The organism is Nostoc sp. 106C (genome assembly GCF_002154725.1).
GTDB lineage: Bacteria > Cyanobacteriota > Cyanobacteriia > Cyanobacteriales > Nostocaceae > Aulosira.
In genome coordinates, this window is record NZ_MTAW01000039.1 from 1 (window position 1) to 49,385 (window position 49,385).

At 42.4% G+C, this 49,385-nt stretch carries 28 protein-coding genes; 23 read left to right on the forward strand and 5 right to left on the reverse strand.

Annotation, left to right across the window (positions count from 1 at the left end):
- Positions 1–65: 65 nt before the first annotated feature.
- Positions 66–1,898 carry a sensor histidine kinase gene (locus BV375_RS37980; protein ID WP_243713824.1) on the reverse strand — a complete coding sequence of 611 codons (1,833 nt, stop codon included), beginning with the start codon at positions 1,896–1,898 and terminating at the stop codon, positions 66–68.
- An 844-nt stretch (positions 1,899–2,742) separates the two neighbouring features.
- Positions 2,743–3,258 carry a hypothetical protein gene (locus BV375_RS02475; protein ID WP_086756899.1) on the reverse strand — a complete coding sequence of 172 codons (516 nt, stop codon included), beginning with the start codon at positions 3,256–3,258 and terminating at the stop codon, positions 2,743–2,745.
- 481 nt (positions 3,259–3,739) lie between these two features.
- Between BV375_RS02475 and BV375_RS02480 the strand changes: the two genes are divergently transcribed.
- The 21 genes from BV375_RS02480 (at position 3,740) to BV375_RS02575 (ending at position 45,374) form a co-directional block, all read left to right on the forward strand.
- Positions 3,740–5,083, forward strand: coding sequence for an ATP-binding protein (locus BV375_RS02480; RefSeq protein WP_243713825.1), 1,344 nt, complete (start codon positions 3,740–3,742; stop codon positions 5,081–5,083).
- A gap of 577 nt (positions 5,084–5,660) precedes the next feature.
- Positions 5,661–6,224: a DUF4255 domain-containing protein gene (locus BV375_RS02485; protein WP_243713826.1), complete on the forward strand. Its 564-nt coding sequence runs from the start codon at positions 5,661–5,663 to the stop codon at positions 6,222–6,224.
- A 13-nt stretch (positions 6,225–6,237) separates the two neighbouring features.
- Complete coding sequence (locus tag BV375_RS02490; protein WP_086756903.1) at positions 6,238–7,434, forward strand: hypothetical protein; 1,197 nt, start codon at positions 6,238–6,240, stop codon at positions 7,432–7,434.
- Between the two features lie 26 nt (positions 7,435–7,460).
- A complete protein-coding gene (locus BV375_RS02495; RefSeq protein ID WP_086756906.1) occupies positions 7,461–9,209 on the forward strand; it encodes a phage tail sheath C-terminal domain-containing protein in 1,749 nt (582 codons plus the stop codon).
- Between the two features lie 62 nt (positions 9,210–9,271).
- Entirely contained in the window at positions 9,272–9,703 is a 432-nt protein-coding gene (locus BV375_RS02500) for a phage tail protein (protein ID WP_086682976.1), read from the forward strand.
- A gap of 184 nt (positions 9,704–9,887) precedes the next feature.
- Positions 9,888–10,379, forward strand: a complete 492-nt coding sequence (locus BV375_RS02505) for a phage tail protein (protein ID WP_086756908.1) — start codon at positions 9,888–9,890, stop codon at positions 10,377–10,379.
- 51 nt (positions 10,380–10,430) lie between these two features.
- Complete coding sequence (locus BV375_RS36475) at positions 10,431–10,595, forward strand: DUF5908 family protein (protein WP_166507352.1); 165 nt, start codon at positions 10,431–10,433, stop codon at positions 10,593–10,595.
- 3 nt (positions 10,596–10,598) lie between these two features.
- Positions 10,599–11,306, forward strand: coding sequence for a LysM peptidoglycan-binding domain-containing protein (locus tag BV375_RS02510; protein ID WP_086756910.1), 708 nt, complete (start codon positions 10,599–10,601; stop codon positions 11,304–11,306).
- Entirely contained in the window at positions 11,303–13,075 is a 1,773-nt protein-coding gene (gene vgrG / locus BV375_RS02515; RefSeq protein ID WP_086756912.1) for a type VI secretion system tip protein VgrG, read from the forward strand. Before BV375_RS02510 ends, vgrG begins: the two co-directional genes overlap by 4 nt.
- 77 nt (positions 13,076–13,152) lie before the next feature.
- Positions 13,153–13,449 carry a PAAR domain-containing protein gene (locus tag BV375_RS02520; protein WP_086756914.1) on the forward strand — a complete coding sequence of 99 codons (297 nt, stop codon included), beginning with the start codon at positions 13,153–13,155 and terminating at the stop codon, positions 13,447–13,449.
- A gap of 1 nt (position 13,450) precedes the next feature.
- Positions 13,451–13,966, forward strand: a complete 516-nt coding sequence (locus tag BV375_RS02525) for a GPW/gp25 family protein (protein ID WP_086756916.1) — start codon at positions 13,451–13,453, stop codon at positions 13,964–13,966.
- Positions 13,967–14,162: 196 nt separating this feature from the next.
- Entirely contained in the window at positions 14,163–17,768 is a 3,606-nt protein-coding gene (locus BV375_RS02530) for a baseplate J/gp47 family protein (protein WP_086756918.1), read from the forward strand.
- 356 nt (positions 17,769–18,124) lie between these two features.
- Positions 18,125–18,589, forward strand: coding sequence for a carbohydrate-binding protein (locus tag BV375_RS02535; RefSeq protein WP_086756959.1), 465 nt, complete (start codon positions 18,125–18,127; stop codon positions 18,587–18,589).
- 72 nt (positions 18,590–18,661) lie between these two features.
- Complete coding sequence (locus BV375_RS02540; protein ID WP_086756921.1) at positions 18,662–22,348, forward strand: hypothetical protein; 3,687 nt, start codon at positions 18,662–18,664, stop codon at positions 22,346–22,348.
- On the forward strand, positions 22,341–27,797 hold the full coding sequence (locus BV375_RS02545; protein ID WP_086756923.1) for a hypothetical protein: 5,457 nt from the start codon (positions 22,341–22,343) through the stop codon (positions 27,795–27,797). The genes BV375_RS02540 and BV375_RS02545 overlap by 8 nt, the downstream gene beginning before the upstream one ends.
- Before the next feature lie 153 nt (positions 27,798–27,950).
- Positions 27,951–30,854: a contractile injection system tape measure protein gene (locus BV375_RS02550; RefSeq protein ID WP_086756925.1), complete on the forward strand. Its 2,904-nt coding sequence runs from the start codon at positions 27,951–27,953 to the stop codon at positions 30,852–30,854.
- 47 nt (positions 30,855–30,901) lie between these two features.
- On the forward strand, positions 30,902–35,266 hold the full coding sequence (locus tag BV375_RS02555) for a DUF4157 domain-containing protein (RefSeq protein ID WP_166507353.1): 4,365 nt from the start codon (positions 30,902–30,904) through the stop codon (positions 35,264–35,266).
- Between the two features lie 806 nt (positions 35,267–36,072).
- Positions 36,073–42,078, forward strand: a complete 6,006-nt coding sequence (locus tag BV375_RS02560) for a hybrid sensor histidine kinase/response regulator (protein ID WP_086756928.1) — start codon at positions 36,073–36,075, stop codon at positions 42,076–42,078.
- A gap of 115 nt (positions 42,079–42,193) precedes the next feature.
- On the forward strand, positions 42,194–42,976 hold the full coding sequence (locus tag BV375_RS02565; protein WP_086756930.1) for a nucleoside phosphorylase: 783 nt from the start codon (positions 42,194–42,196) through the stop codon (positions 42,974–42,976).
- A 317-nt stretch (positions 42,977–43,293) separates the two neighbouring features.
- Positions 43,294–44,643 (forward strand): hemolysin family protein, encoded by a 1,350-nt coding sequence (locus BV375_RS02570; RefSeq protein WP_086756933.1) that lies wholly within the window; start codon positions 43,294–43,296, stop codon positions 44,641–44,643.
- Positions 44,644–44,930: 287 nt separating this feature from the next.
- A complete protein-coding gene (locus tag BV375_RS02575; protein WP_243713827.1) occupies positions 44,931–45,374 on the forward strand; it encodes a hypothetical protein in 444 nt (147 codons plus the stop codon).
- 30 nt (positions 45,375–45,404) lie between these two features.
- On the opposite strand, the gene BV375_RS02580 is transcribed toward BV375_RS02575, so the two are convergent.
- Positions 45,405–45,599 carry a hypothetical protein gene (locus tag BV375_RS02580; protein WP_086756938.1) on the reverse strand — a complete coding sequence of 65 codons (195 nt, stop codon included), beginning with the start codon at positions 45,597–45,599 and terminating at the stop codon, positions 45,405–45,407.
- Between the two features lie 139 nt (positions 45,600–45,738).
- Positions 45,739–46,182, reverse strand: coding sequence for a CAAD domain-containing protein (locus tag BV375_RS02585; RefSeq protein WP_086756943.1), 444 nt, complete (start codon positions 46,180–46,182; stop codon positions 45,739–45,741).
- Between the two features lie 304 nt (positions 46,183–46,486).
- Between BV375_RS02585 and BV375_RS02590 the strand changes: the two genes are divergently transcribed.
- Entirely contained in the window at positions 46,487–46,930 is a 444-nt protein-coding gene (locus BV375_RS02590; RefSeq protein WP_086756945.1) for a pyridoxamine 5'-phosphate oxidase family protein, read from the forward strand.
- Positions 46,931–47,162: 232 nt separating this feature from the next.
- On the forward strand, positions 47,163–47,366 hold the full coding sequence (locus BV375_RS02595) for a ChaB family protein (protein WP_086756947.1): 204 nt from the start codon (positions 47,163–47,165) through the stop codon (positions 47,364–47,366).
- 751 nt (positions 47,367–48,117) lie between these two features.
- On the opposite strand, the gene BV375_RS02600 is transcribed toward BV375_RS02595, so the two are convergent.
- A complete protein-coding gene (locus BV375_RS02600; protein ID WP_086756950.1) occupies positions 48,118–49,128 on the reverse strand; it encodes a YihY/virulence factor BrkB family protein in 1,011 nt (336 codons plus the stop codon).
- Between the last annotated feature and the right edge of the window lie 257 nt (positions 49,129–49,385).

Sequence of the window (49,385 nt, forward strand, 5' to 3'; positions counted from 1 at the left end):
AAATTACTTTAATCTCGCTTCAGTATTTTCTCACAAATGATTCCGGATTGCTATAAATTTGGGATTTAGGAATGTAGGCGCTGCTGAAATTGAGCAGCTTTGCCAGAATCGGGAATTTCTGCTGCCAATATTTTTATCAGTTCTTTGCGGGAAATATTTAAGGAAGATTTGACAGCTTTTTGCACAAGGAAAACAGCCATCGGTCCGATGAATTCAGCTAATTCTCGCTCGCATTGATGTAAAAAGCTTTCAGTGATTGCTAAAACATCTGTACCCAATAAATTGATAGGTAAATCCTCTGGCTTTGACTTTACTTCTGGTTGACTCAAAGATGCGCTTACTACAGAACTTGATTGCTGCTTAAACACAATTTGTTTATCAGAAACAAGATGCACGGATAATTTATCTATGACTTCTTGGTAGTTGAAAGCTTGTGCTACTTTTTTTGGGTCGGAAATTTCTAATGCTACTGTTTTGATCAGTTCTACATGAGAAATGTTGGGAGAGGATTGCCGTACTTTTTGCACTAAGTAATGAGCTATTGGGCCAATTAACTCAGCCAACTTTTGCTCACATTGACTGATTAAGCAATCATCGCTAGCTAAATTATCTGAATTTTTCTCTGTTTCGGGGTTTGATTCCCTAAACAACATTCTTGTGTTTTCCAACTCAAGGTGTTGCTGCTCGGCCAAGTTTAACTTCAAATTATCAACCAAATCTTTGCTGTTAGAAACTTGATCCGCAACTTGTTTTAAGAATGTAGGAGCTATCGTCTCAGCAAATTCCATGAGAGTATTATCCAGATGGTTATACTCTTCTGGAGAAAGAACTAACTGTGGCTGAAAATCAGATGAAGTCAATTCATCATAAATCTCTTCTAGCTGAGTTGTATCAGCTATTTTTAAACTAAAATCTATTGCTAAAGTCTCTTCAACTGGCGTTTTCTCAAGAATTTTTAAACTAAAGTCCTTTGTGGAAGTCTCTTCAACAGGAGTTTTATCAAGAATTTCTAAACTAAAATCTGTTGTGGAAGTTTTTTCAAGTGGAGTTTTATTAATAATTTCTAAACTAGAATCTGTCGCGGAAATTTCTGCAACTGGAGTTTTATTAATAATTTCTAAACTAGAATCTGTTGTGGAAGTTTCTTCAACTGGAATTTTATCAACAATTTTTAAATTAAAATCTTCTTCTGATATTGATTGTTCCCAAACTGTCTGCTGCTCTAAAGGCAGATTAACAGTAATCCGACAGCCATATCCTGGCTCTGTGTCAATATTACAATTACCTTTTAAAGCTAACACTCGTTCTTGCATCCCTTGAAGACCAAATCCAGTTTTGTTTTGCAACAGGCTGAATCCTTTGCCATTGTCTTGGATGCTAAGGCACAAATTGCTGGAAGTGTAACTGAGATTAATATCTACTTTTGTTGCACCAGCATATTTACAGATATTTGTCAATCCTTCTTGGATGATTCTGTAAAGAGTTTTGACTACCTCAGTAGATAAAGAAACAGGTAAGTTGATGTTGGTAGAAGGTAAGATACCTGTAACTTGATAAAAATTTTGTACTAAAGAATCGATCAGATCTGTTAAAGTCTGCTCTAGGGGCGCAATCTCCCGCATACTGCTGACAGATTGGCGAACTTCTTGAATAGCGATCGCTCCTAGACGTTGAGCTTCTGCTAAAAACTTTTCAGCTAGGGTGGGGTCAAGATTCCAAAGTTTGTGCGCTGTTTGCAGCTGAATATTGAGAGTTGTCAGAGCGTTTCCCAAAGAATCATGGATGTCGCGAGCAATACGTTTGCGTTCTTGCAGGGCTGCCAAGTCTTCAATTTGAAGGATATGTTGCAGCATCTGCTCGCGGGCTATTGATAGATCTATATGATGCTCAGCTACCACGGTGTTCACCCACTGCAATATTAAATGGTGACAAGCTACATAATTGCATCACTTGCAACAGACGATTTTCCTGATTTTACGACTATTATTTATTTGCTGCTGCTAAATGCAAGATAAATAGCTAACTACTATTATTGAACAATACTTTAAGTAAGACAGTGTAAATATTTGTTGCTGAAGTCTGGCAGAGAGCAGACATTGGTATCCAATTTAGCGCAGTCGTCATGGACATCTGGTTGAAGCATTAAACCTGACTAGAATTAGATACAGATGCGGACTCTCAAAATAAAGAATTGGAAAGTTATTTTTGCAGTTTGAACAATTTAATTTTGTAGTGCGGGCCAGAAAGCCCGCGCGAGCTTTTCGGCTCGCACTACTTATTTTTACTTGATGGCTTAAACAGTTAAATAGTCCTAATCCTAGGTTGCTTTAGCTGCATGTAAACTTTGTCCAAGTTGAGAATTGGAGTTTTGCCAAAGGACACACAGAAGAGTATAAGATTTGCTAGTAAAACCCGATTAAGAAAAAACTCTCGGTAAACTTTGTGGAGGATATCTTTGACCAAGAAAATCCTTCTATAGCAGCGATAACCGTTCAGTTGTGGAAATTAAACAATTAAGCGCAGACGAACAGACGTTTTTTGAAGCGAGTCAGGCTTTGATAGAGTTGCGCGATCGCAGGTTGTATTGAGAGAGTTTGGCATGGAGAGTACACCATGAGAGCACAGCTTCTGAAATATTAGGACTAGCTTCTTAATGGCAGCAGATGCAGTCCTCAGCGATCGCCTTGAGTGAATATATTCCAATTCACTGGAGGAGACAGTCAAAATTTAGCTGCGTTTGCTCTAAGTGATAGATGAAGTCTCTGATAGTACTGCACCAGAAGCAGTTGTCTTTTCTGGCTGAGTAGAAGGTGATTTCGCGGGTATGGAATTAAATTTGATTTCCCACCCCAAATATTTTTTAATGAACGAACTCGACCATTCGTATACGCGCTCAAAAGGCCACAGGAGGAATTTCAGCAAAGCAGATATAGTTTGTTCGAGAGTAGGTTGCTCCACTTCCAGCCACGCCCGAAAATAAGAACCACTTTGAAAAGCGATGCCCCAAACCCAGATAATCAAAGCAATTAGTAAGAAAAACGAAAAGGATATTAGAGCGATCGCTTGCTTGAACAGATCCCAAGTTTTTCCAGCAGCTTGTTGGTAAACAACTACAGTATCCTTTTGGGAAAGAGTTTCCCATAGTTGTATAGCCTGTTGAATGGGATTGTACTGTATCGGTTGGGAATCCTCACTTTTGTAGAGAACTGGAAGGCTATTAACTGATTCTTGACTTTGTTTAACCACAGTTTCTTGCATAAATTTAGTCAATCTCTTGGTTTGATACCACTACTCTAAATTCGCACTTATCGATTAATGACATTTGATACTAGCTGCCCGAAGACTAGGAAGAACAATAATGTCTAGTCTTGTAAACGCTAAAAATAGAGCCTTCCTACATGAAATCAGCTTCTTTACTGGCTCTTGCGGCTCAACTATGCTCGTTATTGCACAACAAATTTAATCTATTATGAGATGACATTCTCAAAAATAGATATTGATACATTAATTAAAAATTACATATCTTGGCAAGCATTTCTTTTAAGATTTTTTACTTCGAGCATTGCAAGAATACGCACAAGTATGATTATTATTTCTATTCTGTAAACCTATAGCAGATTTGCGTATGCTCTATCTATAGAGAAGCAAGCGATCGTCTTCACAAATCTAAAAAAGTCAATAAAAACCATTGAGATTACCACCAAGTACAAAGAGTCAAATCCCCTAAACGGCACAAAGCATGATGCATTTGCCTGATATTCAAACCCTACACACAGCACTCAACTACCTAGCTCAGGTAATCCAGTGGCGTATGGGCTGTTACTTCAGCGATCGCAACCAAGATAGGGAACCAATGCCCAATCCACCAGATGAATGGATGACCGCAGATACTCCCCTACTCGGATTTATTCGCAAGCACCAATTGGATATTGCTGCGCAACTCACCCTACTTATGGCGCTGGCTCCTTATCTGCAACCCGATTTTTTTGATCGGTTGATTGCGGCCCAGTTACCCCAAGCTGGTGATTATCCCGAAATCGGTGGATGGAGGGGCAAAACCCATCGTGGCTTTCTACCAACAGGTGAAACGGTGCTGTTTATCTTGGGTGGTAATCAATTTGGCGATCGCCTGCGTCTACAGCAACTTTTCAGCGTGGAACACCCCTTTTCCCGCGAGGGCGTAATCTACCTCGATCCGCCAGCCGAGGGTGAACCCCTGATGAGTGGCAAACTCGTCATGACTCAGGACTACATCGACCTCTTTATTCAGGGACACTTTTCTCGTCCTCATTTTAGTACGCGTTTTCCCGCCCAGCGCATCACTACTGAAATGGAGTGGGAGGATTTGGTTCTCAATGCCCAAACCTTACAACAAATTCGCGATCTAGAAGCCTGGATCACCTATGGACCAACCATTCTCTATGAATGGGGCATGAAAAAGAAGCTCAAACTGGGCTATCGGGCCCTATTTTATGGACCACCTGGTACAGGCAAGACTCTCACAGCCAGCCTCTTGGGCAAATATACTGGCAAAGATGTTTACAAGGTAGACATCTCGATGATGGTGTCAAAATTTATTGGTGAGACGGAAAAGAACCTAGCTAACCTCTTCGCCAGAGCCGAAAATAAGGATTGGATTCTCTTCTTCGATGAAGCTGATGCTCTTTTTGGCAAGCGCACCAATGTGCGTGATGCTCATGATAAATATGCTAATCAAGAAGTAAGCTACCTGCTACAACGGGTAGAAAATTATGACGGGCTGGTGATCTTATCTTCTAACTTCAAAAGCAATATTGACGAGGCCTTCATCCGCAGATTTCAATCAATTATTCAATTCCCTATGCCTAACGCCAAAGAACGGTTGCAACTGTGGCAAATGGCGTTTCCATCCCAGGTTAGGTTGGCTGATGTCGTAGACTTACCTCAAATTTCAGCTACTTATGAACTGACTGGATCAGACATCATGAATGTGGTGCAGTACTCCTGTCTGCAAGCATTACAGCAAGGTGATACAGTCATTCATCATGAGGATCTGCTTTACGCTATCAAGCGGGAATTTAGCAAAGCTGGAAAGATGATGTAAAAAGTAAAAAGCGAGCGCAAACTCCAAAGCCTCTTGAGGAAGGGCAAGGGGGCAGGGGAAGAAAGAAATAACTATGTGGCTATTGACCATTGACTCTTGACCAAGGACAAATGATTATCGATTTAACTTGACCCAAAAATATAATTTTGGTATTGTCTTAGGTTTTAGTAACAAAAGCTAGCGGGTGAAAATACATAGAATACAAATAATTATTACATTCAGCGAAATAAAACTCAGAGAAAAGATATTGTCTTTATTGGGTAATAATACGGTTGTAGATAAAATGGTGGGCTAGATATTTCCATTTTTAACTAGTAAAGTCTCAAAATTAGGCTAAAGCCCTATAAAGTTCAAATAAGCTTGCAGACTAGGGAGAACCAATTCAAAAAATATCCAAGTAACTAAATCATCTCGGAGGTTTGCAGCAAAAAATTAATGTTGCAACAATTACCTTGATACGGGCATTTTTTTAGACAAATGCTCTCAGTTTTTTATGTCTTTACTACTTCTGGATATAAATGAAAAAATCTAAGTTTTTGGCTGATTCCTTCACCGACTTTTTATGATATTTGATGCAATGAGGCTGATACAGGTTGGTTTGCAGCGCTACATCTTAGAAATGGAGCCAGAACTTGGTCCAGGACAGGTTGTGCTGATAGATAACATTGGCATGGCTGAAGAACTCGGTGGAGCAAACAATCAGCTCAATGGGCATGTGGTGATGAGCTTAGTAAACCTCCAAGAAGAGGCTACGCTCAAAAATGCTAGTCACTATCGCTTGATTAATGGACGTACTATTTATCAAAATCCTCCCGTAAACCTCAACCTATTTATTCTTTTTTCCTCACTACACAATCAGTACGAAACAGCCCTCAGACTACTTTCGCGAGTATTAGAGTTTTTTCAGTCGCAACAGGAAATTTCGTTTACCTCTACGCCCGGAAATGGCGGTATCTCGCGCAATGTGCGGGTCATACCAGACCTCTATTCCCTGAGCTTCGAGCAACTTAACCAACTATGGGGATCTCTGGGTGGTAAACAAGTGCCCTTCGTGATGTATCGTGCCCGTCTTGTAACCATAGAAGCACAAAAACGGCAGGCTGAAAGCGAAGTCATCTCTGGAGTCTCTGTTAATGAGTGAGAGGTAACCAGTTATGAAGGTTCTATATAAAAAAATCCTCGATCTAGAAATTTGGCACGACTATTATTTAGGCCAGCCCAATGCGCTTAAACCACCAACTGGTTATGATATCTCCGATATGTTGGCTTTGGTGCCTACCCCAGAATGTCTGCGGGTACTGCGAAATTTACGTTGGCTCTTTCGTCCACAGCCACGAGGAGCAAGTATCTTTGCCCATGTAGAACAAGCATCCTCGGGTGAATTTGCGACTTTACTACCAGTGAATCGACCTGAGCGACTGACATTCTGGTTAATAGTGCGCGATCGCTATTTTGCCAATTTCACAAATCTGCCTCTAACCAAGAACCGCGAGCAAATTTATTATTTCTCGAATCTTTCAGGTAATCAGGGTCATGCTTTATTCTTGACTCAACCCTTGCCAAGTTACGCTGCTAACAGCGAATATCATCTAGGACAATTAGTCAATCACGATGGCAAGACTCTGGAAGCATTGAGTTACCAGGCTTCTGCTAGTAAGAACCCGAACGCCAATGATTGGGATATCTTGCCTAATAGTCAATATGTCTCAGAACTAGACAGGTTACCCAAACAGGGACTTTCCCGAATATATACCATCCCGAAAGCTAATCCTAGAGATATCTGGCGGTTGACTTTACTAGATGTACATGAGCTGGAAACTTTTGCCTTGGAGGTCACAACTCCAAGTACTCATGCTCCTGGTGATGCGATCGCTTGTAGCCTAAATTTTTCTGGACAAATCCCCGGTCGCTACAAGCTATGCCTAAATAATATCCAAGTTGATCGGTTTGTTCTGTGTGACCCTATTGCTTCCAAAGATGCATTTGCTCTGGTCGAAATCGTTCTGAATCAGAGCCTAGTTCCATCAGCTTTTTCCCTCTTGCAACCTCAGGATGGAAACACCCTAATTAAACCAAAAACTTATGTTATTCGCTGCAAAAATCGGGCAACTCGCTGGCGCTATCGCTACGAAAAACCTCATGGCTTCAGTGCCGCCAGTCTACCTAACTTTGAATTAATAGATGCCAAAACTTATGCCACCAAAAGACCCCTAGGTCTGCGTTTGCAACCAGATAGTTTACTCACCGATGGTAAAGACCAGCTGCTACCAGCTCCTACGAGCGCGCTGATCAAGCCCGAAACTGATGCTCAGGCGCGCGTCACCACCATCTTTTCTGATATTCATCTGTAACGTACCAGCTATTACACACAAGAATTATGCCAAGCACTTACAAAACTCCAGGGGTTTACATTGAGGAAATTTCCAAGTTTCCCCCTTCTGTAGCTCAAGTTGAAACTGCGATTCCTGCCTTTGTTGGCTATACCGAGAAAGCTGTAGTTAGAGGCATTGATTACCATAAAGTCGCGGCAGATGCAAAAGCAGCAGCTGATGCAGCAGCAGATCCAGAAAAAGCAGCTGATGACACCAAAAAGGCAGCTGCTGATGCCAAAAAGGCAGATGATGACGCTCAAAAGGCAGCTGCTGACGCCAAAAAGGCAGCCGATGACGCACCAACAGATGCGGTAAAAGCCAAAACAGCAGATGATGCTGCCAAAGCAGCCAATGCCGCCAAAAAGGCAGCTGATGACGCTCAAAAGGCAGCCGATGCCGCCAAAAAGGCAGCCGATGACGCCAAAGCAGACCCAGACAAAGCAAAAGCAGTAGCTGCTGCTGCCAAAGCAGTAGCCGATGCCGCCAAAGTGCCTGTGCCTGTGAGGATTACATCACTACTGGAATATGAGCAATTTTTCGGGACTGCCGTACCTGAAACCAGCATTACCGTAAAAGTGACAGATACAGATGTCAATGCTGCTATTACTACACCTTCACCCCACATTCTGTACTATTCGCTGCAAGCCTACTTTGCTAATGGTGGTGGCCCTTGCTATATCGTATCCGTAGGTAAAGCTCCTAGCACAATTCAAAAAGCAGACTTGACAGCAGGTCTAGATGCGATTGAAAAAGAAGATGAAGTAACACTAATTGTATTTCCAGAGAGTCTGAGTCTGGTAACAGGTGACTTGAGTCAGGCATCTGCTTATGCAGACTATGCAGCAGTTTATGATGCCGCATTGGCACAAGCTGCCAAACTCCAGGATCGTTTTGTGGTCATGGATACTCTTTTAGATCCCAGCAATGCATCCCTGACTGACGCAGCTAATGCCTTTAGGAGTCATGGCATTGGGATAAATAATCTGAAGTATGGTGCAGCTTATGGGCCTCGTTTAGAGACGATTTTCAACTATTTCTACGAGGAAACCGGAGTTAACGTCACGTTGCCGGATAATTCCACTGTTACACTAGATAAACTTAACCCTACGACTACACCCACCACTACCAACGGCCAATTTTATCCCCTAGTTAAAAGCGCCATCGATCGCCTACCAGTAGTACTACCAGCAGCACCGATTGTCGTAGGAGTTTATGCCGCAGTTGATAATAGCCGTGGGGTTTGGAAAGCCCCAGCCAATGTCAGTTTAAACTCAGTTATCCAACCTACTATCAAAATCAGCAACGCAGAGCAGGAAGACCTTAACGTCCACACTACAGGCAAATCAATCAACGCCATTCGCGCTTTTATTGGTAAAGGAACCTTGATTTGGGGTGCGCGTACCTTAGCAGGTAATGATAATGAGTGGCGTTATGTTCCAGTCCGTCGCTTTTTCAACATGGCAGAGGAATCGATCAAGAAAGCTACCGAGGCATTTGTTTTCGAGCCTAACGATGCCAACACTTGGGTGAAAGTGCGAGCCATGATCGAAAACTTCCTGATTCTGCAATGGCGGGCTGGGGCATTAGCTGGAGCCAAGCCAGAACAAGCCTTCTATGTGAGAGTAGGGCTGAACGAAACCATGACCGCCCTAGATATTCTTGAAGGTCGGATGATTATCGAGATTGGGATGGCGGTGGTGCGTCCAGCGGAATTTATCATCCTGAAGTTCTCGCACAAGATGCAGGAAAGTTAATTCGATTAATCGATCGCAAATTATTGAGTTCCTAAATTAACCCATCAACACATTAAGCATTTATGGCTGATTATCCTTTACCAAAGTTTCATTTCCAAGTAGAGTGGGGCGGCACTCGCCTAGGATTCACCGAAGTATCCGGACTAGATGTAGAAACCGACATGATCGAATACCGAGAAGGTAACATGCCGGAATATCACAAACTCAATATGCCCGGAATGCAGAAATTAAGCAAAATCACCATGAAACGGGGTACTGTCAAAGCCGACAACGATTTTTATAAGTGGTGGAACACTGTAGCCTTAAACACCATTGAGCGTCGTGATTTGACCATCAGCTTACTCAATGAAAAACATGAACCTGTAGTGGTTTGGAAGATTAAACACGCCTGGCCGACCAAAGTACAATCCACTGATCTCAAAAGCGACGGTAACGACGTAGCGATCGAAAGTATTGAGATTGCCCATGAAGGACTAACTATTCAGAACGGGTAGGGTCTATTTCATTAATTCTGATGAGTTAAGGCGATCAGATCCCCGGCTTCTTGAAGAAGTCGGGGATCTCCGAACCGCATACTGCAAAGCAGAACCCGCAGGTAGGCGCGTTCGCGTTGGCGCAGCCTCTCGTAGAGAAGCGTCTCGAAGAGAAGGGCGCAAAGGAAGAGGAAAGAAGAAAAATATGGCATATAGTTATCCCCCGGTCAGTTTCTTTTTTGATGTCAGCTTTCAAGGCGAGTTTCAGGGCGAGAGACTGGATAAAAACGTAGTGGAGACCCGCTTCCAGAGTGTTACTGGTCTGAGTGTAGACATGGAGACCGAAACCCTGAAAGAAGGTGGTGAAAATCGCTTTGAGCATATCTTGCCAGTGCGTACCAAGTACGATCCACTAGTACTAAAGCGAGGTCTAGTCAAAAACTCCAAGATGGTGCAATGGTGCATGGATGCCATTCTCAACTTTGACATCCAACCCATGAACCTATTAGTGAGTCTGCTGCATGTCAAGTCTACTGCGGCTAACCAGCCATCTCAAGATACCGCACCGCTTGTTACTTGGAAGGTGATTAATGCCTGGCCCAAGAAATGGTCAGTCTCGGAATTTGACGCTGAAAAGAACTCTATTGCGATCGAATCGTTGGAGTTGAATTACAGCTACTTCGAGATGCTTACGTAACCCAACAAGAATATTAAGGTGGGAAATGCTCACCCTACAAACTACAAACTTATGCCAATAGAGATTAGGGAACTGGTTATTAGAGCCTCTGTCAACGAAGGCCAGCAAGAGCAAAATCAAGGGGTAGGCAATTTCGATGCTGATGCGCAGGCTGCGATTATTGCTGCTTGTGTAGAGCAGGTTCTAGCCATCCTCAAGGAAAAGTCAGAGCGGTAACCCATGACAGGCGAACTCACCAAAGTTAAAATCCAGGCCTACAAGGATAAGCGATTTGAGAATAAGCATGGAGAATTTGATCTGCCGATCAATCCGGAGCAGTTTTCCCAAGCTTTTAAGGTGGAATACGACTCAGCACAAGACATAGGCTCCCAGGGCAACGATCCGCAGTATAAATTTACCAGACCCGAAGAACTCAAGCTCGACTTTACCTTCGATGGTACTGGCGTAGTGCCAATCAAAGGTAAAGCTAACGCATTTCATAAAGACGTAGCTAAACAGGTACAGGATCTGCTCAATGTGGTTTACACCATGAAGAATGAGACTCACAGACCTAACTTTCTGCGTTTGTTGTGGGGAAGCTTTTCCTTTGGTGCTAAAAATAGCTTTGATTGTATCCTCAAAGATCTACAGATTAACTACACCCTGTTTGCCCCAGATGGTAAGCCCTTGAGGGCAAAGATTAACGCTACCTTTGTCAGCTATATTGAGCCGCAGCGTCGTGTCCGCGAAGAAGGGAAACAATCGCCCGATGTTACCCATGTACGCAAGGTGACAGCTGGTGATAACCTACCTCTGATGACTCATCGCATTTATGGTGACCCATCTTATTATTTGCAGGTTGCTAAAGTGAACGGTTTGGTGAATTTTCGCCGTCTGCGTACTAACACGGATTTGAGATTTCCGCCGCTGGAGAAAACAGAACTATGACTGACCTCATCGTTCCCCAAAATGCAATCTATGATCTTGCCACTTTCGAGTTGTTCTCCGATGGTAAGGAGATCACAAACATTTATACGGTGTTGTCCTTGACAGTCAACCGCATAGTCAACCGTGTGCCAACAGCGCGGATAGTGCTGCGTGATGGTGCTGCGGATGAAGAAACATTTGTCGCCAGCGAGGGGCCTGACCTAATTCCGGGTAAAGATGTGGAAATTGCTCTAGGCTACGATGGTCATAACAAAACTGTCTTCAAAGGGCTAATTGTCAAGCATTGCTTAAAGGTCGGTGCTAATGGCGACTCTATACTTGTGCTTGAGTGTAAAGATGCGGCGACTAAATTAACGATCGGTCGTCACAGCCGATACTTTAGTGAAGTTAAAGACAGCGATGCGATCGCACAAATTATTAGCAGTTACGGCGGCATCAGTCAGGATATAGAAAGTACGAAAGCTACGCATCCAGAGATTGTTCAATATTACGCTACCGATTGGGACTTTATTCTGTCACGGGCGGAAATCAATGGGCAAATTGTCCTCGCGGAAGACGGTAAGCTCAAAATTAAAGCCCCAAGCACCAGTGGTAGCTCCTTAATTACCCTTACCTATGGCGTTAACCTGCTGGAATTTGAAGCAGAAATGGACGCTCGCTCCCAGTACAAAGCCGTGAAGGCCAAGGCTTGGAGTTACACCGATCAGGCATTAGTCGAGATTGAGGGAACTGAGCCGACGGTGAATAAACAAGGTAACCTGTCAGGGCAGAATTTGGCTAATGCGATCGCTCTGAGTGCTTGGGAATTAAGTCATGGCGGTCGGATACAAGAACCAGAACTCCAAGCCTGGGCTGATGCTCAACTCCTAAAAAGTCGGTTAGCTAAGATACAGGGGCGAGTAAAAATCATAGGCTACCCTGATGCCAAACCTGATACCTTAATTAAATTGGAAGGTCTAGGACAACGCTTCAACGGATTAGCCTACGTCTCCGGTATTCGTCACGAGATGAATGGCGGTGCATGGTATACACATATACAACTTGGACTTGCACAACAGTGGTTTTACCAAGAAACAGATATCGTAGACAAACCAGCCTCAGGACTGCTTCCCGGTGTCAACGGCTTGCAAATCGGGGTGGTGGTGCAGTTGCAGGGCGACCCCAACGGCGAAGACCGGATTTTAGTCAAAGTCCCCACAATCCAGTTTCAGAGTCAGGGGATTTGGTCACGGATTGCCACCTTGGACGCTGGTAATAATCGCGGTTCTTTCTTTCGCCCGGAAATTGGCGACGAAGTGATCCTGGGCTTTCTCAACGACGACCCCCGCGACCCGATTGTGCTGGGAATGCTCAACAGCAGCGCTAAACCAGCGCCCCTAAAAGCAGCTGATGAAAACCATCACAAAGGCTTTTTTACCCGTTCCCAAATGAAGGTGAGCTTCGACGACGAGAAGAAAATCATCACCTTGGAAACCCCAGGGAGTAACAAAATTATCATCTCCGATGAGGACAAAGGCATTGCCTTAAAAGACCAAAACGGCAATACCTTAATCATGAACGATAGCGGCATCACCATGAAAAGTCCCAAAGACATCACCATAGAAGCCACTGGGAAGTTAACACTCAAAGCCACCCAAGATACCAGCATCGAAGGTTTAAACGTCAATGTCAAAGCCAACGCTCAATTCAAAGCCGAAGGTAGTGCAGGAGCCGAAGTTTCTACAAGTGCGATCGCCATTCTTAAAGGCTCATTGGTGCAAATAAATTGAGCAGGGGAATGAGGCAGGGAGCAGGGCGAGAAATGACAAATGACAAATGACCAATAACAAATGACAAATGACAAATTATGGGAAAACCTGCTGCTCGTATTAATGATATGCACGTCTGCCCGATGCAGAATCCTGGCCCTGTGCCCCATGTTGGCGGCCCTGTGATTGGGCCAGGAGCGCCCCTGGTGCTGATTGGGGGTATGCCAGCAGCTGTATTGGGTGATACCTGCATTTGCTCTGGTCCGCCAGATAGCATCGTCATGGGATCGGCAACTGTAATGATTGGGGGAAAACCTGCTGTCCGGCTGGGTGATAGCACGGCCCACGGTGGCTCGATTGTGTTGGGAGATTTTACTGTTTTGATTGGAGGGTGAGATGAGTGATGTCTATCAACAAGGCCCTGCACGGCTACGCAGCAAGGCATACTTGGGTACTGGTTGGGGATTTCCACCGACCTTTGAGCGCGGTAGCAAAGGTATACGACTGGTCAGCGCTGAGGATGATATATGTGAGAGTTTGCAAATTCTGTTGTCTACTAGTTTGGGCGAACGGGTGATGCAGCCGACTTACGGCTGTAACCTTCAGGATTTGCTCTTTGAACCCTTTAGCCCCACAGTCGCTAGTAGTGTCAAAGAACTGATCCGCATTGCCATTCTGTATCACGAACCCCGTATCCTGCTTAACCAATTGGATTTCAACCTTGATGAACAGTTGCAAGGTGTCGTCAATATTACCGTAGACTACACCATCATCAGCACTAATTCTCGCTTCAATTTTGTTTATCCTTTCTACTTGCAAGAAGGTAGCGGCAACCTACTTTCGGTTGCACCGGGAACAGCAAAGTTTCCTATAAGGGAGGATTTGGAAGTTATTGCTGAGTCTAGTGTATGACTTATTTTTTTTAACGCAGAGGAGCGCAGAGGTTCACGCAGAGGGGCGCAGAGGTTTTATTAAGGTTATTCGTGTTGTTAGTTTAAACAATTGGTATGTTCTTTCAAATCTGCGGCTGAGAATGTCTTTAATTTTGAACTTTGAATTTTGAATTGTTAACCTGATGTCCTGCTTTACGTTGGTAATCTAGAAATCCATGAGCATCCGCCCCGATCTACCTAAAAATCCATTAATCCGCGATGGGGTAAGCCAGCGCCAGCGACAGGTTTTAGCTTTGTCGCCCGATTACGTCAAGATTGACGAACACGACCTGGCTGATTTTCTGGTGTTTGCTCACAAACTCAGTAAACAGGTTAATTACTACAACTACAAGAACCAAAAAGAAGGTAACTGGCAAGAATTTTTTGCTAGTAGTACACCTGTGCAAATCGCTTTGATTAGCAAAACTCGCCCTCAAAAAGTTAAAGATAACTATACGCAGAATTTGCCAGCTTTTCTCAAAAACCAGTCGGCTGCAACTCTTGCACCTATTCTGGAACTATGGAAAACCGAGTTGTTGAATCCGATCGCCCAGTGGTATGAAGTGTTAGAACCCTACACCCCGCTGAAATCGATTATTAAAGGACTAGTTAAAACCAATCTGAAAGAGCCTTTAAGGCGGATGCAGTTGTTTGAGACTAATCAAGGTATAGGGACAGATTTTTACCAAAAATTTGTGGGATTATTTGGGCTGGATCTCAGTTCCGATCAAACAAGCGAACGCACTCGTGTAAGCAATACATCCGAACCGCGTGCTGAAGTAGATGCTGTTTTTCAGATGTTGTTTCAAACTTACCGTCAGATTATCAAGGAAGCACCGAAGTATTTAAAAGATAGTTTGACAGCCCGACAGGATCATCCACCGCATCTATCGCTGTATTTTGCCTTTTGGGAGGTGATGCAACCAGCCAGAGATGATCTCAATCGCATGACTCAGAGACATCTTGACTTTTTCTATCGTCAAGTGCTGCGTTTGAGCGATCGCCCCGCCCAACCAGACCACGCTCACTTAATATTTGAACTAGCCAAGGCTCAAAAAGAATACAAACTCAACGCCGAAACTCGCTTCAAAGCTGGTAAAGATGCCAGTGGTGTTGAGATGTTTTACAAACTTGATGCCGAAACAGTCTTCCACAAAGCTACGATAGCCAGTTTGCAAGGGCTGTTTTTGGACTCACAAGAAATCGCAACTGGCAATATCCCCAACAATCTTTTGGGTTTGTATGCTTCACCGATAGCAAACTCTTTTGATGGTCAAGGCGGAGATTTCCCTAAAGAACAAGCGATAAAGATCTGGCTACCTTTTGGGAATCGCACACGCAACCATGCTCGTTTAGGATTGGCGATCGCCTCAAATATTTTTTATCTTCAAGAAGGGTTACGCACCCTCATTTTTACTCTGAGCTTTGATCGGGCGCTTGCTGGAGTGATAGCCAGCGATTTACCAAATATTTTCGCTGTTGATTTTAGCGGCAAAAAAGATTGGATAGTTGCAAAGATTCGCCCGCTAGAGACTCACAGCGAAACTAGCCTAGAAGGTCAAACCCTAAAATTAGAAGTCAGCCTAACTGCCGATCAAGAACCAATCGGTGTTTACCATAGCGAACTACCTGGTGCTGCACTCACTACAAATTTGCCTGTCGCCAGACTGCAATTAAAAGATGAGGCGCAGGTGAATGGCTTGTCACCTTACAGTTATTTCCGCGACCTCAAACTTACCAAACTCACGATCAGCACCAAGGAAATAGAGATCCAAAACTTGGTATTGCAAAACGATTTATCCCCCATCAACCCAAGTAAACCCTTCCCACCCTTTGGCCCCAGACCAGCCGTAGGCGCAACCTTTTATGTAGGGAGTAAAGAAATTTTTCTAAAAAATCTCTCTGTTCTCAAGATGAAGGTTGCATGGCAAGGATTACCTGCTGATTTAGCAAACTATTATCGCGGGTATTATGTAGAAGACGATAGCAATCAGCCCGACTTTAACAATTTCTCAGCCGAAGTAAAGCGACTCACGCAACACACTTGGTCAGCAGAAGGCTTGCCTAATGGCTACAATCTCTTCAATCCAGAAGGCGATCGCATTCTTGTAGATAGGACATCCCAAACACCTCTACCTGGGGAAGAAATCGACAACTTAACCAGCTTTAATCTGCAAACCGATAGTGGTTTCTTGCGCTTCGTACTCAAACAGAACTTCCTGCACGACGAGTTCCCTCGTAAATATGCCCTCCAAACATTAGCCTCAGCTAAAAATTTTGCGGCTGGGGAATATGTTAATGGTGCTGTTTATGAACTGAGTACTGGCACCTTAACACGATGGCATCCGAGCGTGGAATTTCCCACAGAAGTAAAAGTAGCACCAATTACGCTCAACGAGCCTTATACCCCTGTCATTCAGTCAATTACGCTCAGTTACATCGCTGTCGCAGATCAACAAGATTGCAAACTGTTCCACCTCCACCCGTTTGATAGGTTTGCGGAGTTAGTATCAAAGGACACGCCCGATTTCTTACCGCAGTTTACTAATGAGGGTGAATTGCTGATTGGACTGGGCGACCTTGATCCGCCTACAGCCTTACCATTGCTGTTTCAGGTAGCAGAAGAAACCGCAGATACAGCTTTAGAAAAAGCCGATGTCCAGTGGCACTACCTCAAAGATAATACTTGGATATCCTTGAGCGATCGCATTGTCAGCGACAGTACTAATGGGCTGATTACTTCAGGTATCGTCAATCTAGGGATTCCGGAGGACATTAGCAAGCATAAAACCACCATCCTTGACCCAACTCTGTACTGGATCAAAGCTACTGTACCAGCCCGGAGTGGGGCGATCTGCCAAATCCTCGGTGTTCATACTCAAGCCGCGCGGGTGACTTTCACCGATGAAGGTAACGATCCGAATCATTTAGCTGCGCCTTTACCTGCTGGAGCGATCGCCAAACTGGCTGTACCTACACCGGAAGTCAAAAAAGTAGAGCAACCCTATGATTCTTTTGGTGGGCAAATCAAAGAGCAGCCAGAGCATTTTTATACCCGGATCGGTGAATATCTGCGCCATAAAGGCCGGGCTGTTACCATCTTTGACTATGAGCGATTGGTATTAGAAAAATTTCCTCAAATCTATAAGGTTCGCTGCATTAACCACGGACAGGTGGGGCAAGGCAAGCAGTTTCATGAACTAGTACCTGGGGCTGTAACTTTGGTTGTGATTCCTGACTTGTCGCAGCGTAGCAGCACCAATGATCTTGAACCCAAGGTCAACATTAACCTGCTAGAAAAAATCGAGAAATATTTGGCTAGTCTTAGCTCGTCTTGGGTAGATATCAAGGTTGTTAATCCCGCATACGAGCATATCCAAGTGGAGTGTGAGGTGAAATTTAAATCCCCATATAACGCTAACTTTGGCTATTATCGCCGGGATTTGAAACAAGCGATTACCCAGTTTCTTACGCCTTGGACAGTCGATCAAGGCGCTGAAATTCATTTTGGAGGCACAGTTTACCGCTCTTCTATCCTCAATTTCATTGAACAGCAATACTACGTTGATTATGTCGTTGATTTTAAGATGCACCATGATAACCAGCGCAATGTTCGAGAAGCGATCGCCTCAACTGCGCGATCTGTTCTCACCTCGGTTTCAGCTAAAACTACAGGTCAAACCCACATTATTCAAGAAGCAACTACTATCGCTGCTAATGAAAAACTTGTATCCGGCATTTTGGGTTATGAGTCGCTGGAGGCGTTGGAGTTGGGTGAGTAATTATCGTGTTCGGTTAGAGACTTATTATTAAGACCGCAGGGGAACAAGGGGAGAAAAAGTTTTTACGTTTTTGCACAGATGCAGGTGATGAAAAGGAAGTTAAAAAGATTAATAATTAGGGACTTCCAAATAAAAAAATATCCCAAATCTGACGCAAAAATCTTCTCTATATCTCCTCTCTGTGTTCTCTGCGCCTCTGCGGTTCATTTCTTTGGATAATTTCTTTCTTGGAAATCCCTTAACCGCCGATAAACGCTGATAAAAATCCTCTACCCTTGTGCCCTCTGCCTTCAGCCTTATTTCAACAATAAATATTTACACAAACCTAAATTATGTTGACTTTATCTACTATTGCTATGACACTAAGAAATCGCACCGAACTTAAGAGTTTATTCAAAAATAAAAGTCGTTTATCAGAATCTCAATTTGCTGAGTTGATTGACTCGACTTTAAACAAACACGATGATAAATTTTACGGACTTTGGCAAGACGGGCGGACATATCAGAAAGGCGATATAGTCTATTACCAAGGTGCTCTCTGGGAAATGCAAGCTGAAAAAGAAATCTGCGCTAAAAAAGATGCGCCACCAGGGACAGGTTCGGATTGGAAATCGTTGCTCAAGGAATTAGAGCAGAAAGTAAACACCATTGAGCAGAATTTAGAAAAACTAGGCAAGGAATTTGCTGAGTATAAGCAGCAGATGGAATTACGTCTGGAAAAGCTGCTCAAATATCTGACATTCTTGACCTTGGGAATTGCGATCGCTCTTGTGTGGTTGTTTGGTGGAGCTATCTATCAGCTGTTCAGTGGTGCAGGATGAAAAATCAGTACTACTTCTTCTTTTGTGTTCCCTGTTCCCTGTTCCCTTGCTCCTTCAAAGTACCTGAATTCCATGTTGGAATACCTAAGCATCTCGAAGCGTCAGCCTGAATTTCCTGATTATCTAAATTTTCAAACATTAAGAGAAATCGGCATCACACACCTACAGGCTCTGTCTGGGAAACTTTGGACAGATTACAACCTGCACGATCCTGGCGTGACTATCTTGGAAGTGCTGTGCTACGCCGTCACGGATTTGGGCTACCGCAACAATCTGGATATTCAGGATTTGCTAGCCTTGAATCCGGCTAGCCGTGATAGCCAAGAGAACAACTTTTTTACCGTTGATGAAATACTCACTTGTAATCCAGTCACAGAGTTGGATTTACGCAAGCGCCTGATTGACATTCCTGGTGTCCGTAACGCTTGGCTGGAAAAACTGACAACCTATAATCCAGCCATCTACGTAGACTATGCTCACAACCGCCTGCAATCCACTCTGCCAAATGGTCAATCGGCGGAAAACGCCCCACGTCTTCATCCAAGAGGACTTTATACCGTTTATATTGACCTCGATCTCGGATACCGCAAGAATGCTTGTGGGCAGCTTTCCCGTTCCTGGTCTGATACCCTCGATCAAGTGAAAGGTGTGCTGTGTAACTATCGCAATCTCTGCGAAGATTTTCACGATATTGTCGTTTTAGGTGAAGAAGAAATTGGTATTTGTTGCGATATTGAACTAGTCGCTGATGCTGATGCGGAGGATGTATTAGTAAATATATATACACGATTAGAAGCATTAATTTCGCCTCATTTGCGGTTTTACACTCTACAAGAATTACTAGATAAAGGCAAAAGCATAGCCGAAATTTTTGCTGGCAGACCTGCGGTTCTTCATGATGAACCTTACGACAGTCATGGGTTTATTGATACTGACGAACTGGAAGCCCTGACTCCACCTACAATCATCTACACTTCAGATTTATACCAAGAAATATTAAAAGTGCCAGGTGTAGCAGCAGTTAGGCAACTGAGCATTACTAACTATATCAATGGCTTACCGCAGTCACAGCACCCCTGGTATCTGCACCTGACGCAAGGATATAGTCCAATGTTGGGGGTTGAATACTCCAAAGTTACTCTTTTTAAGGGTGTTCTGCCGATCGCCGCAGATGTGAATGAGGTTAAGCGCCGCTATTATGAACAACAAACTGCATATATTAAAGCCCTGCGGGAAGATTATGAACTAAATTTGCCTGTACCACAAGGTAGTTATTACAACCTTGCCGATCATTATTCGATTCAGCACGATTTTCCCCTCACCTATGGCATCAGTGAAGACGGTTTGCCAGAAACGGCTTCAGCATTGCGTAAGGCCCAAGCCCGTCAATTGAAGGGATATTTAGTATTTTTCGATCAGTTTTTAGCCAACTACCTTTCCCAACTCACCCATGTCCGCGACCTATTTTCCTGGGAAATTGATCGAGCGAAGGATCAGCAAATTGAGTATAAAACCAAACAACCGCTCAGACGGCAAACTTACTTTATCCAGGCTCTTGATTTCCCAGACCGTCCCGCCATCATTGGTGACAATTATCTCAAATCGCTCCAAGAGGAATTAGATACAGATAGCTACCGCGATCGCCGCAACCGTTTTCTTGACCATCTGCTAGGTCGTTTTGCCGAGTCCTTTAGCGATTATGTATTGCTCAACTACCGGATGACCAAAGGACACCGCGATCAAGACAAGCATCAAACAGAGATTATTCACGACAAGGCCCACTTTTTAAAAGACTATCCTTCTTTAAGCCGCGATCGCTTCCGCGCCTTCAATTACTGCAATTCTCATGAGGTATGGGACACCAACAATGTATCTGGCTTTAAAAAGCGGGTTTCTCGCCTGCTAGGCATTGAAGATGTGCGGCGGCGTGATCTCTGCCATTATCGAATTCATCAAGATGCTGGTGGTTTTACCTTTTCTGTTAGCTGCGGTGCCCAGAAACAGCTATTAACTAGCCAGCAAAGCTACGCTACCCAGAAAGATGCTCAGGCTGCTCTAGAGAAGTTTTTGCTGTTTGCTCTACATAGCGATTTTTACAAGCGCCTTACTTATAGCTATGACCCTACCACCGCAGAAGAAGTTGGTGCTGCGGTAGGATTAACCACCTACGGTTACGCCATAGTAGATACTGAAGGCAAAGTTTTAGCTGCAAGTACCGAGCATTTACCCACGCCCCAACAGCAAGATATAGCTCTGCAAAGCTGGTTTAGTAACATTCAAGTTAACCAAAATCAATTTAGATTTACAGTCGAAAAGTCCAACGCAGCCTATTTGTTTACGCTAAAAAATAACACTACTGAGCAAATCCTGCTGCAAAGTGTAGACTTCTATGCCTCAGAAGTTGTTGCTTGGAAGTCTGCTGGTAAGTTTGCAGAACACCTGCGCTATTTAAGCCGCTACGTCACTCCTGCCACCGATCAAGCGGGTCAAAGCTATAGCCTGGGTATTACCGATCAATCCGGTAAGGTAGTGGCGATTGCACCTACACAGGTTAATGCCTTTGAAACCTTTAAGCTGTTGAACTCGGTTGAGTCATTGTTGCAGATTGAAGCTGTGACAGGAACAACCTCCGGCTATCGCTTTCTGTTACTAGATTGGCAGGGAGCCACCTTATTACAGGGTACAGAGTTATTAGAGAATGAAAATGCCGCCCGCGATCGCTTTTATCGCGACGTGTTAGGTATTTTAGAGCCGACAACCATCTTCCCTACAGAAACTAAAGACGGTTTCGGCTTTCGGGTACTGAGCCGACCACGGGATCAAAAAAGTGAAGTCGCTATCCACCCACAAAACTATACAACAGCATCCGAGCGTGATGCTGCGATTAACCGTTTGTTTCTCCTGGTACGCACTGCTCGCCTGACCACGGAGATAACGCAACAATCGCCTGCTTATGTGGGTCAGGTGTATGACAAACACGGGCAAACTTTACTACAGAGCCAGCAACGCCGAGACAAAATAGAAGACGCTTGGCAGCACGGCAATATATTGCTAGAACTTGCTCAAAAACGAGATAATTTCCGTTTAATTGATGGTGACAATGGCCCCTATGGCTGGGAACTGACCAACAAAGGCAAAGAACCAATCCTCGCTACCAAGTATTACGCCAACAAATCCGAGCGAGATCAAGCTATTACCGCAATACAGACCCGCATCAACGATGAAGGATTTCATTTGCTGGAGCATATTCTCCTTCGTCCGCAAAAGAATTTACCTGTGTCTATTTCTGGGGAACTCGCAACTAGAGAAAATTTTTTGCCCATTTTTGTGACTGCGGATGATGCCACAACCATTGGAGAACAACCGACTTTAACCTGCCAAGACCCCTACTCTTTCTGGATCAGCGTCATTCTTCCTTACTGGCCAGAGCGCTTTGGTGATATGGATTTCCGCAGTTTTGTCGAACGTACCTTGCGACTGGAAGCACCAGCCCACGTTGCGCTGAAAATTGCTTGGCTAGATGTGCGCCAGATGAGGGAGTTTGAAGTTGCCTATCACGACTGGCTAGAGGAATTAGCCCAGGATACTTGCTCAGGTAATGCTTGCGATCGCACTGGAGCGCTCAACCGTCTCCTGGCAATTCTACCCCAACTGCGAAGTGTTTATCCCCAAGGCATCCTATACGACTCCCAGACAAGTAGCCCTGACGATCAACCAATTATTCTCAACCAGACTGCCCTAGGAACTGCCAATGATTAAGGCTATAAACACCATCATCAATCGAAGCGGCTACCCCGTATTTACACCTAACCAGGTGTTGACCAAGGATGATCTGAATCATCTTGTCAATTACCTCGATGAGCAGAATCGTCTCACCCGTGCCTACCTGATTGGCGTGGGAATTGTTTGTGGGCTGGAGGTGAGCAGTACCTATGAAACAGCACAGGCGCAGATTCAGATCTCAGCCGGATGCGGCATTACTTCTGAAGGTTATGCGATCGCTCTTGCAGACACGACGCTCAACCATTATCAACCTGAACAGCTAGTTTCTGCTGCTTTGTTTGCACCAAGTCAAAAGCAATACAAAGTTATAGAACTGTTTGCGCAAAGCGGCGATAAAAACATACCTCTACATAAAGCTGCTGACGGCAGTTTGCGAGATGAAAAAGCGTTTCAGGAATTTCTGAGCGATCGAGTACTGGTTGTAGTCTGTGAACTTCAGGATGTGCAGCGCGACAACTGCCGACTTGATTACAATAACCTCAGCCAAGAGCGTAGTCTGCTTTACCGCTTTTTTTTGCTACCGCGTACTCAAAAGCCGGACACAGACGAGGAGGCGATCGCGGCGGAAACCCTACTTCAACAAGGGTTTCAGGTGGATCAATTGCCCTCATATTGGCAAGGGTTGGGCACTGAGGCAGTTTTTACCGCACGCAATCATTATCTCCAAGAATTTGACCATGAGCTTCAGCAATTTAGAGATTTTGCTCCCAAGGTGCAGCGCTTCGGTTATTCACAATCCGAGCAAGTTGGCAAGAGTGTAGATCTAACTAAAATCAGCGACTACAAGGCATTCCGGGATAACTACTACCTAGTTTGTCAAAATGCGATCGCGGCAATTGATAATGCTTTTCCAAAACTTTTTCGGCTGTTCTCGCCTTTTTTCAGTTCTTTTCAACCTAATTCAGCAGATGATTTTAGTAACCTGAAGCAGCGGCTGGAATTGCTACTAGAAGCTATTAAGCCACAGGAAATTCGCCAACAAACTGTGCCATCAGAAAAGGTTGAGCCAACCTACGCCCTGCAATATTTTTATGATTACCTTAGTCAACTGGTTGCTGCTTATGATGAATTAGCTGAAGCAGCCTTTGACTTGATGGATGACTGCGCCCCAGATACTCAGCGCTTTCCCAAATTTCTCATGCTGGGGATAGTTCCGTCTCCCAACCAAGCGCTGAAAGGATACGAACCAGCTTCAGCTTATCGTAGCCATTTCACCCAGCCCCCGATTTACAACGGTAATCAGCTGCGTGTAAAACAGGTGCGTCATTTGTGCGATCGCCTGCTCAACTTGTGTCAGGAAAATAGCTTTTACCTGCTACCATTTTCTGCAACTCCCCTGAAAATCACGCCCAGTAAAGATAGTTCAGTTCCGTTGAGTGAACAAGCCATTCCTTATTACTTAAACTACCCGCAAATTTATCGTTACTGGAGCTACGATGCTTACCGTAAAGGTAGAAGTCACCTACTGCCTGCTTATTTCACCCTAAAGGAAGATGACAAAACAGCATCTATTCCCAAACGCGATGATTTAGTGTATCGGTTGGATGGTCAGAATTTCTACCGCATTGAGGGACATATCGGCAAAGCTAACGGCGACGCACTCAAACGCATCCAGGAATATCAGCGGCGCTACAATTTGGCGTTTGATGTCATCACCCTCAAACTTGGTAGTGAAGCTAGTCTCCAAGATTTGAACATTTCTGGTCAGTTTGATGACCTGGAATCAGATTTTAGGCGGATGAAAGAGACTTTCGAGAAACTTTGGATTAAGTATGCAACAGAACCAAAAAATGCCTTTCTGCAAACACTGAAGCAGGTTTTCTTTGGCCAACCTAGTCTGACTGTCATCAATAGCAGCCAACTATTTAATCCTATTCTGGAGATGGCTCGGAAACCAGAAGCCTACGAATTTGTCCAAGAAAATGCAACTCAGCGTTATCGGCTATTCGTGCGCGACAAAACCAATCAGCAAATTGCACGCTACGTTACTCAAGCTGCCAACACTGAGGGCAATAACCTCAACGACTTTAACACCCTGAGCATTGATTTTTCCGGACTTACTGATGATGACATTAACAAAGAAAAGCAACGCATCATCAAAGAGATAGCTGACTGCTTATCCTTGGGCAAAATTACTTATGAAATAGTAAGTGATTCATCCAAAAATTATCACCTAAAGCTTTCAACAGAGTATCAAGTAAACTTGCCGCCCGGCGATCCTTCCAGGACGTATTCCATTGTTTTACTTTCGTTAAATCATTTTGCTGTTAGCTTTGATAAAAACAATTCACCAATCATTCAACAACCGGATTTTCAAGACGTTGAGACTCTTTATAGTTTGTTGCGAGATGTGCCTGCAACATTTAATACTGACGAATACCAAATGGGTAACTCCCAGGCAGCTGAGGAACTAAACTATTTTGAACTCATAGGACTGATAGAAGCTTATCAGCGGAGACTTGAGCAACTGATGAAGTTGCATTTGTTCAACAAATTTGTCGAACAACATCCTGGTGTAGAACACTTAGGTGGAGTACCGAAAGGTGGCACATTTATTTTGGTGTACGTAGATGGTCAAGAAGTTGATGAACTTCTAGTTGCTGACAAAGACCCGGCTATTTATAAATTACTTAGCTTACGCACCGCAGCTATTGAAAAAACTGCTGCTTTCCCACCTGCTGCGCCTCAAGAAGTAATCAGCAGTTGGGAGAAACTATTCCCAGAATTGCAAAAGCGTAAGGATGTAGTCGTAGGCGATTTTTGCTTACCTTATCGCTGTAGTAGCGACGCACCCGCCGTCAGTTATGTATTAGCCAGACCACGCCCGATCATTTTGCTGGAGAAAACAGTCTTTTGTGAAGATGATAGCAATAAGTATCAATTTACCCTGGAACCGGAAGGTGGCACAGTTCGGGGAGAGGGAATTTTGTTTGAGGGAATCAAACAACTCTTCCAGCCAAGTAGTATTGGCCAAGCTAGTAAAGACGAGCTGGCTAAGGGTTCGGAAATAGCCATCACTTTCGCCTATGCCGTAGACGATACATACGATACGCTGACTGTAACTATCTATCCTAAGCCACAAGCTAATCTTTCAATTACTCAAAGTCAACACTTCTGTCACAATGCTGGGGCATTCGAGATTGCGCTGGCTGAGGGAACACCTGAAAATGTCGAGTTAATTCAGGTGAGCATTGACGGCAAAGACACCAGGATTTTAGATACCAGCCAATATGCAACCACAAATCAACCGCAGCAAGTTACAATCGCCGCATTGATTCGCGATCGCCGAACCCAGTGTGAAAATACTGTTACTCGTACCGTTACAGTTAACTCCTCTCCTGAGGCTGAATTATCAGTTACTCAAGGTCAAAGTTTTTGCCATAATGCCGAGTTAGTAGAAATAACCTTGGCTGCGGGAACACCTGAGAATATCGAGTTAATTCAGGTCAGCATCAATGGCACAGATACCAGAATTTTGGATATCAGCCAATATGCAACAGGTAGTCAACCACAGCAAGTTACGATTGCCGCACAGATTCGCGATCGCCAAACCCAATGCGAAAATACTCTCACCCGTACCATCACAGTCAACCCCCTACCTGCGGCTGAGTTGTCAATCACTGAAGATCAAACCTTCTGTCAAAATGCCGGGGTAGTAGAAATTACCCTAGCTGCGGGCACAGCTGAGAATGTCGAGTTAATTCAGGTTAGCATCGACGGCAAAGAAACGCGGATTTTGGATACTAGCCAATATGCAACAGGCAGTCAACAGCAACAAGTTACTATTACTGCACAGATTCGCGATCACCAAACCCAATGCGAAAATACCCTCACCCGCACCATCACAGTCCACCCTCTACCCGCGGCTGAGTTGTCCATCACTGAAGGTGACAACTTCTGTCACAATAGCGGGGTAGCAGAGATTACCCTGGCGGAGGGAACGCCTGAGAATGTCGAGTTAATTCAGGTCAGTATCAACGGCACAGAAACGAGGATTTTGGACACTAGCCAATATGCAACAGCTAGTCAGCCACAGGAAGTTACTATTACTGCACTGATTCGCGATCGCCAAACTCAATGCGGAAATACACTTACCCGCACCATCACAGTCCACCCTCTACCCGCGGCTGAGTTGTCCATCACTGAAGGTGACAACTTCTGTCACAATAGCGGGGTAGCAGAAATTACCCTAGCTGCGGGCACATCTGAGAATGTCGAGTTAATTCAGGTTAGTATCGACGGCAAAGAAACGAGAATTTTAGATACTAGCCAATATGCTACAGGCAGTCAGCCTGAGACTGTGACAATTGTCGCACTGATTCGCGATCGCCAAACCCAATGCGGAAATACCCTCACCCGCACCATTACAGTCAGCCCCCTACCCGTAGCTGAGTTGTCAATCAATGAAGGTGAAAACTTCTGCCACAATGCCGGCGTAGTAGAAATTACCCTGGCTGAGGGCACACCTGAGAATATCGAGTTAACTAAGGTGAGCATCGATGGAACAGACACCAGGATTTTAGATCCCAAGCAATTTGCAACAGGTAGTCAACCGCAGGAAGTGAAGATTGAGGCACAGATTCGCGATCGCCAAACTCAATGCGAAAATACCTTGAGCCGTACTGTCACAGTTAATCCTTTACCTGAGGCAGACTTTCAGGCAGAGATTGCCAACATCAACGCACAAGGCTTTTCTATTCGGGTATTCAATATTCAACCGCCAGAAACATCTTTTAGCTTTGTCTGGGAACACCCCGGCGGTAGCCTTAACACCAGCAATCCTGGTAATAGTGAGTTCATCATCAGCTATAACTATGATTTCAACAATTGGGTAGCTGGTGCTGAGGTATCTATTACCTTGCGGGTTAACACGCCGCCTACCCTCGGTAGCTGTAGCAGTGAACCAATCACCAAAAAGATTGCCATACCCTCTAGTAATATGGTGGGGTTTAATTTGTTAACCATCAGCAATAGCCAAGTGCTTAAAAGCGCTCCATTGGAGAGCGATAACACTTTCAGACTATCGGAATTTAACCCAAACAATGAATACGCGATCGAAGCTGTCACTGTCCCAGCAACCGTAGATCGCATAGTATTTACTTATACTGCTCCTGGTGATGACGCGAAGAGTAGCACACAAGTTAATCCACTTTATCACCTACCCGATGGCTGGCAAACGATTGTAGGCGTCCATACAATCACAGCACAATCCTTTAAGGAACTTAACGGCACTCAGGTCGAAAGTGTAGCTTCAACCGTGATTATTCGCATCACTGACAGTGAAGCCGACACTCCCACCGCCACCCCATCCACACCCTCAGCTACATTGCTCAATCGCCTGCGGGTTTTATTTCAGATGAGGGATGGGCATCTTACTGATATCAAACCCGTTAACCGTTATCGAGAACCTACCAATATGACATAAAAAAATCTCTTCTCTCTGTGTCTCTGTGGTTTCAGATTTCTTACCGCAAAGGCACAAAGTATTTTCAAGATAGTCTCTCACGGGAAAAACTCACAACCAAGCATAAAAATTCTTACCCCTTCTACCTCCTGCCCTCTGCCTTATTTTCAGCCTATGACCAAACAACGCCACATCATTGGAAGGACTGTATTAGAACTCGATATCGGGCGAATAGCTGATGTATGGAGTTTACAGGAAGATGTGAGTCGCTTGTTTCAGCAGCAGGGCGTGCAGGAAATCGAGCGTCTCTTAGATGAATTGGTGGGGGATGAAGAAGTGATTCGGCTGGATCGGGTGGTGGTGGAGGTAGGTTCCGTTGACCGCCGATTTTTAGCAGATGAATTTATTGGCAACTTACTGGACGCCCTCAGGCAGACTTTAGGCGATCGTCTGGCAGATCGGGTGGTGGCTAGTGCGAAAACCGAAAAAACTACCCGCGATGCCTTCGACAAACCCCTTTGGAGCGATCGCACTACTTCAGATTGGGAGGTGTTACTCTACTTTTTGAGCTATGGGCGATTGCCTTGGTGGTGTCCTTTTGGGGATTGGCAAGCTTGGTTCCCGCGTTGGGAAGCGGTGATGCAAACAGATACCGCTTGGCAGCAATCTCTGCGGGAATTACTGACAAGCAACCAAGCAGCACGGCAGCGCCTAATTGAGCAGTTGCCAGAATCCTTCCTACACCAGTTGATATTGCAGCTACAGCCAGCCTGGACGGTCTGGCCTACGCTGCTGGCGCAAGCTAGGCAGCTGATGCAGTGCTGGGAATTAAATAGTAGTGCTATTCGATACCTGGATAGGCAAACCTGGCTATTACTACTAGAGGAAATTGGTGCAGATAAGGCACCGACAAGGCCATTTCCTGCAACCTGGACTGGTAAATGGTTAGCCCAACTTGTGGAAAACTGGCCGCAACGCCCAGACTTTAATCAAATTCGTCAACGATTACTCCCTATCCTAGAAGCAGTTCCCAGCGACGAGCAGACGTTCTGGCTGACAGCGCTAGACCAGGTTACAGTGCGATCGCTCAATCAACCCCAGCAAGCAGCAGAATTTTCACCAAATCTACAATCCAGCCCCAAGACCGATTGGGAAGTTTTACTGTACTTTTTACAATCTGGTCGTTTGCCCAGCGAACAAGCATTAGCGAATTGGCAAGACTGGCTACCACGGTGGGAAAATGCCATCCAGAATGAAACAGCGTGGCAGATGCCAATACGGGAATTACTGAGAAATAATTTAGCAGCGCGACAGCGATTAATCACTCAGTTACCGGAAGCTTTGCGGCATCAACTACTATTGCAATTACAGCCAGCTTGGACGAATTGGCATATCTTGCTGGCTCAAGCCAAACAATTAATGCAGTCTTTGAGCTTAAGTAGCGATAGCTTCGAGGAATTGTCAATACAGGCTTGGGAACTACTGCTAGCCGAAATTGGTGCAGATAATACATCCGTAAGTCCTTTACCCGCCGCAACTTGGACTCGTAACTGGCTAGCCCAACTCATGCAAAACTGGCGCTGGTCATCAGAACCCGATTCACAGCCAGAAGTTTGGCCTCCCGATCGCAACCTTAATCAAATCGCTCAGGAACGATTACGCACTAGTATTGATGCTGTATCTCCTGCGCAAAGATCCCTGTGGCTGAATGCATACAAGCAGGTGCTAGAGGATAAAGAGCGATCGCCCCAAAATCCTGAAGTTAGCCCTAAGGCGGATTGGGAAGTGTTGCTCTACTTTTTATCTTCTGGTCATTTGCCCAAGCAACCGACATCAGAGAACTGGCTGACCTGGCTAACCCGATGGGAAACAATTATCCAAACTGAAACAGCGTGGCAGATGCCTCTGCGGGAGTTACTGAGGAATAATGTAGCAGCACGACAGCGATTAATCACTCAGTTCTCGGAAAGCTTACGGCATCAGCTAGTATTGCAGTTACAGCCAGCTTGGATAAATTGGCACACCCTGGTGGCACAAGCTAGAGAACTGATGCAAACTTTGAACCTGAGCAATGATATCTGTGAGCAATTGAATCAGCAAGCTTGGCTGCTACTTTTAGCTGAAATTGGCTCAGATAATGCATCAGCAAGACCCTTACCAGCAGCTACCTGGACTCGCAATTGGCTAACCCAACTCGTGCAAAGCTGGCAGGTAGCACCGAACTTAAATCAATTAACCGAACCTTCCCCCTCTGTTGAAGCAGCAGAACCAACACAGAACAGAGCCAATCAGAACTCGCGCCAACACCTGCGTAATGCGATCGCAGCATTACCAATTACCGAAAGCACTCTTTGGCTAAATGCCCTCGACCAAGTGCTAACTGCTACATCTGCACCTAGCATTCCCTCATCACAGAATGAAACGGATACAGTTAGCGACAGAACTACAACGCCCACAGACGAGCCAACCCCATCGGTAGAGCAGGCAGAAATCGGTACTCAAGAACTTAACAACCCGCAGAGGATACCTCCCCGACGGGCTAGGGGTTCTACATTATCAACCGAAGAAGAAACGGCGGGGCTGTATGTCAACCAAGCAGGACTCGTACTGTTGCATCCGTTTTTACGCATATATTTGGATGAGGTGGGGTTGTTAGATGGCGAATCTTTCCGGGATGAATCGGCGCAACAAACAGCGATTTACCTGTTGCATTACCTAGCTACCAAGCAAACCGACGCCCCCGAATATGAACTGGTGCTGCCCAAATTTCTTTGTGGCTGGCCATTAGACGAGCCAGTTTCTCGTGGGCTAGATTTACCCGCAACCGCCCTAACTGAAGGTGAACACCTATTGCAAACTGTAATTAACTATTGGGAAGTCCTCAAAAGCACCAGCCCCGACGGTCTGCGAGATGGCTTTTTACAACGTGCGGGCAAACTCACCCGTAGCGAGGATGGTAACTGGAAGCTTCAGGTTGAGCAACAGGCGATCGATATTTTGCTGAGTCGCCTACCTTGGGGACTCAGCATGGTGAAGTTGCCCTGGATGGGGGACATTCTCATTGTGGAATGGCATTAGCACAGCCAAAGGAATCTCACGATTACTTTAATATATAAGGAAAACCTATGAAAAAGAACGAGAACCAAAAAAGCACAAATCATCAGCCAGCAGCGCAAAAACCTTTTTTTGGGGCTAGCCCAGATGGGGCATTCTTTTCGGCAGACAAGGCAGCGTCTACACCTTTTTTTCAACCCAAAGCTGTCTCGTCATCAGCCATTCAAGCTAAATCAGCTACCAGAGAGCCAGAGAGCATAAGTCAGTCAGTGGTGCAACGAATGCCCGCGTTTGAAAGCGAAGTCAATACCAAGCAGGCAGATCTTGTACAACGCCAGACTGACCTAGGGAGCGAACTGGAAGAAAAAGAACCTGTTCAACGACAGGTTGAAGAAAAAGAGAAGCCTTTCCAAACGAAAGCGGATGGTAAACAGCCTGCTAGCGTCAGTTCATCTAGGGAGCAACAGTCAAATAACACAGGGCTGCCAGATAATCTGAAAGCCGGGATAGAAAACCTCTCCGGTATGGCGATGGATGATGTGAAGGTGCATTACAATTCCGACAAACCAGCCCAGTTACAAGCATTGGCATATACTCAAGGCAAAGATATTCATGTGGGGAAGGGGCAGGACAGGCATTTAGCACATGAGGCTTGGCATGTGGTGCAACAGAAGCAAGGGCGGGTAAAACCGACCATGAAATTCAAAGGAAACGATGTGAATGATGATCCAGGCTTGGAGAATGAGGCGGATGTGATGGGTGCAAGAGCAAGCCGTGAGCAGATACATAATCCGCTAAGGGCTATGCCTGCCCAAACTAAAAAGGCCAATGCTCATTTCAATTCAATTGAAACTGGCAAAGCAGAGCCTGTTCAGAGAACGATTATTCAACTAGTCTACAATGCAGATGAGAAATTAAAAGAAGCACAAAATAAAAAAGACCAGGCTTTAACAAAAATTAAATCTAAGGATTATGAGGGTGCTAGAAAGCTATATGTTGATGTGAAAAAAATTACCAGAGACATATATGAACGTAATGCAAATCCTAGCTCACAGGACAAGGTCTTTAAAAAACATACAGACGGTGCTAATCAATGCCTAAAAGAGTTAATTGCAGGAATTCAAGAAACATCCCAAAAAATTATAGATGAATTAACTAATAAAATGAAAGATTTATACAAAAAATATGAAGATAATCTCAATCAGTTGTACGAGGAAATTGCTAGTCGAATTTTTAGAAACCAAGGCATTAAAGAAATAACAGAAGGTTTAACAAAAGAAGAAAATAATCTCATAGAAAATATCGAAAAAATCGCTAACGAATATAAAGAAAAAGAATTAAAAGATTTCAATGACAAGGCAAAAGAAGATACAGACGTAAGCTATAGTATAGACAAAACTCGCACAGCATCTATTTCTGACACCAAATTGATTCCTTTGAACTTTGACAAATTTGACCAATTAAAGGAGAAAGACAATGAGTTAAAAAAACAATTTAATACTCAGAAAAAACATATAAAAACATTTGCACAAGATCCCCAAAACGAAACCCTTAGAGAACATACTTATATCATCCTTGTAGCAGGATCTGAGGAACGAAAAAATGAAATCGCTAAACTGTTTAAAGATGAGGTAGCCATACAACTAACCATTTTCAAAAAAGTTAATAAAAAACACCGTTCCGACCCCATAACTGATATTGTAAACCTACTTCAAGATATTGGCGTCAAAAATGTATACTTAGCATTTAATCTGATTGAGAAGGTAGGAGACAAAGGAAGCATCGCTGAAATCAATCTCTATCAGAAAAAAACCAAGGTCACGAAGGATAACCCCAATCTGAAGAATGTTATTGGTTTCTTAGATAGCCTTAAATACGCTTCCCTTTCTAAACTAACCGATTTCGTCGCTGAAGTGGGCAAGGTTTGCGACTTAGTATCCATCAAGAAAATATGGGTAGCAGCCGAAGCAAATAGCAATATTGATAAGACCATCTCCTTCTTTAATGGGAATAACATACCATCAACCCTAGCTGAATCTGCTGCTGACATCGGATTGGCATTTGCCCAAAAGACGGGGGGCAGTAAAGCAGAAGATTGGGCAAAATTATTAAACATAAGTGAGTGGAAAAAAGAAAATCTGATTGCATTAGCAACCGCTTTTGATAAAAATAGCGGTAATGCCACTGCTGAACGTTGGACAGAAGTAGCAAAAGCAGATCCTTCTCTCGAAACCAAGCCGGACGAAGTAAGAGCGACTGCCAGACTAAATATGTTTGCAAATAATGATTGGTATGACAAAGCCATTAGTAAATCTTCCTCAGAGCAAAAGGCACAAAAGAAATATACCCAACTACTTTATGCTCTATTAGGTGAGCAAAAATTGAAAGATTTAGGAGCTATCAATTTTGAAAATATCAAAGGAGATTTCCTCTCCATGTTGGTATTTTTCCATCGACATATTGCTTCATTTAAAGCGGAGAATGGTCAGGGTTTTGACAGGGATAATGTAGGTGAAGGCAAATATGCCAGAAGCAACAAGGATCATCCCCTGAATCAACAGTACAAGGAATTATTATTCGGAGAGGGTGTAGATGTCAGTACATTGCTCCAACCTCTTAACTCGGCATTATTAAAACTTCAAGGGGGAAGCGTTACCTCAAAACCTGTAGGAAGTACTACATACAGTACAGACAATACGGGAAGAATGAGTGTGGCTTCAGCAGGTCTTCCTTCCCATAACCTCAAAATCCTGCAAGATCAACAAGGAATTATAGCTGCTTCCAGTAATAAAGAGGAGGCAATCAAAAAACTCTTCAAAGATCCCCGACTTACTACCCCACCCAAAGACAGTCGTTCCGTTGATAAAGAATCTTCAATCACTGATGAGTTGCTTAAAAAGCAAAAAGACGCTTTAAAAGAGAAAGTTACTAGAGATGCTCGGTACAGCAATTTTCACGATGGTTTGTTACAAGATAGAGGAACTTTAGTAAACCAGATTAGTACTGCCATCAATAATATTTCTGGAGGAAAGCAGGTTTTAAACGCCATAGGCTCGGAAGATCATCCTAGTTTGATTTTAAAAGTACCTAAGCCTAGTAAAAATTTCATTTACAACAACGCAGAATATAAAGATACGAAAAAAATTGTCTCCCAAATAGCGAAAGACTTCAACGCCGCACCTAACCAGGCAATAAAAATTACCGAAAGAGGAAGTTTTGGTTTTCAAAGGCCAACTATTGCAGATACTGGAGACTCTGTAAGATTGTGGCTGGGTTACGCCCCCATTGAAGCTCTATTACCGGGGCTTAAAGTTATAGTAGAAAAATTGACGAGTAAAAATTCTGCTCGCAATCTGGACAATATTAACGACTTGACAAATTTAAAAACAGACACTTCTAAGCCAATATTATACATAGAGGCACTAAAAACGGCTATGCGCCATGCTTTTATAGTTTTAGAGAAAAAAGTGGACACTAAAGCTTCCACAGAGAAAAAAAGAGTTTATGAATGGTTAAAGTCAAGAATGCTAATAAAACTCCAGCAAGCTGGAATTTTATTAGAAAAAGGTAATGCTTTATATGGTAAGGATTCAACCTCTACACAAGAAGATAAAAACAAACATTTTGCCATCACTGCTGACATGACTGACAAGCTACAGGAATACTCTATGCTGTATACAGCTACTACCTTAAACAGCACAGTTAATCCTAATGCTGACCACACAGAATCAGGAAAATTTAAAGATGATACAGATGTTTACGAAAAAAATGTCATATCTAAATTAACGGCTACTGATTATCGGGTCTTCTATTTAGACAGTGGTGAACAAGCCCTGATAACAGCAGGTATCCTGGCGAACAGATTTCAGAAACATACCGATGAAAATACAAAGAATGTGGAGAAAAGTGAATACATTAACAAGAATCCATACTTTGAAATAAGTGTGTTTGGTGGAGATAAACGCTCTAATCTCACCTCTAACGCTTCGGGTAATATTGTTCATTCAGACTTGTCTCCGGTTATCACTGAAGGGATAACCGCACCAAAACCCAAAACTGACACTCAAAATGAAGTAAAGAGAACCTGGCAAGATTCAAATGGAGACGTTATCAAAAGCGATATGATCCCGATTATTGATATCACGAACAGTAGCATTGATGATGTAGTAAGTTTAGGTAAAATGCCCAATAATTTCATTATCGTAGAGAGTTTAACAAAACATCAGCAACTTGGGGCAGATAAATTTATCATGGGTCGATTGATAGCAGTTAGTAATACCAAAGGAACAGAAGGCAATAACCCTCTTGACAAAACGAATTTCTTGGATCTGGCTCAAAAAATCGTAGGGCCGGTGTCTAATGAAGCTTACAATCCTCTTTTAGCTAAAATAAGAGCCAACATGGATAAAGCCCTTTATTCCGATGATTTAAAATAGCCAGTGCGATCGCTTTTCTGCTGTGGGTAAGCGATGTCTAACAATAAGCCACTCTGTATTTATTCACACTTTTTCATTACAAAGACGATCGCACAATTTATGTAATAACTTGACACGACTCTGAAGTACCTGTTGCTCTGTCAGCATATTTTCAGTGCGATCGCTATTTCCCAACCGCGGATCATAAAAACCTGCTGCTCAAACTGCGATAATCTGAGCTAGACATTGTTTGCAGTGCGATCGCTTTTGTAGCTTGTAGCGACTGTTTTAACAGTCAAGCGATCACCTGCTCAAACTGCGATAATACGATTTAGGCATTGTTTGAAGTGCGATCGCTCGATAGTTATACCGTTTCACTTTCATCATGATACAAATACGTTGATAAGGACACGGTATTGCCGTGCCCCTACGAGAGATCTATCTGTAGCAAAGTTTTCGTGAATTGGTATTACACATAGGCGATCGCCTTTGACCACAATCATTAATAATCACTCATCACATCTATGCAACCCAATATTCCCAAAAACTGGGACTATCTCGCTTTACTTTTGCGATCGCACAAAACAAGGCTTCATCTTGATCTTGGGCATGGAGTACTACCTCTCCCAAGCCACCTCAGCGTTATAAACCAGAAAATCAGGTAGAGAAAAATAACCACTTGTGCATTCCAAATTGCGATCGCTATTAACTCCATGATTGCAAACGTTCTTTAATATCTCTTCAAGCAAAAGAGCCGAATTTACTATTATTGATGTAAAGTTCATTAATCAACTGTCTACTCATCTCCCACAAGCGACAAGTCAAAAATGAGTATTACCATTGCTGGTTATAACATCGTTCAAGTTTTATATGACGGTAGTACTACTTGTGTTTATCGTGCCTTAAGGGAGTCTGACCAAACCTCTGCGATCGTTAAAACACTTAAAACTGACTATCCGACTATAGAACAGCTTGCTAGATTGCGGCACGAATATCACATACTCCAATCTCTGAATATAGAAGGAGTTGTGAAACCACTGGCTTTAGAAAATTATCAGAATGGGCTAGCATTAATATTGTCAGATTTTGCTGGAGAGACACTAAAAAATTTAATCGATACTCAAAACTTTGAATTAAGTAATTTTTTGCAAATTGCTATTTCTTTAGCTGCAACAATTGCACGCATACATCAAAATAAGATTATTCATAAAGATATTAAACCCCAAAATATTATTATTAATCCCCAGAATTTAAATATTAAAATTATCGACTTTAGTATTGCATCCCATTTATCTAGAGAAAATCCAACTGTCAGCAACCCCAATTTAATCGAAGGTACACTTGCCTATATGTCTCCTGAGCAGACTGGCAGAATGAATCGCTCTCTTGATTATCGTACCGACTTTTATTCTTTGGGAGTCACTTTTTATCAGATGCTCACTGATTTGCTACCTTTTGATAGTAATGATTCGTTAGAAATAATTCACTCACACATTGCTAAAATTCCAGCTTCACCTCACGAAATCAATTCAGATATTCCGCTAATAGTTTCTGAAATTGTAATGAAACTTTTAGCCAAGACAGCAGAAGATAGATATCAAAGTGCTTTAGGGTTAAAAGCAGATTTAGAATTATGTTTACAGGAATTAGAACAGAATGGTCAAATTCCTGAATTTACTATTGGACAGCTAGATTTATCCAGTCAGTTTATCATTCCTCAAAAACTTTATGGCAGGGAAGCAGAAGTAAATATATTATTAAATGCCTTTGAGCGTATCAGCAACGGTCAAACAGAGATGATGCTGGTATCGGGGTACTCTGGAATTGGCAAATCTTCTTTGGTGAATGAAATTCATAAGCCGATTGTGCGCCAGAGAGGATATTTTATTTCGGGTAAATTTGACCAATTTAAACGTAATATTCCATACTCTTCATTAATTCAAGCTTTTCAAGAACTAATGCAGCAATTGTTAACAGAAAGTGCTGAAGCATTAGAAAATTGGAAATCTCAACTCTTGGCAGCGCTTGGTCAGAATGGTCAAATTATCATAGATGTCATACCGGAAGTAGAACGCATTATCGGTTATCAGCCTGCAATAGTAGAATTAAGTAGAACAGAATCTCAAAATCGTTTTAATCGGGTATTTCAACAGTTTATTCATGTTTTTACTAAACGAGAACATCCCTTAGTTTTATTTTTAGATGATTTACAATGGGTGGATTCAGCTTCTCTAAAATTAATAGAGCTAATTATTACCGACCCGGACAGCGAATATTTATTATTAATCGGAGCTTATCGAGATAATGAAGTCAGTGCTACTCATCCCTTAATCCAAGCATTAGAGCAGATTCAACAGGTTAGAAGTATTGAGAATATTGTTCTATGTTCTTTGAATATTGACTGTGTGTATCAAATACTAGCTGATACTATACATAGTAGCCAATTAATAGTTAAACCCCTAGCAGATTTAGTATTTGATAAAACCCAAGGTAATCCGTTTTTCTTAACAGAGCTACTCAAATATCTTTACCAAGAAAATTTCATCAATTTTAATTTTTCCCAAGGTGTTTGGCAATGGGCTATTGAGCGGCTACAAGATATTAATATTACAGATAATGTTGTCGAATTGATGGTCGGCCAGATTCAAAAGCTATCATTGGAGACAATTAATGTTTTGAAAATAGCTGCTTGTATAGGAGATAAGTTTACTTTAGAAGTTTTAGCAATCGTTAATGAAAAAACTCAGCTTGAAACGGCTAATGACTTGTGGAAAGCTTTACAAGCAGGTTTAGTTATACCTTTAAGTGATGCCTATAAAATACCTCTGGCTTTTGAATCTGAAACTGCAACAGAGCAGTTAAACATTACTTACAAGTTTTTGCACGACCGAGTACAGCAAGCATCTTATTCTTTAATTCCCGATGATTTGCAAAAACAAACACACCTAAAAATAGGTGAATTACTGCTTAAAAACACATCAGCAAAAGATATAGAAGAGAATATATTTGAAATTGTTAATCATTTAAATATTGGAGTTGAATTAATCTCTCAAGAAACTCAAAAATATGAATTAGCCAAACTGAATTTAATAGCAGGTAAAAAAGCTAAAGCAGCAACAGCTTATGAAAATGCTGTTAAATACAGCACAGCAGGATTAGCACTGCTTACAGAAGATAGTTGGCAGAGTCAGTATGAACTAACATTAGCGTTACATACCGAAGCAGTAGAAGCAAACTACCTAAGTGGTGACTTTAAGCGGATGCAGGAATTTATTGAGATAGTGCAAAACCGCGCTAATTCCCTAATAGATACAGTGAAGCTGTACACAGTCCAGATTCAAGCTTACGTATCACAGAACCAGCTCAAAGAAGCGCTTAATACAGGGCTAAAAATCTTAAAGTTATTGGGGGTGGAATTTCCTGAAAAAGTAAACCACTTAGATATTGGGCAAGGATTTGAGGAAATTGCATCAATTTTGAATGGAAAAGAACCTTCTGATTTAATTGACTTACCTCTAATGACCGACCCTGATAAATTAGCAACCTTGAGGCTGTTATCAAGTTTATTTGCTGCTACCTTCATTGTTACGCCAGAACTGATACCTCTAATGGTGTTGAAACAGGTCGGTATATCCGTCGAATACGGCAATGCTGATGTTTCTCCCTTTGCTTATGCCCTTTATGGCTTTCTTTTGTGCGGGGTTGTAGGAGATATTGAGCAAGGCTATCAGTTTGGTCAATTAGCTTTGAATTTGCTATCAAAATTGAATGCTAAAGAAATCAGCACCAAGACCAGCCACATGGTAAATGTCTTTGTCCGACATTGGAAAGAACACCTCAGGAATACCTCAGAACATTTTCGCTCAGATTACTCTAACGGGCTAGAGACTGGAGATTTAGAATATGCTGCCTTTAGTGCATTTGAATACTGTCTTTTCTTATATTTAAGTGGTCAACAACTAACTGTCCTTGAAAGAGAAATAGTAACTTACGGGGATACCATTAGAAAACTTAAGCAAGAAACAGCACTTAATTATCACGAAATCACTTGGCAAGCCGTTCTAAACATGATGGGAAAGGCTGAAAATTCTTGCATTTTAAAGGGTGAAGCTTACGATGAGCAGAAAATGCTTCTCATTCATCAGCAAAGCAATGATCAAGTAGCTATTCAATTGTTATACTTTCACAAATTTGTGCTTTGTTATTGGTTTGAAGACTACTCTCAAGCGCTGGAAAATATCGTTCAATTAGAAAGTTATTTTGCGGCAGCTACAGGAATGGTAACGGTTGGTCTCTTTTATTTCTATGATTCTTTAGTGCGGATTGCCCTATATATCGATAGTCCACAGTTTGGGCGAAAAGAAATTCTTGAACGCATACAAAATAATCAAGAAAAATTACTGAAATGGGCAGATCATGCCCCAATGAATTATCTGCACAAATTCTATCTAGTGGAGGCAGAGCAGCATCGAGTTTTAGGTGAAAAATTAGAAGCAATAGAAAATTACGACAAAGCGATCGCACTTGCTAAAGAAAACCAGTACATCAACGAAGAAGCCCTCGCTCACGAACTCGCTGCTAAATTTTATCTGTCATGGGGTAAACAAACCATTGCCCGCATCTATATGACTAATGCTTACCAAGCTTATAGCCATTGGGGAGCGATCGCTAAACTCAAAGATTTAGAAGCACGCTATCCCCAATTGATTATGCGTAGACACGAAGTGGCTTGTCTTGAGACATCGCAGAACATCGCAAACATCAATATAGAAAATACTTTAACAAAAATAGCCACGACTGGAGGTAATTCTCAAGTTCTCGATTTAGCCACAGTCATGAAAGCCTCACAAGCTCTTTCTGGGGAAATAGTGTTAGATAAGCTACTAGCAAAATTAATGCACATTGTTATTGAAAGTGCTGGTGCAGAAATAGGATTTTTGATTTTAGAGGACTCAGGGAAACTATTTATCAAAGCTTCAGGCAGTATCGGAAAAAATGAGATAAATGTACAGCAACCCATACCTGTAGAATCAAGCGAACAGTTACCCATATCTGTCATAAACTATGTGCATCGAACTCAGCAGTATGTTGTATTAAATAATGCTACCCGTGAAGGAGTTTTTACAACAGATAGCTATGTGATCAACCATAAACCAAAATCAATTTTATCTACGCCGATTGTGAATCAAGGTAAAGTTATTGGCATTCTGTATTTAGAAAATAACTTGACTGTAGGGGCATTTACACCACAGCGATTGGAAGTTTTACAACTTTTATCATCTCAAGCAGCAATCTCGATTGAAAATGCGCGTCTTTATAATGATTTAGAGGAGTATAACCGGAACCTAGCAGCGAAAGTACAAGACCGAACACTAGAGTTACAAGATAAAAATTTACAACTACAACAGGAAATTGGCGATCGCCAACGTGCAGAAGAAGTAGCCGAAGCTGCTAACCGCGCTAAAAGTGAATTCCTTGCTAGTATGAGTCATGAACTCCGTACCCCGCTGAATGGGATTTTAGGTTATACGCAAATTTTCCAGAAAGATAAAACTTTAACTAGTCAGCAAAAAAATGGTATTAATATAATTCATCAGTGTGGTGAACATCTATTAACACTGATTAATGATATTTTAGATATCTCCAAAATAGAAGCTCGCCAAATGGAGCTTTATCTTAAAGAGTTTAATTTAGTAGAATTTCTGGAAAGCATTGTCGCAATCTGTCGCATTGGTGCTGAGCAAAAGGGAGTTGTACTAATTTACAAGGCCCTTTCTCCTCTGCCAATAGCAATTCGAGCAGATGAAAAACGATTGCGGCAAGTTTTAATTAATTTACTGAGTAATGCAGTCAAATTTACTGAGAAAGGTAGTATAACTTTTCAGGTTGGCTCTCATAATGGGAAACTGCGGTTTCAAGTTGAAGATACAGGTATTGGCATTGCACAAGAGCAATTAGAAGAAATATTTTTGCCGTTCAAGCAGGTTGGTGAGCATAGTCGTAAAACAGAAGGAACAGGATTGGGATTGGCAATTAGTAGTCAATTAGTGCAGATGATGGGTGGTGAACTCAAGGTTAAAAGTACTTTAGGCAAAGGAAGTATTTTTTGGTTAGATTTAGATTTACCTCAAGTTTTTCAACAAACTAATATTAAAAGTATTAATGAAAGTAACATCATCAGTTTTGTTAGTTGTAAACGCAAAGTTTTAGTAGTAGATGATAAATGGGCAAATCGCTCTGTTTTGGCAAATTTACTAGAGCCTTTAGGATTTGAAGTCATGGAAGCAGTAGATGGCTTAGATAGTCTGCGCATAGCTCGTGAATTTAAGCCAGATTTAATTTTTATGGATTTAGTCATGACCGTAATGGACGGTTTTGAAGCAACTCGCCGTCTCAGGATGTTACCAGACTTAAAAGAAGTAGTAGTAATTGCTCTTTCAGCTAGCGCTTTTGACTTGGATAAACAACAGAGTCAAAAAGCTGGTTTCAATGATTTTATTCTCAAGCCATTCAGGCTATCTGAGCTTTTAGAAAAAATAGGAATTCATTTAGGTTTGGAATGGGTTTATGAAGAGGTGAAAACTGGTAATCAAGAGCAAGAAGATCCGAATATAAAATCTAAAATACTCAATGCAGAATTTATTGTTCCCCCAGCAGCAGAAGTTGCAATCTTGCTAGATTTAGCAAAGAAGGGTGACTTACGAGCTATTATCCGACAAACCGAAAAACTAGAACAGTTAGATGAAAAATGGGTAGCGTTTGCCACTCATGTACGTCAACTTGCTAAAAGTTTTAAAGGTAAACAACTACGAGACTTTTTGAAACAATATTAAAAAGTTTGATTAAGCAGGTTTTTACAAGAAGTATATTGCGAATACTAAAGTAGAATATGTCCCACTCTACCTAATTTTTAGCTGATACTTAAAAAAGATATTTTAGAAAAACAGTATGATTAGTAAACGCTTTTATCATATTGGCTTTGGTCGAGAGGATTTAGGTGCATCACCTCCTAGTATCGCATTGTTATCTGGCGATCCAGAACGTGCAAGTCTAATTGCGCAAACTCATTTGCGGGATATGCAATTATTGTCACAGAATCGCGGACTTAATACCTATATAGGATACTTAGGCAACGATCGCCCGATTTTATCTGCTACAAGTGGGATGGGTGCGCCTTCCTTAAGTATTGTGGTGAATGAGTTGGTACAGGTAGGAATCCGGCAAATTATTCGGATTGGAACTTGCGGTTCAATTCAACCTCATGTGTCGGTTGGTAGCATTGTCATTAGCAGTGCAGCATTGTGTCGCCAAGGTGCAGCTAATGATATTGCACCTGTGGAGTATCCAGCCGCAGCCGATCCTTTTCTGACAGTTGCGTTAGTGAAAGCAGCAAGTGAATTAGGCTTTGAGTATCATTTAGGAATTACCGCATCGGTAGATACATTTTACGAAGGACAGGAACGCACAGATTCAGCCAATCCCTATCTGATGCGATCGCTGCATGGCATGACGGAAGAATATCGGCATTTGAATATCTTGAACTATGAGATGGAATGCGGCACATTATTTAAAATGGCCGGAGTTTATCAATTTGCTGCTGCTGCTGTTTGTGGCGTAGTTGCTCAGCGAACTGTTTCAGAAAATATCATCTATCCCCAGAAAGATATAGCTGTGCAAAATGCGATCGCTACTGCTGTATATGCAGCCACAAATTTAGAAAAATTTAAATAGTCGTCAAACAACATTGCCTCATCTGCTATTGGACTGATTGTTGCCAGATTTTAGGTAAAACTTCCAGTCCGGCAGTTTTTTTTAAAGTGATATGAACTGGGCATAAATGCCTCTGCAAATAGTAATTAGACTAGTAGTTACTACAGATCTGTGGAATTTTAGTTTGGCGTTAAATTTACTAATTTAATACAGGCGATCGCGCTTTCTTACTAATTTTTGTTATTTAACCTTTTGATAGTAGTTTAGGGCGGATTGCTAATTAGGGCATGAGTAGGACAAGATAAAAGCGTTTAAAGTTGAGACGAGGTCTAAAATAAATGGTTGCCAGCAGTCCATTCAGTGTGCTTACCGCCGGGAAGTTACTAGCTGTAATTGTCTTGGTGCTAGCCAATGGATTCTTTGTAGCAGCTGAATTTGCTTTAGTTGCGCTACGCCGTAGTCGTGTCGAGCAGTTGGTGGCGGAAGAGCACCCTCGTGCAAAAGCTTTACAACGAGCAGTGAATCAATTAGATGCTTATTTAGCAGCTACCCAGCTTGGCGTTACTATGTCCTCTTTAGGCTTAGGTTGGCTGGGAGAACCAGCGCTGGCTGTACTCATCGAACCTGCTTTCCATTGGCTGCCAACATCTTTAGCGCAAACTAGCGCTCATACCCTATCAGTATTGATTGCCTTTATAATCATCACGTCTTTGCACATCGTCTTGGGAGAATTGGCTCCTAAGAGCCTAGCACTTCAGCGCACAGAAAGAACAGCCTTTGCGGTCATCAAACCATTGGAACTTTACTTAGCTGTATTTCGCCCAGCTGTGCTGGCTTTAAATAATATCGGAAATTTTGTTCTGAAGCTGATCGGGTTAGAACCAGGAAGTAGCGAAGAATTGCTGCATTCCACTGAAGAACTAAAACTTTTAGTAGCGGCTAGCCATGAAGCGGGTTTGTTGGGGGAAGCCGAACAAGATGTAGTAGAACGAGTGTTTAACCTTGGCGATCGACGAGTCAGTGCATTTATGACACCACGTACAGAAATAGTCTGGCTTGATATTAATGACCCATTAGAAACAATTCGTCGCCAAGTTATCTCAAGTATTCATTCTTTCTTTCCAGTCGGTCAGGATAGCATAGATAACTTATTAGGTGTAGTGCAGACCAAAGAATTTTTAGCCCAAAATCCGACTCAACCCCTGGAACTGCAAGCCATATTAAAACCAATCTTGTATGTGCCGGAAAGTATGATTGCACTGAAACTCTTGGAGTTATTTAAAAAATCGAGCAATCATATTGCCTTAATCGTGGATGAATATGGCGTAATCCAGGGCTTGGTGACGCTCACTGATATTGTAGAAGCAATCGTAGGTGATATCCCATCGAGTGAAGATATAGCTGACCCTGATGTGGTACAGCGTGAAGATGGATCTTGGTTGTTAGATGGATTATTGCCGATTGACGAATTTAAAGAAATTTTACAAATTAGAAAATTGTCACCTCAAGCAGGAGTCAACTATCAAACTTTAGGGGGGTTTATTGTAAACCAGCTGGGACATATTCCCGCGATCGCTGAAAATTTTGAGTGGGTGGGATTACGCTTTGAAGTAGTTAGTATGGATGGCAACCGAGTAGATAAAGTGTTGGTTGTACCTATGCACAAAAAATCAGAAGTATCTTCTTAATTTTTTTAATTTTCTGCTTTGAAGACGGCTAATTATGCTTAGAAAGGCTAACCCAAATCTGGTTCAATACCAAGCGCGCGCAATTGTGCAGCTAACCTTTCTGTAGTGGACAATTGTGTAGTCAACTGTTCTGTAGGGGACATCTTTTGGCGATCGCGGTGGGTCAGTTTGATACATCGTGAACCAGTCCTGAAGGTGAGACTCTCATTTTTAATTATGGAACATGGTTCAGTTACAACTCGAAAAAATCAAAGCCCCAAAATTATCTTGCCACAATAGTAATGAACATGACAAGAGACAAGATTGTGAATAGTTTGGGTAAAAAAAGATTAGAAGCTACTTTAGCGATCGCTACTTATGCTGTTGGTAGTGGTACAGCCTCAGCAGCGCCAACTCCTGGCGGAGAAATTCCTAAACAAATTCTTTTAACGGCTGCTGATGTCCTGATGTACACCAGCATTTGGAAGATTTATTTTGAAGAGGATTTATCTAAAAAAGAACTTGTTGAAATTCTAGCAGAGTTGGGATTAGTAACAATTGCCGCAACCGGGACAGCTTATGTAGTGAGTAAAGTCAGTACAGCACTTCTTAAAGAGATTTCCAACTGGACTGGACCCTTAGGATGGGGTGTTGTAGCTGCGATCGCAGGTTCTCTGAGTGGATTATTTGGTGTTGCTTGGGCAATCTACTGCGATCAACTTTATTCTCAAAGACAACCTCAACCGACTTGATTACAAATTAGGGTGGAAATCTCACCCTAATTAGCGGTAAAATATACCAATAATTAGGGTGATAATTATTGGTATTAAAATCGGGATAGCAACTAATAGTCCCCATTTGCCAACCTTAATCTCCTCACCTTCAGATTTGAGCAGCGCAATCCAACCGCCAACTCCCATCAGTAGCCAGATAAACCCGAAAGCAAGAAATATAACAAATACTGAGTCTTGTTGCATTTTTTATAAATTTGGATGTTATTTTATATCTTACTCAAATCAGGCAACTGTACTGAGTTCTAGTTAGTGATCGCTTACAGAGGGAAGCATTCACATATACTCCCTCTGCGTTGTTTATATTTGCGATCGTGCCATGTAATTAGGAAGCATTGTCGTCTGCAATCTGCTTCTTAACCATGTCAATCTCTCCAGCTAACTCTTGGCGAGTGGAAGCTTTAATAAAATAGCGAAAGACAAACCAGGTTACGTAACCAAATCCAATCAATTCAAAAAATGGAGCAACCAACGGAATATCATTTAATGCATCTGTAATTGCCAGTAATATTCTTAGACCAGTCATTGCTGCAACCAGCACAGCAAAGCTAACAACTGGCAACCTATATTCGTTATAGAAACTAACTATATTTTGTGGCAATCTTTCCAGAAAATCTGAAATATTTCTGCCGATTTCTGAGACTTTATCATCAGATCTCTCAGCGCTAGCTATCGTTGACAGAGTTCCTGGCTCAGAATTTTTAACTGTAGCCATATCGTTAGTCAAAGTAGCGTCAACATATTCTGATTGTTGTTCTTGAACTTGCATAAGTTTGAGAAAATAATTTGAGTGTGGATGTCACACTACCATTCCTGCATTGTTTCAATTGCTTTTCATCACCCAATTGGAATAAAAGTCATTTACTTCAAAAGTTATAAAATAAATATTGATTTTCCCAACCTTCTTTATAAATATTAAGCTTGTAAGCGAATGTCAGCAAAAGTATATCTTTAGGCTCACGCAATTAAACAGAAAAAATGTTGATACTGAAGTAGGAACTTACCAACCACGGCAATTGGTTGTAATCAAAACTTTTAACTCCGCAAGTAATATCAACAACAGAGTACGGTAAATGACAACTTCTACTGATCAGAATCAACATATTCATAAGCTGCGTGGACTGATTCAAGATATTGGCTGTGGTATGTTAACTACAGTTGATGAGGATGGCAGCTTGCACAGTCGTCCTATGGACAAAACTAGCGATATCCAGTCTGATGGCACAATCTGGTTTTTTACCAACGCAAGTACCCACAAAGTATTTGAGATTGAGCATCGTCAGCATGTCAATATTAGCTTCACATCTCCCAACGAGCCGCGATATGTTTCCATCTCAGGTATCGCAGAACTTGTAAAAGACCGTAATAAGATGCAAGAGCTATGGAAGCCGGAACTCCAAGCATGGTTTCCCCAAGGATTGGATGAATCTGATATCGCTTTATTGAAGGTAAAAATTAACAGAGCTGATTACTGGGATAGTCAATCAAGCTTTCAGCAACAAACCATTAATTTCTAATATTATTAATTACACAATGACATTGCGTTGGCGGAACACCTTCCCGCAAGGTATGAAGCGTTACCGAAGGATAGACTAAGGTAGCTAAATGTAGATCGGCAGTAGCTTAAGGCAGAGTAGCAATCGTAAAGGGTAAGATTGCATCGCTTCATTTCATTTCGCCCGCAATGACTGCAAATATTTCTGTCCCTCTACTTATCACTTACTAAACTCAGATAAGGGAGTCAAATATATGCCCTATCAACAAATTGACGACTTACCAGATTCAGTAAGAGAACATTTACCCAAGCACGCTCAAGAAATTTTTCGGGCTGCATTTAACAATGCATTAGAAGAATATGGTGAAGAAGAACGTGCTTTTCGTGTTGCTTGGAGTGCAGTAAAACGCGATTACGAAAAAGGTGATGATGGGCAATGGCATAAAAATCCAGAATAAGTCATACCATTTTGGATTTTAGATTTTGGAGCCGCTGCGTTGCGCGGGTTTCCAAAGCACTCGCTTGGGTGGCTAGCTTGCGGCAACTCAACCGAGTGCTTGTGTGATAGCTGACTTATAAGGTACTTGCGCTTTTTTTCCAACTTTAATCCGCCTTAGAAAGACTATCAATCAATTTCTTAAGTACATACCGCATCAAGTCTTTTTATGGGAATAGCGGCATAGATACGTTTGGATTCAATGGTTACAATGAAGGTATTGATACTATCTCTGACTTCAACCCAACCAATGAAATCTTTCGGGTATATGCGCCTGGTTTTGGTGGCGGGTTATCAGTAGGTTCACTTTCAGCTAACCAGTTTACTGTTGGTACAGCCGCAACAACTAGTGCTCAGCGATTTATCTACAACAACACTACAGGCGCACTCTACTTTGACCAAGATGGTAGCGTAGGTGGATTTAATCAGGTACAGTTTGCCCAACTAGTGAGTGGATTATCACTCAGCGCTAGTAATTTCGTACTTTACTAATCGCCCTCTCAAATAAGATAAATTGTCCATAATTCAATACGCTTTAGATAAACCTTTTTTTCTTCCCCTACTACCTCTACTTTCCTCAACAGATAAATTTCCTTAACTGAACCGTATTGAGACATGAGTAATTAATAAGTTGCCTTGTGTTTTTCAAATCCTTGTGCCTTCTACTTTATAAATGAGAAGTTTGATATTTTTGAGAGTCAACCCACTTATGTTTAACTTCTTCTTTTCTTTTTTAAACCCTTAGGTTTGATCAATGACCGCATAATGCGATTAATAATGTTAGAAGATGGTCTTTTTTGAGCGGCAGTCCGCCTCGTTTCATTAGTACCACTATCTTGTATTTCTGGACTATTTAAAGGTACAGCATTCTTCGTTGGTCTAATACCACTGCCATATCTTCTGGCATAAACCTGGGTAAATTCAGCCCCGAAAAAGAGAATTTGAGCAGCATAATAAATCCAGGCCAAAATAACTACTAGTGAACCAGCAGCACCATAGGCTGACCCAAAACCACCGTTACCTAGATATTGTCCTAGCAAAAACCTACCTATAGAAAATAAAATTGAGGTGATAGAAGCACCAATTATCACGTCACCCCAAGTAATTTTGACATCTGGCAGAACTTTGAAAATTAGCCCAAATAGTATTGTAGTGATGGCAAAACTCAGTATAAAGTTAACAATTTGCCAGATAAAATCAACACCCGGTACAAGGTTACTAAAGAAAGTCACCAGTGCTGTCAAACCTGCACTAACTACCAAGGAAACGAGAAGTAGAAAGCCAATCCCTAAAACCATAGCGAACGATAAAACACGTTGACGAACCATATTGTTCACGCCTGCTCCTGGTTTGGGCTTGACTTCCCAAATCGTATTGAGGGCATCTTGCAACTCGTTAAATAAACCTGTAGCACCCAACAGCAGAACTAGGATACTAATGATTGAGGCAATGGTTCCAGTCTGTGGTTGATTGGCATTTTGAATAGCTGTTTCGATAAATTCTGCGCCTGGTCTCCCAACTAAACCTTGGATTTGTCGAACAATTTCACCCCTAGCTGCCTCTTCTCCAAATACTGCACCAACGATCGCAATTACAATAATCAGCAACGGTGCGATCGAAAAAATTGTGTAATAAGCTAACGCTGCCGCTAAACGTGAGGCTTTATCCTCACTCCATTCTTTAAAAGTCTCTTGGAATAATTTCCAAATCGCTTGCCAGCTCATGCCATGAGTCTCCTTACCCCAGATATTGCCTGCCTGTGATCTATTGGATACTGATTTCCTTATTAGCGTCATCTGCCCAAAGGTGTTCGTGTAGCATCCTTGAGGCAGAATGCAGAGTTAATAATTGGCAATGCGATCGCTCTTTCACATCTAAACACGAATCAGCGATCGCCATGTATATTTCAATCTAAAATCTCAGCCTATTACATATCTTCTAACTCCATACCTTTGGTTTCTCTAATAAAGAACCAAACGAA

Coding starts and splice junctions, on each gene's coding strand:
- BV375_RS02475 (WP_086756899.1), bottom strand. CDS start 3,258: ATGCAAGAAACTGTGGTTAAACAAAGTCAAGAATCAGTTAATAGCCTT.
- BV375_RS02480 (WP_243713825.1), top strand. CDS start 3,740: ATGATGCATTTGCCTGATATTCAAACCCTACACACAGCACTCAACTAC.
- BV375_RS02485 (WP_243713826.1), top strand. CDS start 5,661: ATGAGGCTGATACAGGTTGGTTTGCAGCGCTACATCTTAGAAATGGAG.
- BV375_RS02490 (WP_086756903.1), top strand. CDS start 6,238: ATGAAGGTTCTATATAAAAAAATCCTCGATCTAGAAATTTGGCACGAC.
- BV375_RS02495 (WP_086756906.1), top strand. CDS start 7,461: ATGCCAAGCACTTACAAAACTCCAGGGGTTTACATTGAGGAAATTTCC.
- BV375_RS02500 (WP_086682976.1), top strand. CDS start 9,272: ATGGCTGATTATCCTTTACCAAAGTTTCATTTCCAAGTAGAGTGGGGC.
- BV375_RS02505 (WP_086756908.1), top strand. CDS start 9,888: ATGGCATATAGTTATCCCCCGGTCAGTTTCTTTTTTGATGTCAGCTTT.
- BV375_RS36475 (WP_166507352.1), top strand. CDS start 10,431: ATGCCAATAGAGATTAGGGAACTGGTTATTAGAGCCTCTGTCAACGAA.
- BV375_RS02510 (WP_086756910.1), top strand. CDS start 10,599: ATGACAGGCGAACTCACCAAAGTTAAAATCCAGGCCTACAAGGATAAG.
- vgrG (WP_086756912.1), top strand. CDS start 11,303: ATGACTGACCTCATCGTTCCCCAAAATGCAATCTATGATCTTGCCACT.
- BV375_RS02520 (WP_086756914.1), top strand. CDS start 13,153: ATGGGAAAACCTGCTGCTCGTATTAATGATATGCACGTCTGCCCGATG.
- BV375_RS02525 (WP_086756916.1), top strand. CDS start 13,451: ATGAGTGATGTCTATCAACAAGGCCCTGCACGGCTACGCAGCAAGGCA.
- BV375_RS02530 (WP_086756918.1), top strand. CDS start 14,163: ATGAGCATCCGCCCCGATCTACCTAAAAATCCATTAATCCGCGATGGG.
- BV375_RS02535 (WP_086756959.1), top strand. CDS start 18,125: ATGACACTAAGAAATCGCACCGAACTTAAGAGTTTATTCAAAAATAAA.
- BV375_RS02540 (WP_086756921.1), top strand. CDS start 18,662: ATGTTGGAATACCTAAGCATCTCGAAGCGTCAGCCTGAATTTCCTGAT.
- BV375_RS02545 (WP_086756923.1), top strand. CDS start 22,341: ATGATTAAGGCTATAAACACCATCATCAATCGAAGCGGCTACCCCGTA.
- BV375_RS02550 (WP_086756925.1), top strand. CDS start 27,951: ATGACCAAACAACGCCACATCATTGGAAGGACTGTATTAGAACTCGAT.
- BV375_RS02555 (WP_166507353.1), top strand. CDS start 30,902: ATGAAAAAGAACGAGAACCAAAAAAGCACAAATCATCAGCCAGCAGCG.
- BV375_RS02560 (WP_086756928.1), top strand. CDS start 36,073: ATGAGTATTACCATTGCTGGTTATAACATCGTTCAAGTTTTATATGAC.
- BV375_RS02565 (WP_086756930.1), top strand. CDS start 42,194: ATGATTAGTAAACGCTTTTATCATATTGGCTTTGGTCGAGAGGATTTA.
- BV375_RS02570 (WP_086756933.1), top strand. CDS start 43,294: ATGGTTGCCAGCAGTCCATTCAGTGTGCTTACCGCCGGGAAGTTACTA.
- BV375_RS02575 (WP_243713827.1), top strand. CDS start 44,931: ATGACAAGAGACAAGATTGTGAATAGTTTGGGTAAAAAAAGATTAGAA.
- BV375_RS02580 (WP_086756938.1), bottom strand. CDS start 45,599: ATGCAACAAGACTCAGTATTTGTTATATTTCTTGCTTTCGGGTTTATC.
- BV375_RS02585 (WP_086756943.1), bottom strand. CDS start 46,182: ATGCAAGTTCAAGAACAACAATCAGAATATGTTGACGCTACTTTGACT.
- BV375_RS02590 (WP_086756945.1), top strand. CDS start 46,487: ATGACAACTTCTACTGATCAGAATCAACATATTCATAAGCTGCGTGGA.
- BV375_RS02595 (WP_086756947.1), top strand. CDS start 47,163: ATGCCCTATCAACAAATTGACGACTTACCAGATTCAGTAAGAGAACAT.
- BV375_RS02600 (WP_086756950.1), bottom strand. CDS start 49,128: ATGAGCTGGCAAGCGATTTGGAAATTATTCCAAGAGACTTTTAAAGAA.